Source organism: Gordoniibacillus kamchatkensis, from assembly GCF_000829455.1.
Taxonomy (GTDB): domain Bacteria; phylum Bacillota; class Bacilli; order Paenibacillales; family NBRC-103111; genus Gordoniibacillus; species Gordoniibacillus kamchatkensis.
On the sequence record NZ_JXAK01000055.1, the window covers coordinates 1 to 46,712 of the forward strand.

Below are 46,712 nucleotides of genomic sequence, written 5' to 3' on the forward strand. Positions count from 1 at the left end.
GCGGGAGGCGCCGCGGCCGGAAGTGCTGGCGCAGCGGCCGCGGCGCTGCTCGCCGAGCAGCTCGGCGTGCCGGTACGCGCTGCCGCGGGCCCGATGGGGCACGGCCCGGGCGGGCTGCGGCGCTCGTACCGCGAAGCCGCCGCGCGGCTCGGCGTGAGCCTCGGCGCCGCAGGCAGCGCTGAGCCCCCGCCGGAGCGGCCGGCGGGAGACGCGCGCGGCGAAGGCGGCGGCGGCGAACAGGCGCCGCAGGCGCTCGGCGCGATCGAGCGCGCGCGGTTGTGGATCGCGGCGCGGTATCGCGAGGAGCTGTCGATGGAGCAGGCGGCGGAGCACGTGAACCTCAGTCCGTTTTACTTCAGCAAGCTGTTCAAGCAGCACGTCGGGGAGACGTTCATCGACTATGTGACGCGGCTGCGCATCGACAGGGCGAAGGAGCTCATCGCGCGGGCAGGTGTTGAGCTGAGCTTGAAGGAAGTGTGCTTCGAGGTCGGCTACCATGACCCGAACTATTTCAGTCGGGTGTTCAAAAAAGTGACGGGCATGTCGCCGACGGAATACCGGGCGTTTGTACAGCGATAGCGCGAAAAAAGCCTTCGCGGCGTGTGTGGCCGCGAAGGCTTTTTGCTGCATCGGAAAGTATAAGCTGCGCATATACTAGGCCGATTCCGTGCAAGAAACGGGGGCCGTCGGGAAGCGGACGTCCTTGGCCGGTTCTTCTTACTGCCGGTTATTCCGCCGACACCGAAATCGTCTGCTTCCAGACGATGCGCTCGCCGACGCGCAGCACGAGGTCCACTTGATGCGTGCCGCGAGAAAGCTCGCGCGAGGCGGTCAACCGGAACAGCGAGGGCATGGCGTCAGGGCCCCGGTCGGTACCGGAGAATACCGGCTCTTCTTTGGCAACGAGGCTATCGCCGCCGTGATCGCCGTTCTCCTCAAGAGATAACAAGACCGGCATTCGTCCGCCGCTGCGTTCGGCGGGGCTGATTTGGTCGTACAAGAACGCCTGGACTTCCAGCCGCCCGTTCTTGACGGCGGCCGGCAGCTTGCCCGGCTCGACTTTGTAATCTTTCGCATACAGGCCGTAGAGGCTGCTGCTCGATACCGTTTGCGTAAGCCCGAACAACGCGCGCGCGTCGCTCAAATTCAAATACCAGCCGGCTTCGGTCCGGCGCGGATGTTCCGTTAGCGTGACCGATTTTTGCACCGTCCCGTGCCAATAAATGATAGCGTTTTTGAACCCGTTCTCGAGCATGAACGCATAGTCGCCTTGACGGAACATGACCGCATCGGCATACGATACGGTTTCTGTCTTGAACTGCAGCTGCTTGGCCAGCTTCAAAGCTTCCAAATAGTCCGTGCCGTTCTCCGTATAGCCGATTTTCTCCTCGTTGTACAGCCGGAGCTCGTCTCCGCCGGATCGCACGATCCCTGCCCCGTTCGGGGCGTTCATGGAAATTTGCAGCGCCGTGCCAGCGGCCACGTCTTCGTCCCACAACCGATCCTGAGACGGGCTCCATAGCTGAATCCATCCCGAACGGCCGTCTGCGGAGACTTTTAGCCATTTGGAGCCGTACGGATCGTCCCAAACTGCCGTCGCCTCCACCGCTTGCTGCCTCAGCAGGAGCGTCGACGTATCGAACGGCACCCCCGGATAACGCATCAGCTCGTGCTGTTCTTTCAGCTCCGCTCGCCAATGAACCGCTTCCGCGGAGGCCGGTTCGCCGTACAACGGATTTACCCAGCCTGTACCTTTCGATGTCCGTACATGGTACCAAGCTGACCCGTTCCAAAGCGGATTAACCCATCTGCCTCCCCAAACCGTCACGGTCACTTTCTCGAATGCCGTCACCTTTTCCCCGTGCAGCAGGGCAAGCTCCGTGAACGGGCGTTGCCAAATATCGTCGATAAGCGGCGTCTCCGCCGATAACGTCAGCGTCTCATTCGTATCGAGCACGGGAATGCCTACGCTCTCTGCCCACGCGGGCCCGCTATCCGTCTGCACTTGTACGCCGGCGTAGACGGTCGTAAACTCGGCCACTATCGTATAATCGCCTTTGAGGAGCTTCCTGGCGGCAGGATCGTTATCCGGCGGCATCGCCTTCCCTAACGCGCTGCCGAGATCGGTGAAGGCTTCATACCCCTCAAAGTGGGCTTTGCGCGGCGCCATTTTCTGAACCGTGCCGATCCGATCTACCGGAATATGCGCCCACAAATCGCCGAGCCACGTCGTATGCACTTGAATCCACGCTTTGCTGCCGGGATCGTTCGTGTAAAACCATTGCTTCTCCGCAGCTGTGACCTGCACCTCCTGCGGGGACAGCGAAGCAACCGGACCGCCGCGCTCGCTTCGGCTTTTGTACAGCGGCGTCTCCTCCAAAAGCGTAATCCGCTCCGGCGGGTCGATATCGATCTCCCACGGCTTCGGGCGAATCCACCGCGGGCCGAACTGCGTCTCGATCTGCCAGGTGGCGAAGCCGCGCGACCAGGAACCTTGCGTGCTTAGCACCTTCACGGTCTGCGGAGCAAAAACGCCCTCCGGTTTGTTGTCGGGATCGTCTGCATTTGCGTAATAGGGGGTATCGGCCAGCAGCTCGATCGTGCCCGGGATGCGCAGCCCATCCGGCGCGTCAGTTGCATAAATAGAAGTGCTCGCTTGCGTCTTCGCCGCATAAGCGCCGAAGCTAAGCGCCGATAGGACCAGCGCGGCGGCGAGCAGCATCGTTTTCCTTGCCATGAGCAATCACTTCCCCGTCGCACAATTTTTACCACCTATTAGACGTAGCCGCCGGGCAAAAGTTGCTGCGGAAAAGAGGCATAGGGAGAAGGTCATAGGGGCGTCGCTTGATCATCGAATCGTGAGTTTTTTGTCGAAAATCCGGCGAAATTCCAAAAAATAGGTTGAAACGTGTATAAATATGGATTAGGATTAAACAAGTGGATAGGAAGTCCTATCCATCCATAACGAAAGTCGCCAAGATCGCGAACAATCGAACAAAGGCAAACCCGTTCGAAAGACGGGGACGCAAAGCCACGGGTCTAAGACGCAAGCACTACGTTTGCGGGATGATAGCCGGGTTGCCTATTGAACGGGGTCTTTTTGTGTTGCCTGCACACCGGTTAACGCGGCCTGCCGCGGATGCCAGCTGCCGGAGTTGCCTGCTATGGTCGCCGGTAATGTTGCCGGTTCCCTGGTTATGTATGGTGCCAAGCCCCCCATTGATGCCGAATCGGAGGTAAAGCAAACATGAGTAAGCGGTTCTTGATCTGGTTGCCGTTCAATCTGCTGTACCCGCATCTATTCGAACTTTTGCTGCTAATGCGCGGGTGGAGAAGCTTTCGGGAGCATCGCAGGCTGTTTTACAGAGTTACCTTTTATTATGTGCTGTTGAATGCGTCTTTGTTTTTTGTCCATGTGGCGGTTGTGACGAAATACGTTCCGAATCCCGCTCTGGCTTACCCCGTTCATGTAGCAGTGAGTATGGTGTCCAGCCTGATTTTCTGGCGTGCCGCGCTCCCGCTGTTTGTAAGGGAGAGAGGGAGAGTATTCCTTGAACGCAAACGAACAGGCACAATCGAAACGGTCGTTACCGTCACGCTGGTGCTGCTAGGGACTGTGGCGCTTGCCGGTTACGCCGCATTGCAAATCAAAATCAGCGGCGACATCAATCAGGCCATCGCCGCGCATGACGGCGCGGTTATCCAGTCCGAAGCCGTTACGCCCGGCGAAAGCCCGTTTGGCCAGAGCGGCGGCAACGTTGTTTTCAGGGTTACTTACGCGAAAGCCGGACGGGAGTACGTCGCCTGGTACCGGCCGGAGGAATCCACGAACGAAACGTACGATAATGCGACCGGGGATGGTAGAGAGAAGTGGGTTTTTGAGGAGCGATAGCTGAAAGAAAAAGTGCTTTGAAGGAGGCAGGGTACAACTGAAAGGAACAATATTGTTACTAGGTGCCCCATTGATGGTAATACTTGCAATAATTGCGTTTATTGCTGGACCTTGGATTTTCTTATATATAGGCATTCAATTAGAACCGAATCCCCCACGTCCCGAAATCACACATGGAGAATTTCCATTTCGTCTGGAGTATGACATTAACGGGGAGCGAAAGGTCATTCAAGATACTCTGATATGCGAATTTGACGGTTTTGGTGCGGATGAAGGCCGGGGAAAATATCGCAGATGGAAGGAAAGATTAGCCAGCGGCAATGAAAGAGTAGCATTGGCAAAAGTCACTGACAAAATGGAAATATACTATAGTCCGGGAAGCGCAAAATACTATATGGATGATTTGAGCGACTCTGGAGAATACGAGCATTACTTCCCTGATGCTCTGTTTATTGAAAAAAGGGGTGGAATCACTACAACCGGCATAGTCCATGCAGATGAATTATATGATAAATACCATATTAAATTGATAAGTTGGAACTATACCCCGCCAATCAAAAATAGTTTTCCGGCAACAAAAAAGTAAGCGAAGATGAAGCTCAACCACAAACGAGACTAACCTCTCGACTTGTGGTTTTTTTATGCACGGCCTGCCGCGATATTACTGTATCTGCGATTATTCAATTTACTTTTTTATTCAAGGTTCGTTAAAGGTAGCGTGTTTATGATGGTAAATGTAAGGCAGCTGCTTACAATATAAAATTTTGGAGGTATCACGTACATGAAACGCCAGTTGTTATCGATGATGGAGGCAACAAAAAAGAAAGCGGGCGTTGCCCTTCTTTGCGGGGCGCTCCTCGCCACGCTAGGGACCGGAACGGCGCTCGCGGCAAACTCTATTGCTTCAGCGAAAACAGGCCTGCAGGTGAAAGTGGAAAACGGCGTCAGGCTCTATTCCACGGATGGCGGCAAAACCTGGAGCAAAAATCCGCCCGACGGCGTAACGGTCAGCGAACAAGACGGCAAAATCACCTTCTCGAACGGAACTCCGCCTAAAGATGGCGAAGGGAAGGGTACGCTGTTCAAAATGGAAAACGGAGTCGGAAGCTATTCCACGGACGGCGGCAAGACTTGGGGCGACAAGGCTCCCGACGGCGCACAAGACAAAGTAACAATAGGCGAAGATGGAAAAGTGACCCATAAGCAAGGTAATCCGTCCGAAGCTCCTAATGGAACAGGCTTGCATGCGAGAACAGAATTGGCGGTAAAAATCGAAAACGGCGTCAGGCTCTATTCCACGGATGGCGGCAAAACCTGGAGTCAAACTCCGCCCGATGGCTTAACGGTCGATGAACAAGACGGCAAAATCACCTTCTCGAACGGAACTCCGCCTAAAGGTGGCGAAGGGAAGGGGGTACTGTACAAAGTGGAAAACGGAGTGGAAAGCTACTCCACGGACGGCGGCAAGACCTGGAGCGCCAAGGCTCCCGACGGTGCGGAGGACAGCACAACGATCGGGAACTAGCCGGCATAGAACTTCAAATCTGCTTAGTCGAAAGAGTCAGGAAGCTTTCACGGCAAAGAGGCTGGCAACAGCTTCTTTGCCTTGGGAACAATGATTCTAATTTTAAATTAAGATACAACCGCTATAATAAAAAAGCTTCCACAATAGAGGGGCTGGCGTCAGCTCCCTTGTTGCGGATGCGGGAAGGAAGCATGAAATGAGGGTTTTAATGGTGGAAGATGAAAAGTACATGGCGGAGGCCGTCGCTCAAGTCCTCAAAAAGAATAACTATAGCGCCGATCTGGAGCATAATGGCGAAGATGGGCTAAACTGCGGACTTTCCGGCATTTACGATGTCATCATTCTCGATATCATGCTTCCCAAAATGGACGGTATCAGCGTGCTGAAAGAATTGCGCCGAAACGGCATCGAGGCACCTGTCATTCTGTTAACGGCAAGAGGCGAAACGGAGGACAAGGTACGCGGTCTGGACAGCGGTGCCGACGACTATTTAGCCAAACCGTTCCATACGGACGAGCTGCTAGCTCGTTTGCGCGCATTGGGGCGCAGAAAAACGGAATTGATCGCCGACGGCATCCTGAAATATGGAAATATTGAGTTGAATCCGCATACGCTTATGCTTTGCTGCGGAAGCAAGGAAATCAAACTAACTTTGAAGGAATCCCAGTTGTTGGAACTCCTGATCAAAAGAAACAGCATGATTATTTCGAAAGAAGCTATTATCGAAAAACTATGGGGTTACGATGCGGATGCCGAAGACAACCATGTAGAAATACATGTTTCCTTTTTACGAAAAAAATTAAGTCAACTGGAATCGGGCGTTTCCATTCGGACGATACGGGGCGCGGGCTATATTTTGAATACGGCCAATGAAAGGGAGTAGCATGTTTACAAAGCTGCGCAACAAGTTCCTCATTCTCAATATGTCCATTACTTCGATGGTGATGATTGCTGCGTTTGCTATCATCTACTTCATTTCCTATAGCAACATCCATTCGGATATCCGGAATAAATTGAGTTCAGGCCCCGTGACACAAGTCGCAATCGAAGGAAACGACTTGTCCGACGATGCGAAAAAGGGAGGGACCATGGCTGCGGTCCAACATGTGGAAATTGGCGGCCCTCCTTTATTTCATATCGAGGTAGACGCAAATGGCAAAATGGTAAACGTCGACTCTTTTATCGATATGCCGCAAGAAACGTACACTAAAGCTGCAGAGATTGCCTGGAGCAATAAAAAGAACAATTCATCGATAACCATTGAGGGCAAGCAATGGCAATATGCTATAGAGCGGGTGAGCAAATCTGTTGTTTTAGGTAACGGAAAACAACTGAATACCGTCGAAAGCAATTATCTGATTACATTTCTGGATGTTACAGAAGCCAACAAAACGCTGCTTCAACTGCTAACGACGTTGATTTTCGTGGGAGTCGGCATGCTTGCCGTCATATTTATCATTAGCCTGATCTTCGCCAACCGGGCGATTCGCCCCATAGCCGAAACGTGGGAAAAGCAGAAACAGTTTGTTGCCGATGCTTCCCACGAATTGAAAACGCCGCTATCCATCATAAACGCCAATTTTGACGTGCTTATGGCCAATCAGGAAGAAACCGTGCAAAGTCAATTGAAATGGCTTGGCTATATCAGAATCGGAACGGATCGAATGGCGAAGCTGATCAACGACCTGTTAGCTTTGGCCAGGCTGGAGACTATACATGTTGAAGCGCCAAAAACGCCGTTCAATATGAGCGACGTCATTCGCGACGTGATGTTGTCGATGGAAGCCGCAGCGATGGAAAAAGGGATCAAGCTCACCTATTCGATTGAGCCCGATCTTTTGATAAAAAGCGATCCGGAAAAAGTCCAACAGGTGACCGCCATTTTGCTCGATAACGCCATCAAATATGCAAACGAACGCGGGCAAATTCATATTTCGCTGCTCAAATCAAAGCGCCATGCCGTATGTTCGATAAAAAATAGCGGCAAAGGTATACCGAAGCAAGATTTGCCGAAAGTGTTTGACCGATTTTATAGAGCGGACCCGTCCAGAACGCATGAAAACGGTAGCTATGGTTTAGGGCTGGCCATTGCAAAAACCATCATGGACGGGCTGGGCGGCGAGATTCAGGCAACAAGCGCGGAGAATGAATGGACGACGTTTACTTTTACACTAGGTCTGTAATCCGGCAAATTTTGCTGGAGATGTTATCCTGCTATCGAATATAATTAAAATTGCATATTTCGACACAATGTCCAACCGCAAAGAACAAAGGCAAATCCGTACGAAAGTCGGAGACGCAAAGCCACGGGTCTAAGTCCCACGGGGATACGATCGCCGGGTTGCTCATGAACGGTTGGTTTTTTGCGTCTATTGGGCAATGTTCAATTTCCGGTAAAGAGAGGTAGGATGGTCATGCCATTAAAAACACGAAAGGCCGTATGGAGATTGGTTTTGTCAGCGGCTCTCTGCGTCGGATGGCTCGGCTTCGTACATGGAGGTTATGCGGCGAATGCGTTCTCCTATACGGACAAGCAGACCGAAATTACAGCTCCCGAGAGGGGCGTTATGGTCGCAGGCGGCAGCCTGGTTTGGATGGGACAGGACGATGCAGGTTGGGATCAAATTTTCAGCCGCAACCTGGAGACGGGCGAGCTTAAACAGTTAACATCTTCGCAAACCTACAAAGAACGTCTTTCCGCCAACGGCGATTATGCCGTTTATTTGGAAAAGCGGCAACAAATCGTTCTGCTCAACCTTCAATCCGGCAACGCGGCCCAAATCGATGTCAAACCTGATTTTTATGACGAGCCGCGTACCGACGGACATTATGTGACGTATCATCAGCCTACGGAAAACATGATTTATTTGTATGATACAGAGACCAAGGAAGTCAAGCAAATCGGAAAAGGGAGATCCGCCACGATCGTAGACGGCGTTGTCGCATATTCGGGCTTTCCGGAAGGCGACATCATGTTGTACGATGTTCGAACTTCCGAGACCCGCCTGTTGTGGAAAGGCAAATCGGAGGGCTCCGTTGTCAGTACCTCCCAGACCATCTTCAACGGCAAGAGTGTTGTCTGGACGCAGTCGTTCAAGGGGGCTTACCAGACTCGGGTCTTGGACGTGACGGAGAAAGATGCTTTGCCGAAAGTGCTGAACGAGTTTCAGAAACTGCCGCCAACATTCCCTTTTTTGCCGAATGCGATCGGCTCTTCCATCGCGGCATGGACAACAGACGATCACGGCAAGGAGCAAATCGTCGCGGCCGAAATGTCATCCCGCCAGACGGACATCGCCGCGGATAAAGGCGAGCAGCTCCTCGGCATATACCGGGATCAGCTTGTGCTGAAGAACAAGGATAACAAAATCGTACTGCGCTCGCTTCAGCTCACCGGCCAGGGGAAGGCCGTCCCGGACGCCGTCCTGGTGTCGGCCGTACCCGATATCGACGGGGACAGGGTTCCCGACGCGACGTTCGGATTTATGGGCGGGAAGACTTCGAGCAAGCTCGCTTCGTCCGACAACAGCGTGACTGTCTCGACCGATACTCCGCGCCCTTATTCGTACGGCGGCAACGACATATCGATTTATTACCAGAAAGACGACAATTTTATGCTGACCAAGGCGCTCAAGCCCGGACAGAAGTTCGTCAGCCATCCTTGGCAGCTCGATTTCCATTCGCCTGACGTGCCTTTCCATTTATCAATGACTTACATGACGAAGAGGGTGCCGCAGGGGGAGGAAGGCAAGCTTGGCATTTATCGCCTGAAATCCGGCGTATGGGTCTACATGGGAGGACTGCCCGATCCGGGCATTCAGCGTCTGCAAATGGACATTACCGATCCCGGAATCTATGCCGTCCTTTATTATGACGTGCCGAATGCATCGATCCGCGATTATTGGCAGAGAAAGGCGATTGATGACTACAACGCGGCCAAGCCGATTCGCGTCTTTTTGGACGGAGAAGAGATGGCTTTCCATGAGCAGCCGGTTCTTAAAGACGGTTCGACAACGGTGGAGTTCCGGCCGATTTTCGAGAAGCTTGGCTTGCAGATCGATTGGAATGGCGACACCCAGACCGTTACCGGCAAAAAGGAAGGGCAGTCGCTTCAGCTCGCCTTGGGGCAAACGAGCGCAGTCGTGAACGGCTCCGCTTCCGAGCTGCCGACAGCACCGTTTCTGAATAATGGCTATACGTTCGTGCCGCTGCGTTTTGTCGGCGAAGCGACGGGGCGCAAGGTGGTGTGGGATCCGAATCTGAAGGCGGTCTATATATACGACCCGGCGACTGAAGGGAAATTGTATTACAAGAGCGGCGCCTTGATGTATGAAGGGCAGCTGAAGGACGGGAAGATGAACGGCAAGGGCAAGCTCTACCGAGAAGACGGCGCACTCTGGTACGATGCGGAATTCCGCGACAATGAGGTTGCGGGCTGGGGAACGATTTATTTCTCCGGATTCATAGGGGATGTCGATCGTACCGGCGATATCGGCATCGGCCAGTTTAAGAACGGACTGCCGGACGGCTTCCTTCTCGATATTAGCAGCAACGGGCTTCTCCAATTTGAAGGACATGAGATTCAAGGGGTACCGAACGGGCAAGCAAAGCTATACGTAAAAGGCGAGCTTCTGTATGACGGCGAGTATAAGAACGGCAAGGCTAACGGATACGGCAAGCTATACAAGAACGGGAAGCTTGATTACGAAGGATACTTCGTCGATGGCGTTCGTAACGGACATGGCAAAGAGTACAACGATGACGGGACGGTTTATAGAGAGGGCGAGTACGTGAACGGGGTACTGCAAAAATAAGGATATATGAAAGACCGCCACAAACGAGACCAACCTCTCGCTTGTGGTTTTCTTTTTGCGCCGCAGCCGTAAATGGCTGTGAGTCCGCTGATGCTGGCGCGGAAAAATGATGTGGCGTATACTGGAATAAACTTGAAATTGGGGCGAAGGTGCAACGCGGTTACGGAAGGAGCGCAATCCGATGCATGCCAAAGCGCGGCAAGCGACGAGCATTATGATCGTGGACGACGAATACTTGGTCAGGCTGGGGCTCAGGACGACGATCGACTGGCCCAGGTACGGATTCGAACTGGTAGGCGAGGCCGATGATGGCGAAACGGGGCTGGAGATGGCCGTCAAGCTGCGGCCGGACATTATCGTCACGGACATGAGCATGCCGTTTTTGGACGGACTCGGCTTCATGGAACAGCTTCGCAGCCGCCGTATCGACTCGAAAATCATCGTGCTGAGCGGATACGACGACTTTCAGTATGCAAAAGGGGCGATTAAGTACGGGGTGTCCGACTATATCGTCAAGCCGGTCGAAAACGTCAAGCTAGTCGCCGCCGCCGTCAAGCTCGCCGAAGAGATCCGCCAGGAACGGTTGTCCGAGTCGCTCGGCAAGACGAAGCTAATCGAGGATCTGGTCGCCGTTCTGAAAAAGATCCGGAACCGGAAAAGCGCCGGCGTCACGAAAACGGTCGCGGCAGCGATTCGCTACATCGAATCGCACTACGGCGAAGAGTTGTCGGTGAGCCGGATTGCCGACAGCTTGTTCATCAGCCCGTCTTATTTGATGCATATCTTCAAAGAAAATACGGGCCAAACTGTAAACGATTACATCACGGCGTACCGGATGGAGAAGGCGAAGCAGCTGCTGTCTACGCAAAACTACAAAATCTACGAAGTGTGCGAGCGGGTCGGCATCAGCGATCCGCGCTACTTCAGCCAGCTGTTTAAACGGCATACGAAGCTGACCCCGAAGGAATACATGATCAGCCGCTATTACGAATGAGGGGGGATCGTATTGCTCGGCTTGGGGAAAATGAAAATCAACGCCCGCATTTTTTGGCTGCTTCTCTTCTGTCTCCTGTTTTCCTCCATCTCGATGTTTCAAGCTTCGCGGATCGCTACGCAGCGCATCGTCGAAGATTTCACTTATAACTATGTGAAGATGAATCAGGAAAATATCGAGTCGAGCCTCGATGTTTTGATCAACCAGGCCAACATGCTCTCGGTCCGCCTGCTCAGCCAGAACGGCATTTATAACGTGGTGGATGACGGCACGCTCGGGAAGGACGAGAAAGCGGACAAGCTGCGAAGCCTCATGTCCGATATGGGGATAGACGATAAGCTCGTCGGTGACATTGTGATCGTAGATGACAATGAAAACGCATACAATTACGAAAGCCGAACCGTCGTCGACCGTCCCGACCGGTCGTACATCGCTGAAATCGAGCGCTCCAAAACGCCGGTATGGGGCAAAACGAAGCGAGATGCGAACGGCAACGCTACATTTTGCTCGGAAGAAGGTACCAGAACTTTTTTACCGGCCAAAAATTAGGGTATTTAGTGATCTATATAAGAGAGCGGGCCGTCTACGACGTATTGAAAAATATGATCGGCCAAGATCGCGGGTTCTCCTTTCTGGTGGCGGACGATTCTTACATTTTGTCCTATCCGGATCCGGGGAAAGCGGGCACGACCATTTTCGATACAAATGTGTTCCAGGCGGACAAGGGGAACGCGTTCAAGGAGACCGTCTACGACGGCAGGCGTTCGATCATCGCCAGCTACCCGCTGCAGGGCGGCTTGCGCAAATTGGGCCTGAATTGGAAAGTGATCAGCGTCATTTCCGACGAGAAGCTGCTGGAGAACGTCAATAAAATCAAGTCGTATTCGCTGCTGCTGCAAATCGCCGCGATCGGCCTGACTGCCCTCATCTCTCTTTACGTGTCCGGAGGCATCATCAAGCCAATCCGCCGGTTGAACCAAAAAATCAACCGGTATTCCGGCGCGTCCGACACCGTCCGTCCTTTCCGGAACCGGAAGGACGAATTGTGGGTTCTGGAAAGCAGCTTTAACGAAATGGTGGTCCGGATCGGCGAATTGATCGAACGCAACAACGAGGAGAAAGACCGGCAGCGGGAAATGGAGCTGATCGCGCTGCAGGCGCAAATCAACCCGCATTTTCTGTACAACACGCTGGACGCGATCGGCTGGCTCGCCAAAATTCATAAACAGGAGGAGATCGAGCGAATGGTCATCGCCCTCTCCCATTTTTACCGGCTCAGCCTGCACAAGGGGGACAAATTCATTTCGGTCGAAGAAGAAATCGGCATCGTCAAAAGCTATGTCGCGATCGAAGCGATGCGGTTTCCGCAAAAGTTCGAGGTGGAGTACGACATCGCGGAGGACATCCTTGATTTCAAAGTGCTAAAAATAATCGTGCAGCCGCTCGTCGAAAACGCCATCAAGCACGGCGTCAGCCAAAAGAGGGGGAAAGGCCGCATTACCGTCAAGGGGTACCGCTCAGGCCGCGACCTCAAAATCGAAGTGGCCGACGACGGCGCCGGCTTCGACGTCGGCACCCTGAACGGGACCATCGAACCGCCGGCTTACAAAGGCGGCGGCTACGGCATCCGCAACGTGAGCGAGCGGATTCGGCTGGAGTATGGAGACGGTTACGGCGTCGAGATTCGCAGCGTCATCGGTGAAGGCACCGTTTCGGTCGTTACGGTGAAAATCAAGTTCGAGCAGCCGTTGTAATACTACTTAAGCGCCTTCATTTTGATGTACAGATGGTTTAGCGGCCGGATAATGCTCGTTTTTAACAGGACGGCGAGCAGCACGGCGAACATGCCGGAAAACATCGTCAGAAGGATGATCGACCAGCGCAAGGCGGAGAGCCGGGCGATCGATTGCTTCAGCGGCGCCGCCATCACGATTTGCGTATTAGAGCTCATAACCGTGCGGTGCAGGATCAGCTCGCTGCCGTCGGCGGACAGAAACCACCCTTGTTCCGAACCGTTGATCGTCGGGAGGTCGCGGGGGCTGAGCTTGTCGTCGTTCCCGTTAATCGGCGAACTAACGATATCGGTTCCGTCACGGATCAAAAAGAGACGGTTTTCATGAAAGGCGGCGTTCGAGGTTTGGAAAAAAGCGAACAGCTTCTCCGCATCCAGGTCGACGGCCATCGTGCCGGACAAGCCGCCGTGATCCCCGTCCCCGGACCATTTCAACAAATACGTTAACGTTCCATTCGGCCCGTATTGATAATTGTAATACGACGTCAAGCCCCGATACCGGGAAATCCATAAAAACTTCGCTTCGGGATCGTCCAGAAAGCGCCTAATCCGGTCGTCTTCCCGCAGCTTGTCAAGCGAAGGCACATTCGATAACCGGCTCATCGAATAGCTCGTTCCGTCCGGTATGTACAGGGTAATTCCTTTGATGTCCAGATTCATGGCGGCAAAGCTGTCCAGCATCAAAGAGATTTCCGGGGATACCGCCGGATTGCGGATCGCCACGGCCACGTTCGGATTGTTCATGATCATTTTGGCCGTTTCGCCGATGTAGTTTAAATTTTGGGCGAGCAAATTGCAGGAACTGTCGAAGTAATGGGTCGACATGCCAATAAATTCGGAAACGACCGTTTTTTTCGCCCATTGGTACGAAAACAGACCGATCAGCACGGTGAACGCCGAGACGGACAACAGCGTGATCGACACGATTCGCCGCGACAGCCGATGGAACATAGCGCGCCCCTGCCTTCCTGTGAAAACGGTTGCAGAACTTGGTTATCATTATAACAGTTTTTTGAACATTTTTGCAGGATTGCCGTATTTTATCGGCTCATTGAAAACGCTATCGTATTGGTAGGCAACGTTGCTTAATGCGCTATTCCAGGGAGGGGAAACTTCGCATGAAGAAAAGATTGGGAATGACGCTCGGCGCCGCCATGCTGCTGTTTGCAGCGACGGCGTGTTCCGGCGGCGGCGATACGGGCAAGGACGGAAGCGCGGGCGGTGGCGACGGCAAAAGCCAGCCCGCAACTACAGCAGCGGGTGCGGGCGGCGGCAAGCAAGAAATCGTGTTTGCCAACGGCGACTGGCCGAAGGCGCAGGATAAAAAATTGCCCCAGTACGAGGACTGGAAAAAGAAGTTCGAGGCAGACAACCCGAACATCAAGATGAAGGAAGAAAATTTCCAGTACGATACCAACACGTTTTTGCCGAAGGCGGAAAGCGGCCAGCTGCCGAACCTGTTCGGGACGTGGTTTACGGAGCCGAAGAAAATCATCAATGCCGGTTACGCAGCGGACATTACCGACATGATGAAGCGTTACGGCTATGACAAAGCGCTGAATCCGGCGATGCTGGAGCTGGTCAGGAAAGACGGCAAAATTTACGGCATTCCGACAAGCGGCTATTACATGGGGCTGTGGTACAACGTCAATCTGTTCAAGCAGGCGGGCTTGCTGGACGACAAAGGGATCCCCAAGTTTCCGCGGACGTACGACGAGCTGGCGCAAACCGCCAAAACGATCAAAGACAAGACCGGCAAGGCCGGCTTCTTCTTCCCGACGAAAAACAATCAGGGCGGCTGGCAGTTCATGACGATCGCCTGGTCGTACGGCGCGGAGTTCGAGAAGCAGGCCGGCGGCAAATGGCAGGCCGCGTTCAACAGCCCGGAGGCGGTGCAGGCGCTTCAGTATATGAAAGATTTGAAATGGAAGTACAACGTGCTGACCGACAACATTTTGGTCGAAGTGAACGACATGTTCCGCCTGTTCGGCACGGATCAGGTGGGGATGGCGTTCGGCTCGACCGACTGGATGAACACGCCGATCAACGACTACAAGATGAGCAAGGACAATCTGGCGATGTCGGCGGTGCCGGCCGGTCCGAAAGCGAGAATCGCCTTGACGGGCGGCAACCTGATGATGTTTTCCAACAACAGCACGCCGGAGCAGATCGATGCCGGCTTCAAATGGCTGAAGATCAAAGGCTTCTCGCCGGAAGTCGATGCGAACGCGCTGAAGGGAATGGAAGAGACGCTCGCCTCCGATAAAGGTTTGAACCGGATCGTCGGACCGCACGGCATGCTGGCCTGGGTGAACCCGGAGCGGGTCGACGCGGAAAACGCGATCCGCGACAAGTATAAGACGGTCAACCTCGACCTGTGGAACGACTACATGAAGAACGACGGGGTCACTCTCAAGCCCGAGGAGCCGATAAACGCCCAGGAACTGTATAAAACGCTGGATGCCGTCGTGCAAGCGGTCTTGACCGACAAGAACGCCGATCCGAAGGCGCTGCTCGACAAAGCCGCCGCCGACTTCCAACGGGATTATTTGGACAAAGCGAAGTAAAGGGTTGATAGAAATATGGATACCCCTGTGAGCCGAACGCCGGTCCGTTTCGAGGCAAAGCCCGCGAAATGGAAACGATGGTTGTTGCGGGACTTCCCGTCGTGGCTGCTGATCGTCCCGAGTCTGTTGTTATTTATCGTCTTTCATTGGCAGCCGCTCATTTCCGGGTTCGTGCTATCGTTTTTCCAAACGAAAGGGTACAACGCCGTCAAATTTATCGGGCTGCAAAACTATATCGACGTCGTCAGCAACTCCGTCTTTCAGCAAACGGTCGTCAACACGTTTCTGTATGTGGCTTGGTCGCTCGTCATCGGGTTCACCGTGCCGATCGCCGTCGCGGTCATGATCAACGAAATGCGCCGGATGCAATCGTTTTTCAAATTCGCCGTCTATTTCCCTGGCATGGTCCCGGGCATCGCCGGAGCGCTGCTGTGGACATTCATGTTCGATCCCGGGCCGGGCGGCCTGCTCAACATGCTGCTTGCCAAGCTCGGACTGCCGATGTCCGAGTGGCTGCAAAACTCGAGCCTGACGATTCCGCTCATCATCTTGACGATGACCTGGCGAGGGTTCGGAGGGACGGCCATTTTGTACATGGCAAGCCTGCAGGGCGTCAATCACGAATTGTACGAAGCCGCCGCCATCGACGGAGCGGGAATCCGGCAAAGAATCCGCCACATAACGATACCGCAAATTTCTTCGATCATCGGCATTCTGCTCATTCTGCAAATCATCGGCGTGTTCCAGGTGCTGTACGAGCCGCTGACGATGACGGAGGGCGGGCCGAACAACGCCTCGATGTCGCTTATGCTGATGAGCTATCATTACGCGTTCCGCTATTTCGAAGCCGGCCGCTCGCTGGCCGTCGGCGTCATCACCTTCGTCCTATTGGCCGTGATGACGGCGCTCTATTTCAGACTGAACCGAAAGTCGAATACGGATTAGGGGGGGATGGACGTGCGCGCGAAGGAATCAGCCGGTATTATTGGCAAGCTGGATTTTCGGAGCCGAAGTATCCGGGTGCTGTACGGATTCATCTTCATTGTGCTGATCGTCGTTTCGCTGGCTTGTCTGCTTCCTCCGCTATGGGTGTTATCATCGAGCCTGAAGGATATCAAGGAGTTTTTCGCCATACCTCCGACGCTGATTCCCCATACGCTCCAGTTCGACAAGCTGTGGGAAACCTGGAGCCAGCTGAACTTTACGCGGCTGTACGCGAACACGCTGCTGATGACCGTGGGGATGGTCGCGTTCTCCATCCTGTTCAACGGGCTGATGGGCTACTTCTTTGCCGTGCTGAAGCCGGCGGGCCACCGATTCGTGTTCGTGCTCGTCCTGTGGACGATGCTGCTGCCCAATACGCTCGGCATGGTGCCGATCTTTAAAAACATCATCGATTTCCCCGTGCTCGGCGTCAACTTGACGAATACGTTTTGGCCGATGTGGATGATGGCCGGGGCGCACGCCTTTTACGTCATCGTCTTCAAAGGATTTTTCGAAGGGATTCCGCAGGCGCTGATCGACGCGGCCAAGATCGACGGGGGCACCCGGCTGGCGATTTTCTTCCGCATCGTCGTGCCGCTCAGCATGCCCGTCATGATGGCGATTACAATCTTCACCGTAAATGCGACGTGGGCCGATTTTTTCTGGCCGTACATGGTGCTCAAGGACAAAAGCATGTGGACGGTCATCGTCGCCATTTTCAACCTGAGAACCGTCGTGCCGCTCGACATCCAGTTTATCGCCTTGACGTTCGCCATCATTCCGCCCGCGCTGCTGTTTCTCTTTTTCCAAAAATACATTATGCAGGGCTTTACGTTCAGCGGCATAAGGGGCTGAATGTCGGATTTCGCATGTCCGAAGGGAGTCGTGTCCATGAGCGAATCGAATTCGGGAAGAACGGCACTGGTCACCGGCGGCGCCGTCGGCATCGGCAAAGGGATCGCGCTGGCGCTTGCCGCGCGCGGATTCGACCTGGCGATCAGCCATTGCGGGGAAGAGGAGCAGGCGCTGACAACGGCCGAAGCGATCGAACGAAACCACGGCCGCTACCGCCGATATCGGCGAGGCGCTGGCGGCGAAATTTCCGTGCACGAATACGCTTCCCGCGTGGACGCTTGCCCGCCTGCCGGACGGCACCTCGGACCGGCCATAGGTGCGCCGGCTGCGGCGCAATCTGTCTTGCAAAAACAAAACGAAACTGACCATTTATAGATGGTCAGTTTCGTTTTATATTCGGAGTATCTCATGAAAAGGATGCGTGACAAAATGGAACAGCTGTTGAACTTGAAACACAAAATCGGGCAAGGGATATCGCCCCTGCAGTTCATGGATGGCATGCAGGTTCGCACGATGAAGTACTTTCAGATTCCGAATACGAAAGAGCGGTTCATTGCCAATTACGACAATTTTGCTTGGACGCACGAAGAGGACAAACGGTTTTTCGCTACCCTGGGCGAACGTTCCGACCTGCACTGCTTGATCCTATGCACGGATTGGTGCCCGGACGTCATCTGGAACGTCCCCGTGTTGTTTCGCGTGATGGAACAAAGCCGCATTCCGACCGAAGTGTTGATCATGGAAGAGCATTTGGAGACGATGGATCTGTTTCTGACGGGCGGCGGCCGGGCGCAGCCGATTGCGGTTTTCTTGAAGACGAACGGGGATGTGCTGGGCAAATGGGGCGCGCGTCCCGCTTATATTCAGGCCGTGATGGATCGGTTCAAGAAGGAGAATCCGGATAAACAGCACGCCAGTTACCAAGAGAACCTTAACCGCGTATATACGGAGCTCGGCGAGCTGTATCATGCCGGAAACGAATATCAGGACGTGATGATTCAAGAGTTAAGAAAGCTGTTTGCCGCTTTCGAATTGTGATGTGAATCTCACCGGAAGGAGGGATGGCCATGTCTCGCTTGATTTTCGCCGCGTTGCTGCTGCTCAGCCTCATCTGGGGAGGCTCCTATTATTTCATCAAGGTTCTCGTTCAGGATTTCGGACCGTGGACTGTCGTATTTTTGCGATCCGCTCTCGGGCTAGCCGTCATCACGGTGTTCATGCTGATGATGCGAAAACCGTTCGGGTTCAGGAATATGCCATGGGTTTCGGTGGCCGTCATGGCGCTAGTGAACACATGCTTCCCGTGGGCGATTATCGGCTTCAGCGAAACGCGATTGACGAGCAACATGGCGTCCGTACTCAATGCGACGACTCCGCTGTGGTCGCTCGTTACGGGAATGGCGTTCTTTGGAGCGTCTGCCCATAGGCTGCAATGGGTGGGGATGGGCACGGCCATCGCAGGCCTCGTCGTTCTGCTTGGTCTGAACCCCGCTTCGATCGTTTCCGTGGACGGTTTAGGGTTTGTCGGCATGATTGCCGCTTCGCTCTTTTACGGGCTTGGCTCCCAGCTATCCAAGCGCCTCCTGAACACGCTCTCTCCTTACCAAGCCACTTTCTGCACATTGCTCTTTTCGATGCTGGGCAGCGGCTGCATGGCGTTCTCGGTCGAAACCGTACCGGTTGCGCAGCTTGTCGCGCCGCTGAATTTGTCCGTGCTGGTCGGGTTAGGCATATTCGGCTCCGGATTTGCCTACATCCTCTTCTATTGGATCGTGCAAAAAGGCGGCCCCGATATCGCTACGATGGTCACCTATCTTTTGCCGGTATTTTCGCTCATATGGGGCTTCGCCTTGCTGCATGAAAACATCCGCTGGAGCATGATTGCCGGACTCGCTCTCATTCTGGCGGGCGTATTCCTTACAAGCCGGAAAAAGACGGCAGGAAGCCTGCCGAGGAAGCTTCTGCCGCTTGATCAAATGGTGGAACGCTAATCCGCTAACCATGCTTTGCGCAGCAAGCGGATTCCGGTTTCCATGTCCGCCGGGCTTATCCCCGCGAACCCCAGGTACAATTTGGGGTAGTCCGCGGAATGCAGCTCCTGCTGCATCCACATTTTCCGAAAGTCGTACACTTTCACTCCCGCTTCGGCCGCCGAACGTACCAATTGCTCTGACGATTGGCGTTTTTTGACGGTTAGCTGAATGTGAAGCCCGGCGTTTTGCCCCGTGATCTCGACGCGCCTGCCCAGATGAGTCCGGATCAATGCGATCAAATGGCGGTGCTTATTGCGGTATAGGTTGCGCGTTTTGCGAATATGCCGGTACCAGTGGCCTTGCTCGATAAAAGCGTGCATGGCCCATTGTTCCACGCGCGAAGGGGCGTAGACGATCTCGTGCGGCATCGCGGACAATCGCTCGGCCAGCAGCGGAGGCAGCACCATATAGTTTATGCGCAGCGCCGGCGTCAGCGCTTTCGAGAACGTGCCGATGTAGATCACCCGGCCGCGTGTATCCAAACTGTGCAAGGAAGGGATCGGTTTGCCGAGATAGCGGAATTCCCCGTCGTAGTCGTCTTCGATAATGTACGCATCGCGCGTGTTCGCCCATTCCAGCAAGCGTTCCCGCTCGGGATACGGCATCACGCTCCCGGTCGGAAATTGGTGGGATGGGGTGACGTAGACGATTTGTGCCGGTCTTGCTTCTAAATCTTGCAAGGAAAGCCCCTTGTCGCCGACCGGAATCGGCAAAATCTCGCAGCCGTTCAGCACGAACTGATCCCGGACGAGACTGTAGCCCGGCTCCTCGAAAGCGACGCGGCGAATATCCGGCAGCAGCTTGGCCACGATGCCTATGCTGTACGCCATTCCCGAGCCGATGACGATTTGCTCCGGCAAGCAATCAACTCCTCTTGAATTTCGCACATACTCGGCCACTGCGAGACGCAGCCCATACTCCCCTTGCGGATCCCCGTATTGCCCCATCATGCCCGAATGGTTCTCGAGCGCTTCTCTCAGCATTTTATGCCATGTTCGAATGGGAAAGCCTTCAGGGTCCAACGCTGTCGGATCGAAATCGATGCAGCCAGCGCGTTGATCGGATGCCGGTATGCGCGGAGGCGGGGCAATTGTTCCCGGCGGCGAGACTTGCGCTTGTGCAGCGGGAGCAGCGGGTGACGCGTGCTTGTACGGATTCGCCACGTACAGGCCGGAGCGGGGTTTGCTGACCGCATAACCTTCCGCCGTCAGCATTTGATAGGCTGTCTCTATCGGCGTTTTGCTCATATTGAGCTGCAGCTGCAGGGCGCGAACGGACGGCAGCCGCGAACCGTCGGCGATCGCACCGTTTCTGATTTGATCGCGGATCTGCGCATAAAGCTGCTGATATAAAGGCCGTTCGTCTTGATCCGGAAGAAGGATATCGAACATGGTTGGTTTCCGCTCCCCGATTGTCTTTTGAAATCGCGAGATTTTGCCTTCTGTCTGCAAGTCAATTTGATTGTAAGTCACGGATGGCGGGTGCGCAAATTCGACGCATTTTGTCAAAAAAAAGATTGAAACTTGTATAAATTTGGATTAGAAGTACTATATGCTCAGCCATTCAATAGATCGCTTACAATCGAACAAAGGCAAACCCGTCGAAAGGCGGGGACGCAAAGCCACGGGTCTAAGACGTAAGCATTCGCTTATGGGATGATCGCCGGGTTGCTCTATTGCAGGGGTCTATTTTTGTTTTGTCCATTTTTTTTCGTAAAGGGGACTTTTATTCATGCGAAACTGTTTGAAACTGCTCGCCGCTTTCCTGTCTTTATTGCTCATGCTTCTTGGGGCCGCACCGGCTTATGCGGACGACCCGCAGCCGACCGCGCCCGGAAAGCTGCACGTCTATCTGGAAGACAAAGAGATCCAATTCGACGTGGATCCCATTATTGAAAATGGGACGACGCTCGTGCAGCTCCGTCCCATTTTTGAGGCTATGGGCCTGGAACTTCAATGGATTCCTCTATATCAGACGGTTGTCGGAAAGAAGGGCCGGTTTACCGTTACGTTCAGCATCGGCAAATCCCTCGGATTCGTTGCGAACTATCCGGGTACTCCGATTGACGCCGCGCCTCAAATCATCGACGGCAACACGATGGTGCCGCTTCGTTTTGTAGCTGAAGCAACGGGCCATGCGGTGCAGTGGATACCGGACTATGCACAGAAAAAAGTCGTCATTACCCGTACCGTTGCGGCCGATATCATCGATGTTGCCTACTCCGATCAGGTGAAGTATGAAGGCGAGCAAAAAGACGGCTTGGCGGACGGCAAAGGAAAGTACATCTATAAGGACAAGCTGTGGTATGAAGGAGATTTTGCGAAGGGAAATATGGAAGGGCAGGGCAAGCTGTACAGAGACGGGACGCTGATTTATGAAGGGCAGTTCAGCCGCAGCCTTCCGAACGGCAAAGGGCGCTTGCTCGATCATCAAATTTACGAGGGAAACATGAAAAACGGGCTTCGCGACGGCTACGGAAAGCTGTCGGATACTAACGGGAAGCTGGAATACGAAGGAGACTTTCAGAACAATACCATCACGGGCAAAGGAACGATATACCAGTCCGGCAACACCAAGTATGTGGGCGACGTGATCATGGGGGTACGCGAAGGCTACGGCAAACTGTACGATGCTGACGGGGATATGTACTATGATGGGCGTTTCGCCGGCAATCAGCCTGCGATGGACCCGGCTTCGCAAAGTGCGTTCGCGGTGTACTTGTACGCTAAACAAGGCAAGGATCAGAAGGCGGACAAATCGGCCGACGAAATGCTGGGCAGAGTCGGAGACAAAGCAGCCGGCTACAAGCTGCTCGGGAATATTTATATCAAAGTGAATAAACCGTCCAAGGCCGTCGCTATGCTGCAAAAAGGAGTCGAAGTTGATGCCAAGGACGCAGAGATGTATGCGTTGTTGGCGATAGCCTATGCGCAGCTTGGCGACGACGCTAAGACTGAAGAGAGTCTGAACAAGGCCAAGGAATCAGGTTTTCCGGATATGAACGCGCTTCAGGATCAGGTGCAGCGCTACAAACTCAATCTGAAGTAGTTATTGTGGCTTCGGAGGAAGTCCAGTATAATGGGCTTGGACATATTTGCTAAGACAATTTCATAGTATGAAGTCAGAGGTGTGCATTCCAGCAAGAATGCGCTTAATAGGGAAGCACGGTGCAATTCCGTCACGGTCCCGCCACTGTAAATGCCGAGATCCGAATCGCAGCCACTGGAACCCTGGTTCTGGGAAGGAGATTCCGATTGTTGACGCATAAGTCAGGAGACCTGCCTCTGATGCTAGCATCGCTGTACCTACGCGGATAGGGAAGATGTTTACTGGGGATATTGCGGCATATTTTACTGGCGCGGCTCGTTTATGGCAGCATGAGTCCGGCTAGTGAATCATGTAAAATATCGCATTGGTAGGCAATCTTTCACATCCGAAAGATTGTCTTTTTATTTTGCAGCGGAACGGTGAGGTGGGATTTTGTGAAAGGGAAATTGTTGCTGATCGGCTTCGGGCCCGGCAGTTTCGAGCATATTACGCACCGGGCGCGCCAGGCCATTGAGGAAAGCGACGTGATCATCGGATACAACACGTACGTCGATTTGATTCGGCCGCTGCTGACCGGCCAGGAAATCGTCAGAACGGGGATGACCGAGGAAGTGAGCCGGGCCGTCGAAGCGGTAAAGCAGGCGGAGCTAGGGAAAAAGGTGGCCGTCATCTCCAGCGGCGACGCAGGCGTGTACGGGATGGCCGGCCTCGTGTACGAGGTGCTGATCGAGAAAGGGTGGACAGCGGCGGAGGGCGTAGAAGTGGAGACGATCCCCGGCATTTCGGCGATCAATTCGTGCGCGTCTCTGCTTGGGGCTCCCGTCATGCACGATGCTTGCACGATTTCGCTGAGCGATCATTTGACGCCGTGGAGCACGATTATAGGGCGGGTGGAAGCCGCTGCCCGGGCGGATTTCGTGATTGCCTTGTACAACCCGAGAAGCGGCAGGCGCACGCGGCAAATCGTCGAGACGCAGCGGATGCTGCTGCGCTACAGGTCGCCGCAGACACCGGTAGGGCTGGTGAAGAGCGCGTATCGTGAGCGGCAAGAAGTGGTGTTGACGACGCTGGCCGAGATGCTGGAGCACGAGATCGGGATGCTGACGACCGTCATTATCGGCAACTCGGCCACCTTTGTCTACGACGGCCTGATGATTACGCCGCGCGGATACCAGCGCAAATATACGCTCCATTCGGCGGAGCAGTCGCTGAAACCACACGAACGGCTGCGGAAAGAGGCGGAGCCGTGGGCGCTCGAGCAAGATGAGGGGCAGCCGGCGGGGTGGGGCGAAGCCTGGCCGACGGGACGAGGTGAGATGCAGCCGGCTGGGAAGGGTGCTGCGCATCTGATGGGATGCGGCGACGCATATCGAATCAGGCAAGGCGAGGCGCAGCTGTTGGAGGGGGACGATACACATTCGGCGGAGCGGAGCGCGACGCGACCGGCGTCCACCTCTCCGCTCGAGCTTGCCGAGGAAGCTTTGTTCAAGCTCGTGTACAGCCGGGGGCAACCGGCACCGAATTTGCTTGCGGCAGAGGCGTTGGCGCCGGCGGGCCGTCCGGTTGCCGATGCGTCGGGGCGGCCCGCTTGGACGCCGCCCATGCAGGCCGGGGCGCAGGAGCTGATCTTCGAAGTCGCAGTCAGCCCCGGGGTTGCGAACAAGAAAATGTCTCCCGCACAGCTGCTCACGCTCGCCCAAATTGCCGGGGAGCAGGGGGAGCTGGAGTATACGCCGCATCATTATATGATTTTGCGGGTGCCGACCGGCGATCCGAGCGGCGTTACGGAGCGGCTCGTGGCCGAAGGCTTCCGGGTGCAGGCGGTCGGCGACGTCGTGACGGTGAAAGCTTGCGACTTTTGCAATGGCGAGAAAACGGAGGCGATTCCGTACGCCGAGGAACTGCACCGCAAGCTGGCGGGCGCGAAAATGCCGAAGGAGCTGCACATTGCCGTGAACGGCTGCGGCATGGCGTGCTACCGCGCTTCGCATGAAGACATCGGGATCATTTACCGCAAAGGCAAGTTCGACCTGTTCCTCGGCGCCAAGACGACCGGAAGCAACGCCCATACGGCGCAGCGGGTGGCGGAAGGCATCGAGCCGGAGCGCATCGTGGAGACGATCGAGAGCATCGTCCGGCAGTATCGGGAGCGGGGGCATCCGAACGAGCGGTTTTTTAAATTTTTCAAGCGGGTTAAGAACGTCGAAGGCTTTGAACATAAGGAAGTGCCGGTGGCCGTAGCGGATGCGGCGGTTTGCGGCGACTGAATCATAGCGTAGAGGAGATGCATGGGTGGACGCGATTTTATTTATCGGGCACGGCAGCAGAGAGCAGGAGGGGAACCGGGAGTTTCTCCAATTCGTGGAGCTGGTGGCTCCATCTTTACAGGACTATATTGTGGAATCGTGCTTTTTGGAGCTGACGCCTCCTTATATCCCGCAAGGGATTGAGGCGTGCGTGCGGCGCGGAGCGAAGCGGGTTGTGCTTATTCCGATGATGCTGTTCTCGGCGGGGCACGCCAAAATCCATATTCCGCACGAAATCGATGAGGCCAAGCAGCGCTATCCGCACGTGCAGTTTATGTACGGACGGCCTATCGGCGTGCACCGGAAGGTACTGGACATTCTCGGCCGCAAGCTGGCGGAATGCGGTTTGCCGCTGCAGCAAGAAGAGGAGCTGCGGGATACGGCGGTGCTCGTTGTGGGACGCGGGAGCAGCGACCCCGACGCTAACAGCGATCTGTTCAAAATCTCCCGGCTGCTCTGGGAGCAGCATCGGATCCCGCTCGTGGAGACGGCTTTTATCGGGGTGACGAATCCTTTGCTGGAGGACGGGCTGCAGCGGTGCATGCGGCTGGGGGCGAAGCATGTCGTGCTGCTGCCGTATTTTTTGTTCACCGGCGTGCTCATCAAGCGGATGGAGGCGCTGCTGAATACGTATCGCGGGCTGTACCCGGAATGCCGGTTTACGATGGCGTCGTATTTCGGCTTCGATGCCGGACTGCAGGAGCTGGTCAAGGAGCGGGTGGCGGAAGCGCTGCAAGACGAGGTCAAGCTGAACTGCGACATGTGCCAGTACCGGATTGCGGCGATGGCGACGATCGAGCATCACCACCATCACGATCACGATCACGATCACGGGCATGAGCATCATCACGAGCATAGTCACGATCACGCGCATGACCATGATCACGAGCAAAGTCACGTCCATGCGCACGGGCACGACCACAGCCATGACCACGACCATGCTCACGATCACGACCACGACGATGACCACGATCACGACCACCACCACGGCGAACGCATCGAGAAAATCGCTCAAAGGAGCTAGCGTATGATTTTGTTTCTGGCAGGTACTAGCGATGCAAGAGAGCTGGCGCTGCGCATACAAGGGGCCGGTTACCCGGTTCTGGCCACGGTCGTCACGGACAACGCGGCGAAGCAGCTGGAGAAGGCGGGGCTGACCGCTCATGTCGGCCGGCTGACGGCGGCGGACATGGTCCGGCTCATTCGCGAACGGCAGCTGAGAGCGATCGTCGACGGCAGCCATCCGTATGCGGTCGAAGCTTCGCGCACGGCGAAAGCGGCGGCGGAGGAAGCGGGCGTTCCCTATCTCCGGTATGAACGCGCCGGCAGCGAGATGGAGGAGCATGAGCTCATTACGGTCGTGGACGATTACGAGCAGGCGGCGGAGCTGGCCGCCGAGAAGCGCGGCGTCGTAATGCTGACGACGGGCAGCAAGACGCTTCACATTTTTGCGGAGAAGCTGCTCGGGCTGCCCGATACGACGCTCGTGGCGCGAATGCTGCCGAGAAAAGACAACATGGTGAAGTGCGAAGAGCTTGGCGTCGAGCAGAGGAACATCGTGGCGATGCAGGGGCCTTTTTCAAAAGAGCTGAACCAGGCGCTGTACCGGCATTACGGGGTGACGCTCATGATTACGAAGGAGAGCGGCAAGGAAGGAGCGGTCGACGAGAAGGTGGCCGCAGCGCTCGACATGGGCATCGAAGTGATCATGATCGGCAGGCCGGACATCGATTACGGGACGGTCACGTCGGACCCCGGGGACGTGCTGCGGCAGCTGGACGAATGGCTCAAATAACGATCACCCGCAGGAGGAATAACGATGGATTTCCATACGGAGTTTAAACCGCTCACCGTACAGCCCCAGGAGATCGAGGAGCGCAGCTTCGAGATTATCGCGGAGGAGCTTGGGCCGCACCGTTTTACGGACGAGCAGTTCAAAGTCGTGCAGCGCATCATCCACGCCTCCGCCGACTTCGAGCTGGGGCGCAATGTGCTGTTTCACCCGCGCGCCGTGCAGGCAGGCATCGAGGCAATCCGCAGCGGCAAAATCGTCGTCGCCGACGTGCAGATGGTGCAGGTCGGCATCAGCAAGGGGCGGATCGAGAAATTCGGCGGCGAGGTCAAGGTGTACATATCGGACAAGGACGTCATGGAGGAGGCGAAGCGGCTCAATACGACGCGGGCGATCGTCTCCATCCGCAAGGCGGTGCGGGAGGCCGAGGGCGGCATTTTCGCCATCGGGAACGCACCGACGGCCTTGCTCGAGCTCATTCGGCTCATCAAGGAAGGGGAAGCGAAGCCGGGCCTAGTAATCGGCATGCCGGTCGGGTTCGTATCTGCCGCCGAATCGAAGGAAGAGCTGGCCAAGCTGGACGTTCCGTTCATTACGAACGTCGGGCGCAAAGGCGGCAGTCCGGTGACGGTTGCGGCCGTGAACGCCATCTCCATTCTGGCGGAAAAAATGGGGTAACGAGGCATGGCGGACGAGCAGGAAACAAAACCGATGCGGCACGGCTACACGACCGGCTCCTGCGCGACGGCGGCTTCGAAAGCGGCGCTGTGGGCGCTGATTCATCAGCGTCCGCTGGAAGAAGTGACGATCCGCATTCCGGCCGGCGAGGACGTTACGTTCCGGCTGGTGCAATGCGAGGTGGAGCGCGGCCGGGCGACGTGCGGCGTCATCAAGGACGGCGGGGACGATCCCGACGCGACGCACGGCGCGCTCATTCTGAGCGAAGTGAGCTGGACGGAGGAGCCGGGGATCGTGCTGGACGGCGGCGTCGGCGTAGGCAGGGTGACGAAGCCCGGTCTGCCTGTACCTGTCGGGGAAGCGGCGATCAATCCGGTCCCCCGCAAGATGATTACCGGCGCCATTCGCGAGCTGCTCGCGGAACACGAACCGGAGAGCGGGGTGAAAGTCGTCGTATCCGTTCCGGACGGCGAGGAAATCGCCAAGAAAACGCTCAACGGCAGACTTGGCATTATCGGCGGCATCTCGATTCTCGGCACGCGCGGCACGGTCGTCCCGTTCTCGACGGCGGCGTTCCGGGCGAGCATCGCGCAGGCGATCCGGGTCGCCAGGGCGAACGGCTGCGGCCATCTCGTCGCGTCTACCGGCGGCAAGTCGGAGAAATTCGGCATGCAGATCTACCCGCAGCTGCAAGAGGAAGCGTTTATCGAGATGGGCGATTTCGTCGGCTTTACGATTAAGCAGTGCAAGCATGCCGGGGTAAGCAAGGTAACGCTGATCGGCATGATGGGCAAGTTTTCGAAAGTGGCGCAAGGGGTCATGATGGTCCATTCCAAAGGCTCCAGCGTCGATTTCCCGTTTCTGGCGAAAGTGGCCGCCGAAGCGGGGGCGTCGGACGAAACGGTACGCGAGATTGTGAACGCGAATACGGCGGCGCAGGTCGGCACGATTATGGGCGACAGCGCAGGCTTTTTCCGCAAGCTTTGCGAATATTGCTGCCGGGAAGCGCTGCGCGAAGCGGGCGGCGGCTTGGAGATGGAGACGATGATCATCAACATGAATGGAGAATTACTGGGAAGGGCGGCTTTGCATGGATAAACGAATCGCGATCATCGGCATCGGGGACGACGGTGCGGACAGCCTGCTTCCGCGGTATGTGGAGCGGATCGAGCGATCGCAACGGCTGGTCGGCGGGGAGCGGCAGCTGGCGTTCTTTCCCCGTTACGAAGGGGAGAAGGTCGTCATCAAGAGCGGCCTCGCGGAGCTGGCCGATATGCTCGCAGGCAGCGACAAGGACACGGTTGTGCTGGCGTCCGGCGACCCGCTGTTTTACGGGATCGGCGGCTACTTGGCGAAAAAATGCGGCGCCGAAGTGTACCCGTACGTCAGCTCCGTGCAGCTGGCCTTCGCCCACATGGGCGAAAGCTGGCAGGACGCCGCCGTGTACAGCCTGCACGGGCGGAGCATCGCCGGGCTCGCGCAAAAAATCGACGGCCAAGGCAAAATCGCCCTGCTCACCGACGAGCGCAACTCGCCGCAGCGCATCGCCGAATATTTGCTGCATTTCGGGATGAGCGAGTACCGGGCGTTCGTTGCCGAACATCTCGGCGGCGACAAGGAGCGATGCCGCTGGTTCGAGCTTGAGGAGCTTGCCGCCGGCGGCGTGGAGTGTTCCCCGCTCAACGTCGTCGTTTTGCGCAGGACGGGGCCTTCCCCACAGTGGACGCTCGGCATCGAAGACGAGGCGTTCGCGCAGCGCAAGCCGGACAAGGGGCTCATTACGAAGCGCGAGGTGCGCATCCTGAGCATAGCGGCGCTCGGCCTGAAGCCGGACTCCGTCGTATGGGACATCGGCACGTGCACCGGTTCCGTCGCCATCGAAGCAGCCCGCCTGTGCCGGGACGGGGCGGTGTACGCCATCGAGAAGAACGAGGACGATCTGGCAAATTGCCTGGAAAACATGAGGAAGTTCCGGACGGATTTTACCGCTGTACACGGCAAGGCCCCGAACGGGCTGGAGCAGTTCCCCGACCCGGACGCAGTGTTTATCGGCGGCAGCGGCGGCGAGATGCAGGAGCTGCTGCGCGTTTGCTGCACGCGGCTGAAGCCCGGCGGGCGGATCGTGCTGAACGCCGTAACGATCGAGAACTTGTTCGAGGCGCAGCAGGCTTTTCTGGCGCAAGGCTATCGCGTCGACATCTCGATGATCCAGGCGGCGCGCAGCAAGCCGATTTTGAACATGACGCGGCTGGAAGCGATGAATCCGGTCTATATCGTGACGGCAAGGCACGGGGGAGATAAGGAGCGGGAGGAACAGCCATGACAGGAACGTTGTACGGGGTCGGGCTCGGCCCGGGCGATCCGGAGCTCATTACGGTTAAGGCGTACCGGGTGTTGAAGGAAGCGGACGTGATCGCATTTCCGAAAAAGATGAAAGGCGCCAAAAGCTACGCCCTCGCCATCGCCGAGCATTATGTCGATCAGCGGCAGAAGGAGATGCTGGGGCTCGTTTTTCCGATGACGAAGGATCGGGAGCAGCTCGACAGGCAGTGGAACAAAACGGTGGCCGACGTATGGGAGCGGCTCGAACAAGGAAGGTCGGTCGCCTTCGTCACCGAAGGGGACCCGCTGCTGTACAGCACGTTTATTCATCTGATGAGACTGATGCAGGAGCTGCATCCCGAAGTCCCGGTCCAGGTCGTGCCGGGAATCTCGTCGGCGAACGGGACGGCGGCCCGGCTTGGCACCCCGCTGGCCGACGGCGACGAGCGGTTCGCGATCGTGCCGGCCACCTCGAACGAGGCGGATATGCGGCAGGCGTTGGAACAGCACGATTGCGTCGTTTTTATCAAGGTGGCCAAGGTGCTCGATATGATGATCGGCCTGCTGCGGGAGCTGAGGCTTACGGACAAAGCGGTCGTCGTGACGAAAGCGACTTCGGACGAGGAGCGCGTCTACGACCGGGTGGAAGAGCTGCTCGGCGCAGAGCTCGAATATTTGACGTTAATGGTGGTGCGAAAATCATGAAAGTATACATCATCGGAGCCGGGCCGGGCGATCCTGATCTGATCACGGTCAAAGGGCTGAAGCTGCTGCAGGAAGCGGACGTTGTCCTGTACACGGACTCGCTCGTGAACGATGAGCTGATCGCCAAGGCCAAACCGGACGCGGAAATTTTGCAAAGCTCCGGCATGGCGCTCGAGGAAATGGTCGGCATCATGATCGATCGGGTGCGCAGCGGCCGGACGGTCGCTCGCGTGCATACCGGCGATCCGTCCGTATTCGGCGCCGTTCTCGAGCAGATCGTGCTGCTGAAAAAAGAGGGCATCCCGTTCGAGATCGTGCCCGGCGTCAGCTCCGTATTTGCCGCCGCCGCCCGCATCGGGGCGGAGCTGACGGTGCCGGATTTGACGCAGACGCTTATTTTGACGCGGGTCGAAGGGCGCACGCCGGTGCCGGAGCGGGAGCAGCTGAAAGATCTGGCAGCCCATCACTGCACGCTGGCCCTTTATTTAAGCGCCACGCTCACGAAGAAAATCGTCGCCGAGCTGCTGGACGCCGGTTGGGAGCCGCAAACTCCGGTTGCCGTCGTGCAGCGCGCCACCTGGCCCGATGAGATCGTCGTCCGCACGACGCTGGAGCGGCTGCATGACGATATGCGCGAGGCGGGCATCCGCTCGCATGCGATGATTTTGGCCGGCTGGGCGCTCGATCCGGGGCTGCACGACACGGACCAGTACCGCTCGAAGCTGTACGATAAGACGTTTACGCACGGCTTCCGCAAAGGTGTGAAAGCATGAGCGTCATTGAGCTGAATGAGACGGACGTTCCCGCCATTGCGGTGCGCGGCGATTACGCCATTGTGGCGATAACGAAGCACGGGACGGCGCTGGCGCGAGGGCTGCATAAGCAGTTCTCCAACATGGATCTGTATTATATGGGCAAATTCGCCCAAGGCGACGAAGCCGCAAGCGGGATACAGCTGTTCAACGGCAGCGTCAGGCTGCTGCTTCCCGCCTTGTTTCAGTCGTACAAAGGACTGATCATCCTCATCTCGCTCGGTGCCGTCGTCCGCATGATCGCGCCGATTCTGCAGGATAAAAAAACGGACCCCGCCGTCGTCGTCATCGACGACAAGGGCGAACACGTCATCAGCGTGCTGTCGGGCCATCTCGGCGGCGCCAACGAGCTGACCCGCGAGGTCGCCGCCGCCATCGGGGCGAGGCCGGTCATTACGACCGCCTCCGACGTGCAGCGGACGATTCCGGTCGATTTGTTCGGCCGCCGCTTCGGCTGGGAATGGGAGTCCGCCTCCGCCGACAAGCTCACTCCTGTGAGCGCTTCGGTAGTCAATGAGGAGCGGGTGGCCATTGTACAGGAGTCGGGAGAGCGCGACTGGTGGATGTACGACTCGCCGCTGCCGCCCAATCTGCAACTGTGCGGCAGCATTGCGGAGGCGCTGGATGCGAAGCCGCAGGCGGCCCTCGTCGTGACCCACAGGCTGCTCGCACCGGAGGAAGAAGCGATTCTCGCGAACGGCGTGCTGTACCGGCCGAAGGTGATCGTGCTCGGAATGGGCTGCAACCGCGGCACCTCCGCCGAAGAGATTGAAGCCGTCATCCGCGAGACGCTGGCGGAGCTGGGCTTCTCCATGCGCAGCGTGAGGGCGCTTTGCACGATCGAGCTGAAGAAGGACGAGCAGGGGCTCGTCGCCGTGGCGAACAAGTTCGGCTGGGAGTTCGTCTGGTACGCGCCGGACCGGCTCAACGCCGTAGCTGTCGAAGAGCCGTCCGATACCGTATACCGCTACACCGGCGCCTATGCGGTCAGCGAGCCCGCCGCCAAGCTGTATACGGGCACCGGCAAGCTGGCGCTGACCAAGAAAAAATCGGGCAATTGCACGATTTCCGTCGGCATCATGCCGTTTGAATAAACCTAGGGGGAGGACTCACCGTGCAAAACCGCATTCTTATTGCAGGGACCGGCAGCGGGGTCGGGAAAACGACGCTGACCATCGGCCTTATGGCGGCTTTGCGGCAGAAGGGCTACAACGTACAAGGCTTCAAATGCGGTCCGGACTACATCGATCCTACGTATCATACCGCCGTAACGGGGCGCCAGTCCCGCAATCTGGACAGCTGGATGCTGTCGCGCGACACGGTTAAAGATATTTTCCGCCGGGCGAGCAGCGAAGCCGACATTTCCGTCATCGAAGGGGTCATGGGCCTGTTCGACGGCAAAAACCACCTGAGCAACGAAGGCAGCGCCGCCGATATCGCCGGGCTGCTGCAGTGCCCTATCGTGCTCGTCGTCAATTGCCACAGCATGGGGCGCAGTGCCGCTGCGGTGGTGAAAGGGTTTCAGCATTTTGCCGCGGACGTGAACATTGCCGGCATTATCGCCAACAAGGTCGGCAGCGAAGGCCATTACCGGATGGTGAAGGAAGCCGTTATGCAGGAATGCGGCTTGCCCGTTTTCGGCTATTTGCTGCGGGACGACGCGCTCGAAATCCCCGAGCGGCACTTGGGACTCGTTCCTTCCGTGGAAAGAGGCGAGCTGGAGCCTTTCTTCGCGAAGCTGGCGCAGCAAGTTGCCGCCACGGTCGACGTGGAAGCGATCGTCAAAGCCGCAGTTTGCCCGGATTTGCCGGCGCCTGAAAGCGAAGGGCGGCTGTCCGTATTCGAGCCTCGGCCGCAAGCGCATGGTTCCGGCGTGCGCCTTGCCGTCGCGCGCGACGCCGCCTTTAACTTCTACTATCCGGAAAATTTGGAGCTGCTGCAGGCTTGCGGGGCTGAGCTTCGGTTCTTCTCCCCCCTCGCCGGCGAGACGGTGCCGCCCGATGCGGACGGCCTCTATATCGGGGGCGGCTTCCCCGAGGAATTCGCCGCGACGCTCGCCGCAGGCAGCGAAGTGAAAGCTTCGATTCGCGCGTTCATCGAGCGCGGCAAGCCGGTGCTGGCGGAATGCGGCGGCTTCATGTATTTGACGGAGGCCATCGTGGACACGGAAGGGCGCCGGTACGACATGGTGAGTGCGATTCCCGGCCAGGTGGCGATGCAGAAGAAGCTCGCTTCGTTCGGCTACCGGGAGATTCAAGGGACCGACGCCAACTACTTGCTGCAAGGCGGCATTAAGGCGCGGGGCCACGAGTTCCACTATTCCACGTATCAATGCGAATCGGCCAATCCGGCCGCTTACATCACCAAAGGGCGCAAAGGCGAACAAGAGGAAGGCGTGCTGCACCGCAGGCTGGTCGCCGGCTACACGCACATCCATTTCGCCTCGGCTCCCGAGATGGCGCAGCGGTTCGTGGACGAATGCGCTCAAGTAAAGAGTACGGAGGGTTAAACCGTGTCGATTTTCGAACTGTTGAAGCAGCGGCGGGCGGTGAGGAACTATATGCCCAAAGAAGTCGAGGACGACAAAATCGTCCGGCTGCTGGAAGCCGCCGTCTGGGCGCCGAACGACAGGCTGCGGGAGCCGTGGCATTTTTACGTGCTGCGTGGTGACGCCAAGCGGCGGTATCAGGAAGTCGCCGAGCAGTTTTTGCAGGAGCGTTTTCCGACGAAGCCCCATCTTGTAAGAGAGTCGCTGCAGGTGCTGGAGAACACGCCGCTCATTATCGTCGTGACCGCGGACATCGTCGAAGGGGACGAGGCGTCGTCGGAAGACAACGAATATGCGGTCGCGTGCGCGATTCACAGCATGTGGCTCGCCGCCGCGGAGCTCGGCCTCGGCATGGTGTGGCGCACCCGCGGGGTAGGGCTCGTCCGCGACAAGCGCATCTATGACGTGATCGGGGCGACGGCGGACCGGAAAGTCATCGGCTCGCTTTTTATCGGCTATCCGGCAGATCAAGTTACGGCGACGGCCAGAAAGCCGGTCGATGAGAAAGTAACCTGGCTGTAATCAGCTGTATGGAGGGACAAAGTGGATATCCCGGCACTTATCGCGTTTGTGTTTATTTTGGGCTTGCGCCACGGTTTGGATGCCGATCATTTGGCCTGCATCGACGGCTTGACGCGCTATAACCACCGGATGAACAGCCGGATTACGCGCTGGATCGGCACGCTGTTCTCGCTTGGACACGGCTTGATCGTCACTGCCGTCGCGGTCATTATCGGCAATATTTCCGAGCGGTTCGTCATTCCCGACGCCGTGGACACGTTTGTTACCTGGTTTTCGATCTGCTCGCTGTTTCTGATCGGCACGCTCAACAGCTACAACTTGCTCAGGGTCAGGTCAGGACCCAGTCAGCTGGAAGCGGTCAAGGGGCGCCTCATTCCCCGCGTCCTGCGGGAGACGACGAATCCGCTGCTCATTATGGCGATCGGCGCTCTGTTCGCGCTCGCTGCGGACACCGTCAGCCAAACGTCGGTGTGGGCGCTGGCCGCCGGCCACGCGTACATGCCGTTCGTGCTCGGGGCTACGTTTACGCTGGGGATGGTGCTGACCGATTCGATCGATGCGTGGATCGCTTACCGGCTCATCGGCCAAACCGGCCGTTCGGGACGGTCCGCGTCGCGCTGGATGGGCTGGCTCGTCGTGACGCTCGCGTACGGTGTTTCGTTCTATGAGGCGGTGTCGTTTTTCCGCCCGTCCGCGGACGATCTTCCCGAGCTGGTCGGGCTCGTCGCCTTCCTGTTCTTGCTCACGGCTTTCGCCATCGTGCTCGTGCGCGATAAGCGGCGCAAGGCGCTCGACGAAGGAGGCGGGATATGACTGTGACCGGGGGCGCGGTAACGAAAAGGGCGGTGCTGGCGCAAGTGTTGATCTGCTCCGGATGCTGCTGCGGGAAGACGGAGAAAGGGAAGCCGCCCGTGCCTGTCGACTGGCTGAAGGCCCGGTGGAAAGAGCTCGGGCTCAAAAAGCGGGTGCAGCTTACAATCAGCGGCTGCCTCGGGCCGTGCGATCTCGTCAACGTTGTCTGCGTCATGACGCAGCAGGGACCGGTGTGGCTGGGCGGCTTGACCGACTTCGATCATTATGCCGCGATCGCGGATTGGGCGAGTGCGGTTATGGAGCGCGGAGCTTTGCTGCCGCTGCCGGAGGAGCTGATGCGGTTTGCTTTTGAGCGGTTTGATGTGGGGGCGGGGGCTGGCTTGTATACCGCGCTTCCTATCAACTGAGTTTCACATATACAAGAGTGTAAAAGGAGATTCCCCCTTGTTGAGAAGGGAAGTCTCCTTTCTATCTGCCTCTATCCGCGGCATGCGGCCGTTACAATCCCGAAATTTCCCCGCCATTGACATGGAATGTCTGTCCGATCACGAAGGTGGAATCGTTCGAAGCCAAGTATAAGTAAATAGGCGCGATTTCAAACGGCTGGGCCGTCCTTCTCATGGGACCGGGAGCATCGAAAGTCCCGTAAAACATGTACAACTCAGGCGGAAGGGAAGAGGCGATGAGGGGAGTCCACGTTCGGCCCGGAGCGACGGCATTCACCCGGATGCCACGCTCGATGAGGGAAGCCGCCAACGAGCGGGTAAAAGCGCTGACCGCTCCCTTGCTCGCCGAATAAACAGCAAATTCCGCGAAGCCTTTAACGGCAGCGATCGAGCTTGTATTAATGATGGTGCTGCCAGGCTTCAAGTGCGGAACCGCTGCCTTGGTAAAGTAAAAACAGGAGAAAACATTCGTTCGAAACGTCCGCTCCAGCTGTTCGGCGGATATTTGTCCGATATCCGGTTGATATTGCATTTCTCCCGCATTGTTGATCAAAGTATCGAGCCGCCCGAATTCGGACAACGTTAGCTGGACGGCGCGGCGGCAAAATTCCTCGTTTCCAATGTCCCCGGCAATCGTCAAGCATCGGCGGCCGAGCTGCCGGATTGTTTCTTTCGTCTCCGCGGCGTCTTCATGCTCGTTCAAATAAACTACCGCAATGTCTGCGCCTTCCCGGGCAAATAAATACGCAATCGCACGCCCGATTCCGCTGTCCCCGCCCGTTATAATCGCCACTTTATTGTGCAGCTTGCCCGGTCCGGCTTGCCCGGGCTGCTCCGAAACCGGTCTCGGCCGCATGAGAGCTTCCGATCCCGGCGGGGCAGGCTGCACCTGCGGCGGAAACTCGACGGGGATATTTTCGCACTTGGTCACATAATGGCCGTACGCATTCACGACGTCCCTCCATTTCGGCTTTCCCTGCTTTCAAGTTATTCCCCGGACCGAAATGGGTGCCCGGCAAGACTCTTTTCAATAAACCGGTAAGCGCAGATCAAGATCAAGGCCGCGATCGGGTAAGTGGGAATGGAATAATACAACCTCCAGGTCCTGTAGGTCAGGAAGCCGAATTTCAGACTGATCCATTCGAAGCAAAGCGCATAGCATGTCCAAGCCGCCAAGTACCAAATGAGCTTTTTGCCGCGTATTCCCCATTTGTCGTAGTAATACAAAAAAATTATCGAATACGGCGTATAAACGAAAGCGTGGGCATAGGCCGCCATAGGCTCGTAGGTCTCATTGTCGAGACAGTCGTATACATGAAAAGGCGTGGCTGCGATAGCGTAATCGATCGTCGCGATGAAAGCGATGTTGTACACCCATAGAATGATGAGCGTCGCGGGACGGAAATGCTTTCGAATCATCACGATATAGGACATAAGGACGATGGAGGCAACGACCACGAACCATTCGTTCTTGTCAAAGATAAAATTCATAGGCTAATTGGTTCCTCCGGCATAAAGCTTGCGACGAAACATCTTCATAATGCCGACCAAAAGCAAATTGTGAATAAGCCAAAAGGCGGCCGACCACCAGAGCTTCAACCAGACGTGGACGAAAACGCCCAACACGCTGGACAGCCATTCTATGCCTGTGGTCAGCGCCGCAAAGCTCAAAATGCAGACAAGCTTCATTCTGCCGCTTTTTAACGCACAATAACTGTTTAGAAACAGCATGCCAAGGACAGGGTAAAGGACGGTTCGGTTGAGAAGATGGGCGAATTCGGGACCAGGCTCGTTCGGATTGATGGAGCTTTTGAAATTCATCGTCTGGATCGCGGAATAATTTTGCACAAAGATGGCGCTGAGGCACCAGTAAAGGAAAATTTCGATCGGGAGGAGACGCTTCTTTCGGATGCTGAAGAAGGCGAATGCAAAACCGGCATTGACGAGAAGGAAAAAAATAAAAACCATCGGCCCTCATCTCCTGATTTTTCGACATGGAACCAATCCAGCCCATCGCCCTATAATATTTGCTTGTCGCTGGCAGCTTATCCCGTTACTCCTGCACGATCGTCGCCAACCCCCCCACCTTCACTTTATTGCCCTCCCCGCACCGCAAAATCGTGCTACTTCATGAAAACTGGAGCAAACGCTTTCAGAAAACGCAATCATGTCTAGGCGAACGACAAAACAGTGCAGACGATCGACCGACACAACCCGACAGCGCGGTGCTACTATAAGTTTTGCAAACGATTTCTGTGAATCCATAGGAGGGTTTATATCCATGCAGAAAAAACAAGTCATCGCATTGCTCGCCCTGACGGCTATGCTCGGTTTGACGGCGTGCGGCAGCAACGGCTCCGGCAGCGCGGGTGCCGGCGGCGCGGCAAGCAAAGACAATAACGCAGCGGCGGCTCCCGCAAAGACAGATAACGGCGGAGCGAAAGGCCAGCCAAACATCGGCGTCGCCATTTACAAGTTCGACGACACGTTCATGACGGGCGTGCGCAACGCGATCTCCGATGCGGCGAGCGGCAAGGCGAAAGTCGATATCGTCGACAGCCAAAACTCCCAGCCGACCCAGAACGACAAAGTCGACCTGTTCATCACGAAAAAGGTGAACGCGCTTGCCATCAACCCGGTCGACAACACGGCGGCCGGCGTACTGATCGACAAGGCGAAAGCGGCGAACTTGCCGATCGTATTTTTCAACCGCGAGCCTAGCGCGGACGATCTGAAGAAATACGACAAGGCTTACTATGTCGGCGCGAAAGGGTCCGAGTCCGGTACGATGCAAGGACAAATCCTCGCCGACTACTGGAAAGCCCATCCGGAAGCCGACAAAAACCACGACGGCGTGATGCAGTACGTCATGCTGACCGGCGAGCCGGGACATCCGGACGCGGTAGCCCGCACGAAGTACTCCATCGACGCGATTACCGGCGCCGGCATCAAAGTGCAGAAGCTGGCCGAAGATACCGCCATGTGGGACCGCGTCAAAGGTCAGGAGAAAATGGCGGCGTTCCTCGCGGCGAACGGCGACAAAATCGAAGCCGTACTTGCCAACAACGACGACATGGCGCTCGGCGCTATCGAAGCTCTGAAAGCGGTCGGCTATTTCAAAGACGGCAAATATATACCGGTCGTATCCGTTGACGCTACCGCTCCGGGCCAACAGGCGCTGCAGGACGGCACGCTGCTCGGCACGGTGCTGAACGACGCGAAGAATCAAGGCAAAGCGACGCTCAACCTGGCCGCTGCCCTTGCTCAAGGCGTAACGCCCGACAAGGCATCCATCGGCTACGACATCACGGACGGCAAGTACATCTGGGTGCCCTACAAAAAAATTACGAAAGACAACATCGCCGACGCGAAGTAATCGGCCGATATGCGGAAAAGGCAAGGAAGCGGACGCGTGCGCCTACGCCCTTGCCTTTTTCTTTTGCTGCTTACGTCAGACTTCACAGAAACGACCGCAGGAGGCGAAACCATGGCTGAAGACCGCTTTTTGCTGGAGCTCAATAACATTTCGAAGCAGTTTCCGGGCGTCAAGGCGCTTGACGACGTTACGCTCAAGATCCGCCCCGGTACGGTTCACGCTCTGATGGGAGAGAACGGAGCGGGCAAATCGACGCTCATGAAATGCTTATTCGGGATCTACACGCCGGACAGCGGCGAAATTTACATGAACGGCGAGAAGAAAAACATTACGAACTCCAAAGACGCTTTGGAGAACGGGATTTCGATGATTCACCAGGAGCTTCATCCGGTTCCGTACCGCAACGTGATGGAAAATATATGGCTGGGCCGCTTCCCGACCAAAGGGTTCGGGCCGATCCGGTTCGTTGATCATAAAAAAATGCAGCGCGACACCGTGCGCCTGTTTCAAGACCTTGATATGGACATCGATCCGAAGACAATCGTCGGCACGCTGTCCGTATCCAAAATCCAGTCTATCGAAATCGCCAAAGCGGTTTCCTTCCAGTCGAAAGTCATTGTAATGGATGAACCGACTTCGTCCTTGACCGGGAACGAAGTGGAGCAGCTGTTCAAAATCATAAATGAACTCCGCAGCCGCGGCGTCTCCATCATCTACATTTCCCACAAGATGGAGGAAATTTTGCGCATTTCGGACGACGTGACGATCATGCGGGACGGCAAAAAGATCGGCACCTGGCCGGCCGCCGAGCTGACGACGGACCTGATCATTTCGCGGATGGTCGGGCGCGACTTGACCGAACGTTTTCCGGAGCGCAGCAACGTGCCCGGCGATGTGGTCATGAAGGTGGAGGGGCTGACTTCTCCGATTGACCGTTCGTTCAAGGACGTCTCCTTCGAGCTGCGTAAAGGGGAAATTCTCGGCATCGGCGGCCTCGTCGGGGCGCAGCGGACCGAGCTGATCGAAGCGCTGTTCGGGCTCAGGGCCATATCCGCCGGACGCATCGCCATGAACGGCCACGAGGTTTCCATCAAATCGCCGATCGACGCCAAGAAGCACCGAATCGCGCTGCTCACCGAGGAGCGCCGAGTCACGGGTATTTTTCCGGTACTGAACATTATGGAAAATACGGTCATTGCCAATCTGGACCGGTACCGTTCCGCGCGGTTTCTGCTGAGCGACAGCAAAATGAAGCGCGAAGTCGACGACAGCATCGAGAAGCTGCGCGTCAAGACGCCGTCGATGAAGCAGCTTATCCGCAACTTGTCCGGCGGCAACCAGCAGAAGGTGCTGCTCGCCCGCTGGCTGCTCACCGATCCCGACATTTTGCTGCTCGACGAACCGACGCGCGGCATCGACGTCGGCGCGAAGTTCGAGATTTACACCATCATTGCAGAACTGGCCAGGCAGGGCAAAAGCATTGTCATGATCTCGTCGGAAATGCCGGAGCTGCTCGGGATGTCGGACCGGATCATGGTCATGCGCGAAGGCCGGCTGTCCGGCATCGTTGACGGCAAACACGCCACGGAAGAAGAGATTATGCGCCTGGCCGCGCAAACTTCGGCATCTTAAGAGGGGGTACACCATCAACATGAATTCAAATACGAATCGTATCGGCAATTTCATGACGCAGAACGCGATTTATATCGTTCTCATCGTTCTGGTCGTCGGTATCGCGATCAAGGACCCGAGCTTTCTGAACATCGGCATTTTGCGCGATATTTTGCTGCAATCTTCTACGCGGGCGATTATCGCGCTCGGTGCCGGCTTTATTCTCATCACGGCGGGGACGGACTTGTCCGCAGGCCGCGTCGTTGGCTTCACTGCGGTGCTGTCCGCTTCGCTGCTGCAGCGTCCCGATTACGCGCGTCTTTTCTTCCCGGATTTGCCGCACCTGCCGCTGTGGCTGCCAATCGCTTTGGCGATCGCCGCCGGTCTCGTCGTCGGTTTGATTAACGGTTTTATTGTAGCCAAGCTGAGCGTCCCGCCATTCATTGCCACGCTCGGCACGATGGTCGCCGTCTACGGCGTCAACTCCATCTATTTCGATATGAAGCCGAACCAGTCGCAGCCGATCGGCGGCCTTCGCCCTGATTTTACGACGCTCGGGACCGGATTCATCGGCAAAAGCGGGCCTTACTCCATTCCGTACATCGTCATTATCGCCATCGTCATAGCCGCCATCGTCTGGGTCATTTTCAATAAGACGCGGCTCGGCAAAAACATGTACGCCATCGGCGGCAACATCCAGGCGGCCAAAGTGTCGGGCATTAACGTCGGCCGCAACCTGATGGCGATCTATGCGATCGCCGGCGCCCTGTACGGCCTCGCCGGGGTATTGGAAGCAGCCCGCACGGGCGGCGCGACGAACAACTACGGCAATATGTACGAGCTGGACGCCATCGCAGCCTGCGTCGTCGGCGGCGTATCGACCTCCGGCGGCATCGGCACGGTGCCTGGCATTCTTGCCGGGGTGCTCATTTTTGGCGTCATCAACTACGGCTTGACGTTCATCGGCGTAAGCCCGTACTGGCAGCTGATCATCAAAGGCGCGATCATCGTCGCCGCCGTCGCCTTCGACATCCGCAAATATTTGACGAAGAAATAATCCCATCTCCACGCAAAACGATGCTGCCGCGCTTACAGCCGGGCAGCATCGTTTTTTCGACCTGGTTCGGGTGGCTGGCAGTTTGTGTATGGCTGGAGCCGCATGGAGCCAAGGAGGAGCGGGTACGTTATAGCGGGAGGTGTAACGCATGCCGACAATGACAGACGTTCCAACCGCTCCAACCGCTTCGAAACCGGATCTCTCCCCGGTACAAATTTGGCGATGCCGGAGCAGCTCCTGCAAGGCGTGGGTTCGCGCCGAACTGGCTGCCGGGGCCAAACCGAGCTGCCCTCTGTGCCAAGGGGAGATGATCCGCGGCATCAAGCATTTGCCGAAGCTGGTTACCAAAGTGAAGGCGCAGAAGAAAAAAGCCGATGTCGTCCCTTGGTGATGGCTCTGGCCGAGTTGAGTTGCTATGAAGAGGCCCGCGGCTTATAGCCGCGGGCTTTGCCATGACGGAGCCCATGCCGTCTGCCGGACGGCACGGGCACACATTTTAGCTGAGTCTGAAAGCGGCGACAGCCCTGTTCAGCTCCAGCGCCAATTGAGCGAGTGATTGAGACGTGGAGGCGCATTCCTGGCTGCTGGCCGCAGCCTCTTCGGTGCCGGCGGAAATTTTCTCGATCGACCCCATCACTTCGGCCGATTGCGCGGCTTGCTCTTCGCAAGCTGCGGCGATTTCCGTCACTTTATGGGCCGTGTCGTTCACGACTGCCAGAATCGTTTCGAACGAATCTCCGGTTTGCTGCGATGCCGCGGCGCCTTCGCTGACCGCATTCACGCTATGCTTCGTATTTTCCTGCATTCCTTTAATAATAGCCGTAATTTGCTTCGTCGCCTCGCTGCTCCGCTCCGCCAGCTTGCGCACTTCATCGGCGACCACGGCGAAGCCGCGCCCTTGTTCGCCGGCTCGCGCCGCCCTGATGGCGGCATTCAACGCGAGAAGATTCGTTTGGTCGGCAATGTCGTCGATCACGCTAATAATTTCTCCGATTTTGTTGGAGTCTTCCTCGAGGAGCGACATTTGCCGTTTAATCGTGTTCATGCCCTCGATCGAATGGCGGACGACGTTCCCGCCCTCCTGCGCGACGGAACGCGTTCGGCCCGACAGCTCGGACGCTTGCTCGGCGCTTTCCGCTACGGAGTTAATGGCGATGGACAGCTCCTTGAACAGCTCGTTGATCGTTTGCGCTTCGCTGGCCTGGACGCTGCTGCTGCTGGCGATCTCTTGCGAGCTGGCGGAAATTTGTTCGGCTGCGGCCGAGACGTTTTCCGCCGAAGTCAAAATGCCGCCGATCGTTTTCTTCAAGCTCCCCACGGTATGATCGAGAGCTTTCGCCAGGAGGCCGATCTCGTCGCGGGAGTCGATGTCCGCCGTTTCCCGCAGATCGCCTTCCGCCACTTTGCCGAGCACCTCCAGCACGCGGTGAAGCGGGCGGACGATCGATCGCGCGATTGCGACGCCGGCCAGCAAGGCGATCACAAGCGCGGCTACAATCACGATGATGCTCAGATTGCGGGTGCTGACGTACGATTGCAAGTTCGTTTGATCGATCTGGTCCGCCGTTTGAATATTATCATTCATCAAATCCGTCAAAATTTTGTTTTTCTGTTCTTTCAAAGGATCGACCTTTTGCAGAAAGACGGCATACGCTTCGGCATTTTTATTCTGAAGCGCCAAATCGAGAACTTCTTGCCGGGCAGCCCTGTATTTGGGCATCAGGTCATTGTATTGCTGCAACAGTTGTTTGGCTTTGCCATCCAGGTGCGTTTGCTGAAAGTCGCTGAGCAGCTTTTCGTTTTGGCTGGTTACGTCTTGAATATCTCGAGAAAGCGCCTTGTTTCTGGCCTCGTCCGTCGTCACCATAAGTTCGAACAAATCGCCTTCGGCCCGCAATGAGTTCAATTGAATCGCGCCAAGCCACTGCATGGGCAATAACCGGTCCAGGTACATGGATTTGGAGTTGTCGTTCATTTGAAATATGCCTTTATAGCCGATGATTCCGACTGCAAGCAAAGAAACGATGCAGATTGCGATTAACAAGTTGATTTTCGTGCTGACTTTCAGATCCCTGATACGTTTCATTTTCGAAACCTCCGCCATAAATGAATTGTCGATACCATCCGCCATGTCCATGCATTGCTGAAGCTCGCGTGCTTGAGTGTAATCCACCTCGGTGCATAATGTTAAATTCCTATCAATTTAATCGACAACAATCGACTAAAAATGAAGATTTAAATAGAATTATGTCGAAAATAATCGTCAAATTTTGCCCCAGCCTTGCCATTGAGTTGAACGCAACATCGCATTGCCGCCTGGATACTCCAGTTGCATAAGACCGGTGCGGACGGTACACTTGAGACGTGCCGTTGCAAGCAGTAAGGATAAGCGGCTTATGGAGTAAGAAAGGATACGTTGCAAATGAGTAAATTACGCAGAGAAGATATAGAGCTGCTCGCCCCGGCGGGCGACTGGGACTGCCTGCGGGCGGCGGTGGCGAACGGGGCGGACGCGGTATTTTTCGGCGTGGAGAAGTTCAACGCAAGGGCCCGCGCCCACAATTTCAAAATGGATGAGCTGCCGGACATTATGGCGTTTCTGCACTTGTACGGCGTAAAAGGCTTCCTCACGTTCAACATTCTCGTGTTCGAGGAGGAGCTGCCGGACGCGCGCGAGCTGATCGAGGCGTGCATCGACGCCGGCGTGGACGCGGTTATCGTGCAAGATCTCGGCCTGGTCAAAATGATCCGGGACATCTCCCCCGATTTCCCGATCCATGGCTCGACACAGATGACGATCACCTCGCCGGAAGCTGTCGAGTTCACGAAGCCGTTCGACATTGAGCGGGTCGTGCTCGGGCGGGAAAATAACCTCAAGCAAATCAAGCAGATCGGGGAGCAGGCGCGGCTTCCGATGGAAGTGTTCGTGCACGGGGCGCTGTGCGTCTCGTATTCGGGCCAATGCCTGACGAGCGAAATGTGGGGCGGCCGCTCGGCGAACCGCGGCGAATGCGCGCAGGCGTGCCGGCTGCCGTACGACCTGATGGTCGACGGCACGCAGAAGCCGATGGGCGACGTGGCGTACCTGTTGTCGCCGAAAGATTTGGCGGCGATCGACCTGGTGCCGGAGCTCATCGAAGCGGGCGTGACGTCGTTCAAGATCGAAGGCCGGCTGAAAAGCCCGGAATACGTAGCGAACGTCGTCGGCAAATATCGGGCGGCGATCGACCGTTATTTTGCCGGCTCGAAAGAGGGGCCGAGCGAGGCGGAGCTGCGCGAGCTGCAGCAAAGCTTTTCGCGCGGCTTCACGCATGGCTTCCTGAAAGGGACGAACAACAAACAGCTCGTGGAAGGGACGTTCCCGAAGAGCCGCGGCGTCTTTCTCGGCCGCGTCAAGCAGGTGCTGCGGGACGGCGTTGTCGTCGAGCTGGAGGCTCCGCTCAAGCGCGGGGACGGCATCGTTTTCGACGCGGGCGATCCGACGAAGAAAGAAGAGGGCGGCCGCGTGTACGATTTGCGCAGGCGCGGGCAGAAGCTGGAAGGCGAAGCCGAAGGCGGCATGATCGAGCTCGTGCCGGGCCGGAATGACGTCGATTTGAGCCGCGTCCACGTCGGTGACCGGGTGTGGAAGACGAACGACCCGCATCTCGACAAGCGGCTGCGCCAAACGTTCGAGACGGATAAGCCGTACCGCATATTCCCGGTGCGGGTGAAAGTGTTTGGCGCGGAGGGCGGACCGCTGCGTACCGTATGGACCGATACGGCAGCCGGGCATACCGTCACGGCGGAATCCGAGCTGCCGCTCGTACGCGCGGAGAAGCGCCCGATGGACCGGGCGCTGTTCGAGGAGCAGCTCGGCCGCCTCGGCGGCACGATTTTCGCGCTGCAGGACGTGGAGGTCCATCTGCAAGGGGAGCTCATCCTGCCTATGCGCGAGCTCAATGCGCTCCGCCGCCGGGCGGTGGAGCTGCTCGAGCAGGAGCGCCAGCGGCCGCGGCGCTACGCGAAGCGCAGCGGCATGGACATTTACGCCGATGTGGCTGCAGTGGCGGGCGGTGCGATGGCACGTGAAGCCGGTGCGAGCCGTGACGCGGGGGTTGTCGACAGTGATGCAGCGGATGGGGCAGGCCATACCGCAGGGGCCGAACTTGGGGGCCGCCGCCGGGCGCGGCTCACCGCATTGTGCCGCAATCTGGATCAAGTGCACGCCGTGCTGGAGCATGCTCCCGACGTCGAGCTCATTTACGCCGACTTCGAGTTCATCAAGCAATTTCCGGCCGCGGTCGAGGCTGTGCATGCGGCCGGTCGCCGCATTGCGCTGGCGACGCCGCGCATCCATATGCCCGGGGAGACGGGGTATTTTCGCAACATCCTGAATCTTCGTCCGGACGCCGTGCTTGTGCGGAATACGGGGGCGCTGTACTTCTTTATGAAGCATTTCGCCGAGCATCCGGGCGAGCCGCAGCCGGAGCTGATCGGAGATTTCTCTCTGAATATCGCCAACCACAAGACGGCGGCGCTATTCCTCGATGCCGGCTGCTCGCGGGTGACCCCGTCGTACGACCTGAACATCCAGCAAATGGTCGATCTGCTGCGCCGTTCGGACACGTCCCGCCTCGAGATCGTGCTTCACCAGCATTTGCCGATGTTCCACACCGAGCACTGCGTGTACTGCACGTTCCTGAGCGAAGGCACCGATTACACGAACTGCGGCCGTCCGTGCGAGGAGCACCGCGTGTCGCTCCAGGACCGGATCGGCATGTCGCACCCGGTGCGCGTAGACGAAGGCTGCCGCAACACGGTGTACAACGCGATCGAGCAATCGGGCGCGGAATATTTGCAGCATTTTCTCGAGCTGGGCGTCTCGACGTACCGCATCGAGTTTCTGGAGGAAGATGCCGGCAAAGTGCGCGAAGTGCTCGACCTGTACGCACGGGCGCTGCGCGGCGAAGTGAGCGGCTCGCACGTATGGAAGGCGCTGAAAGCGACCAACCAGCTCGGCGTGACGCGCGGGCAGCTGGTGAAATAAGAGGATACCGGAAAAAGGCCCTAGCAGCGCGGCAAGCGTGTTGCCCGCCTGCAAGGGCCTTCCTTTGCGTCGCCCTCCATTAGGGCGGCGCTTTTTTTAGTGCGCCACGCATGGCGATTAACTAGGCGGTGAAAGTCCGCTGTGGGGGCTTGTAGTGGCCAACCACTAGCCAAGAGCAAGGGTGTCCATCG

The 46,712-nt window shown here is 56.8% G+C and carries 42 protein-coding genes and 4 riboswitches; of the genes, 35 read left to right on the forward strand and 7 right to left on the reverse strand.

Annotation, left to right across the window (positions count from 1 at the left end; all coding sequences use genetic code 11):
- Positions 1-579: helix-turn-helix transcriptional regulator (locus SD70_RS24990; RefSeq protein ID WP_156158182.1), on the forward strand; the 579-nt coding region annotated here is incomplete at its 5' end.
- A gap of 148 nt (positions 580-727) precedes the next feature.
- Here the strand turns inward: SD70_RS24990 and SD70_RS24995 are convergent.
- Positions 728-2,737, reverse strand: coding sequence for a hypothetical protein (locus SD70_RS24995; RefSeq protein ID WP_041050706.1), 2,010 nt, complete (start codon positions 2,735-2,737; stop codon positions 728-730).
- Between the two features lie 252 nt (positions 2,738-2,989).
- Positions 2,990-3,086: riboswitch (cyclic di-GMP riboswitch) on the forward strand.
- 161 nt (positions 3,087-3,247) lie between these two features.
- Here SD70_RS24995 and SD70_RS33945 point away from each other — a divergent pair.
- The 9 genes from SD70_RS33945 to SD70_RS25040 all read left to right on the forward strand — a co-directional run bounded on the left by SD70_RS33945 (position 3,248) and on the right by SD70_RS25040 (position 12,979).
- Positions 3,248-3,892: a hypothetical protein gene (locus SD70_RS33945; protein WP_052487858.1), complete on the forward strand. Its 645-nt coding sequence runs from the start codon at positions 3,248-3,250 to the stop codon at positions 3,890-3,892.
- A 73-nt stretch (positions 3,893-3,965) separates the two neighbouring features.
- Positions 3,966-4,478 (forward strand): hypothetical protein, encoded by a 513-nt coding sequence (locus tag SD70_RS25005; protein WP_052487863.1) that lies wholly within the window; start codon positions 3,966-3,968, stop codon positions 4,476-4,478.
- Between the two features lie 195 nt (positions 4,479-4,673).
- Positions 4,674-5,417 carry a WD40/YVTN/BNR-like repeat-containing protein gene (locus tag SD70_RS35300; RefSeq protein WP_082053641.1) on the forward strand — a complete coding sequence of 248 codons (744 nt, stop codon included), beginning with the start codon at positions 4,674-4,676 and terminating at the stop codon, positions 5,415-5,417.
- A gap of 196 nt (positions 5,418-5,613) precedes the next feature.
- On the forward strand, positions 5,614-6,300 hold the full coding sequence (locus tag SD70_RS25015; protein ID WP_041050709.1) for a response regulator transcription factor: 687 nt from the start codon (positions 5,614-5,616) through the stop codon (positions 6,298-6,300).
- Between the two features lies 1 nt (position 6,301).
- The gene (locus tag SD70_RS25020; protein WP_041050711.1) at positions 6,302-7,600 is read left to right on the forward strand and encodes a sensor histidine kinase; all 1,299 of its coding nucleotides are present in this window, start codon (positions 6,302-6,304) and stop codon (positions 7,598-7,600) included.
- A gap of 79 nt (positions 7,601-7,679) precedes the next feature.
- A riboswitch (cyclic di-GMP riboswitch) is annotated at positions 7,680-7,766 on the forward strand.
- Positions 7,767-7,870: 104 nt separating this feature from the next.
- On the forward strand, positions 7,871-10,231 hold the full coding sequence (locus SD70_RS25025) for a stalk domain-containing protein (RefSeq protein WP_041050713.1): 2,361 nt from the start codon (positions 7,871-7,873) through the stop codon (positions 10,229-10,231).
- 181 nt (positions 10,232-10,412) lie between these two features.
- Positions 10,413-11,225 (forward strand): response regulator transcription factor, encoded by an 813-nt coding sequence (locus SD70_RS25030; RefSeq protein ID WP_041050715.1) that lies wholly within the window; start codon positions 10,413-10,415, stop codon positions 11,223-11,225.
- 12 nt (positions 11,226-11,237) lie between these two features.
- Entirely contained in the window at positions 11,238-11,774 is a 537-nt protein-coding gene (locus SD70_RS25035; protein WP_041050717.1) for a hypothetical protein, read from the forward strand.
- A gap of 8 nt (positions 11,775-11,782) precedes the next feature.
- Positions 11,783-12,979 (forward strand): sensor histidine kinase, encoded by a 1,197-nt coding sequence (locus SD70_RS25040; RefSeq protein ID WP_052487859.1) that lies wholly within the window; start codon positions 11,783-11,785, stop codon positions 12,977-12,979.
- Between the two features lie 2 nt (positions 12,980-12,981).
- On the opposite strand, the gene SD70_RS25045 is transcribed toward SD70_RS25040, so the two are convergent.
- Positions 12,982-13,968, reverse strand: a complete 987-nt coding sequence (locus SD70_RS25045; protein WP_041050719.1) for a hybrid sensor histidine kinase/response regulator — start codon at positions 13,966-13,968, stop codon at positions 12,982-12,984.
- Between the two features lie 167 nt (positions 13,969-14,135).
- On the opposite strand from SD70_RS25045, the gene SD70_RS25050 reads away from it, so the two are divergent.
- From SD70_RS25050 to SD70_RS25075, 6 genes are read left to right on the forward strand one after another with little or no spacing between them, the layout of a single operon-like run.
- Positions 14,136-15,584, forward strand: a complete 1,449-nt coding sequence (locus SD70_RS25050) for an ABC transporter substrate-binding protein (protein WP_052487860.1) — start codon at positions 14,136-14,138, stop codon at positions 15,582-15,584.
- A 15-nt stretch (positions 15,585-15,599) separates the two neighbouring features.
- Positions 15,600-16,529, forward strand: coding sequence for a carbohydrate ABC transporter permease (locus SD70_RS25055; protein WP_082053644.1), 930 nt, complete (start codon positions 15,600-15,602; stop codon positions 16,527-16,529).
- Between the two features lie 12 nt (positions 16,530-16,541).
- Positions 16,542-17,423, forward strand: a complete 882-nt coding sequence (locus SD70_RS25060) for a carbohydrate ABC transporter permease (protein WP_197081168.1) — start codon at positions 16,542-16,544, stop codon at positions 17,421-17,423.
- Between the two features lie 36 nt (positions 17,424-17,459).
- Positions 17,460-17,798, forward strand: a complete 339-nt coding sequence (locus SD70_RS39445; protein WP_197081170.1) for a hypothetical protein — start codon at positions 17,460-17,462, stop codon at positions 17,796-17,798.
- 54 nt (positions 17,799-17,852) lie between these two features.
- Positions 17,853-18,461 carry a thioredoxin family protein gene (locus SD70_RS25070; RefSeq protein ID WP_041050723.1) on the forward strand — a complete coding sequence of 203 codons (609 nt, stop codon included), beginning with the start codon at positions 17,853-17,855 and terminating at the stop codon, positions 18,459-18,461.
- Positions 18,462-18,490: 29 nt separating this feature from the next.
- The gene (locus SD70_RS25075) at positions 18,491-19,414 is read left to right on the forward strand and encodes a DMT family transporter (RefSeq protein ID WP_041050725.1); all 924 of its coding nucleotides are present in this window, start codon (positions 18,491-18,493) and stop codon (positions 19,412-19,414) included.
- Here the strand turns inward: SD70_RS25075 and pdxR are convergent.
- Complete coding sequence (gene pdxR / locus SD70_RS25080) at positions 19,411-20,847, reverse strand: MocR-like pyridoxine biosynthesis transcription factor PdxR (RefSeq protein ID WP_041050727.1); 1,437 nt, start codon at positions 20,845-20,847, stop codon at positions 19,411-19,413. The genes SD70_RS25075 and pdxR overlap by 4 nt on opposite strands.
- Before the next feature lie 189 nt (positions 20,848-21,036).
- Positions 21,037-21,131: riboswitch (cyclic di-GMP riboswitch) on the forward strand.
- Between the two features lie 56 nt (positions 21,132-21,187).
- Here pdxR and SD70_RS25085 point away from each other — a divergent pair.
- The 14 genes from SD70_RS25085 to SD70_RS25150 all read left to right on the forward strand — a co-directional run bounded on the left by SD70_RS25085 (position 21,188) and on the right by SD70_RS25150 (position 35,409).
- Complete coding sequence (locus tag SD70_RS25085; protein ID WP_041050729.1) at positions 21,188-22,504, forward strand: copper amine oxidase N-terminal domain-containing protein; 1,317 nt, start codon at positions 21,188-21,190, stop codon at positions 22,502-22,504.
- A 60-nt stretch (positions 22,505-22,564) separates the two neighbouring features.
- Positions 22,565-22,756, forward strand: a riboswitch (cobalamin riboswitch).
- A gap of 182 nt (positions 22,757-22,938) precedes the next feature.
- Positions 22,939-24,771: a precorrin-3B C(17)-methyltransferase gene (gene cobJ, locus SD70_RS25090; RefSeq protein WP_041050731.1), complete on the forward strand. Its 1,833-nt coding sequence runs from the start codon at positions 22,939-22,941 to the stop codon at positions 24,769-24,771.
- 25 nt (positions 24,772-24,796) lie between these two features.
- Positions 24,797-25,834 (forward strand): sirohydrochlorin chelatase, encoded by a 1,038-nt coding sequence (locus tag SD70_RS25095; RefSeq protein WP_041050733.1) that lies wholly within the window; start codon positions 24,797-24,799, stop codon positions 25,832-25,834.
- Positions 25,835-25,837: 3 nt separating this feature from the next.
- Positions 25,838-26,605 carry a precorrin-6A reductase gene (gene cobK, locus SD70_RS25100; protein WP_041050735.1) on the forward strand — a complete coding sequence of 256 codons (768 nt, stop codon included), beginning with the start codon at positions 25,838-25,840 and terminating at the stop codon, positions 26,603-26,605.
- Positions 26,606-26,629: 24 nt separating this feature from the next.
- Positions 26,630-27,280 (forward strand): precorrin-8X methylmutase, encoded by a 651-nt coding sequence (locus tag SD70_RS25105; RefSeq protein ID WP_041050737.1) that lies wholly within the window; start codon positions 26,630-26,632, stop codon positions 27,278-27,280.
- 6 nt (positions 27,281-27,286) lie between these two features.
- Complete coding sequence (locus SD70_RS25110) at positions 27,287-28,378, forward strand: cobalt-precorrin-5B (C(1))-methyltransferase (protein WP_041050739.1); 1,092 nt, start codon at positions 27,287-27,289, stop codon at positions 28,376-28,378.
- Entirely contained in the window at positions 28,371-29,603 is a 1,233-nt protein-coding gene (locus tag SD70_RS25115; RefSeq protein WP_041050741.1) for a bifunctional cobalt-precorrin-7 (C(5))-methyltransferase/cobalt-precorrin-6B (C(15))-methyltransferase, read from the forward strand. Before SD70_RS25110 ends, SD70_RS25115 begins: the two co-directional genes overlap by 8 nt.
- Positions 29,600-30,307, forward strand: coding sequence for a precorrin-2 C(20)-methyltransferase (cobI, locus tag SD70_RS25120; RefSeq protein ID WP_041050743.1), 708 nt, complete (start codon positions 29,600-29,602; stop codon positions 30,305-30,307). Before SD70_RS25115 ends, cobI begins: the two co-directional genes overlap by 4 nt.
- Positions 30,304-31,080, forward strand: a complete 777-nt coding sequence (gene cobM / locus SD70_RS25125) for a precorrin-4 C(11)-methyltransferase (protein ID WP_041050745.1) — start codon at positions 30,304-30,306, stop codon at positions 31,078-31,080. Before cobI ends, cobM begins: the two co-directional genes overlap by 4 nt.
- Complete coding sequence (locus tag SD70_RS25130) at positions 31,077-32,213, forward strand: cobalt-precorrin 5A hydrolase (protein ID WP_041050747.1); 1,137 nt, start codon at positions 31,077-31,079, stop codon at positions 32,211-32,213. Before cobM ends, SD70_RS25130 begins: the two co-directional genes overlap by 4 nt.
- A 20-nt stretch (positions 32,214-32,233) precedes the next feature.
- Positions 32,234-33,628, forward strand: a complete 1,395-nt coding sequence (locus SD70_RS25135) for a cobyrinate a,c-diamide synthase (RefSeq protein ID WP_041050749.1) — start codon at positions 32,234-32,236, stop codon at positions 33,626-33,628.
- Positions 33,629-33,631: 3 nt separating this feature from the next.
- Positions 33,632-34,189 carry a nitroreductase family protein gene (locus SD70_RS25140; RefSeq protein WP_041050751.1) on the forward strand — a complete coding sequence of 186 codons (558 nt, stop codon included), beginning with the start codon at positions 33,632-33,634 and terminating at the stop codon, positions 34,187-34,189.
- Between the two features lie 21 nt (positions 34,190-34,210).
- Positions 34,211-35,002, forward strand: coding sequence for a HoxN/HupN/NixA family nickel/cobalt transporter (locus tag SD70_RS25145; RefSeq protein WP_041050753.1), 792 nt, complete (start codon positions 34,211-34,213; stop codon positions 35,000-35,002).
- Positions 34,999-35,409, forward strand: a complete 411-nt coding sequence (locus SD70_RS25150; protein WP_052487862.1) for a (2Fe-2S) ferredoxin domain-containing protein — start codon at positions 34,999-35,001, stop codon at positions 35,407-35,409. Before SD70_RS25145 ends, SD70_RS25150 begins: the two co-directional genes overlap by 4 nt.
- Positions 35,410-35,500: 91 nt before the next feature.
- Here the strand turns inward: SD70_RS25150 and SD70_RS25155 are convergent, their stop codons facing one another.
- The 3 genes from SD70_RS25155 to SD70_RS25165 are packed head-to-tail and all read right to left on the reverse strand — an operon-like array spanning position 35,501 to position 37,416.
- A complete protein-coding gene (locus SD70_RS25155; protein ID WP_041050755.1) occupies positions 35,501-36,400 on the reverse strand; it encodes an SDR family oxidoreductase in 900 nt (299 codons plus the stop codon).
- 35 nt (positions 36,401-36,435) lie between these two features.
- Positions 36,436-36,939 carry a hypothetical protein gene (locus tag SD70_RS25160; protein ID WP_041050757.1) on the reverse strand — a complete coding sequence of 168 codons (504 nt, stop codon included), beginning with the start codon at positions 36,937-36,939 and terminating at the stop codon, positions 36,436-36,438.
- Positions 36,940-36,942: 3 nt separating this feature from the next.
- A complete protein-coding gene (locus SD70_RS25165) occupies positions 36,943-37,416 on the reverse strand; it encodes a hypothetical protein (RefSeq protein WP_041050759.1) in 474 nt (157 codons plus the stop codon).
- 313 nt (positions 37,417-37,729) lie between these two features.
- On the opposite strand from SD70_RS25165, the gene SD70_RS25170 reads away from it, so the two are divergent.
- From SD70_RS25170 to SD70_RS25185, 4 genes are all read left to right on the forward strand, one after another.
- On the forward strand, positions 37,730-38,824 hold the full coding sequence (locus SD70_RS25170; RefSeq protein WP_041050760.1) for a galactose ABC transporter substrate-binding protein: 1,095 nt from the start codon (positions 37,730-37,732) through the stop codon (positions 38,822-38,824).
- 111 nt (positions 38,825-38,935) lie between these two features.
- Positions 38,936-40,456, forward strand: coding sequence for a sugar ABC transporter ATP-binding protein (locus tag SD70_RS25175; protein ID WP_041050762.1), 1,521 nt, complete (start codon positions 38,936-38,938; stop codon positions 40,454-40,456).
- A 19-nt stretch (positions 40,457-40,475) separates the two neighbouring features.
- Entirely contained in the window at positions 40,476-41,492 is a 1,017-nt protein-coding gene (mglC, locus tag SD70_RS25180) for a galactose/methyl galactoside ABC transporter permease MglC (RefSeq protein ID WP_082053645.1), read from the forward strand.
- A gap of 148 nt (positions 41,493-41,640) precedes the next feature.
- Positions 41,641-41,883, forward strand: coding sequence for a cold-inducible protein YdjO-related protein (locus SD70_RS25185; RefSeq protein ID WP_231571522.1), 243 nt, complete (start codon positions 41,641-41,643; stop codon positions 41,881-41,883).
- Positions 41,884-41,988: 105 nt separating this feature from the next.
- On the opposite strand, the gene SD70_RS25190 is transcribed toward SD70_RS25185, so the two are convergent.
- A complete protein-coding gene (locus tag SD70_RS25190) occupies positions 41,989-43,578 on the reverse strand; it encodes a methyl-accepting chemotaxis protein (RefSeq protein WP_041050781.1) in 1,590 nt (529 codons plus the stop codon).
- A 336-nt stretch (positions 43,579-43,914) separates the two neighbouring features.
- Between SD70_RS25190 and SD70_RS25195 the strand changes: the two genes are divergently transcribed.
- Entirely contained in the window at positions 43,915-46,521 is a 2,607-nt protein-coding gene (locus SD70_RS25195) for a U32 family peptidase (RefSeq protein WP_041050764.1), read from the forward strand.
- The last annotated feature ends 191 nt before the right edge of the window (positions 46,522-46,712 follow it).

What these genes read in the sequence shown, in the direction of transcription:
- SD70_RS25045 (WP_041050719.1), bottom strand. Translation starts at nt 13,968, where the DNA reads ATGTTCCATCGGCTGTCGCGGCGAATCGTGTCGATCACGCTGTTGTCC.
- SD70_RS25175 (WP_041050762.1), top strand. Translation starts at nt 38,936, where the DNA reads ATGGCTGAAGACCGCTTTTTGCTGGAGCTCAATAACATTTCGAAGCAG.
- SD70_RS25170 (WP_041050760.1), top strand. Translation starts at nt 37,730, where the DNA reads ATGCAGAAAAAACAAGTCATCGCATTGCTCGCCCTGACGGCTATGCTC.
- SD70_RS25115 (WP_041050741.1), top strand. Translation starts at nt 28,371, where the DNA reads ATGGATAAACGAATCGCGATCATCGGCATCGGGGACGACGGTGCGGAC.
- cobI (WP_041050743.1), top strand. Translation starts at nt 29,600, where the DNA reads ATGACAGGAACGTTGTACGGGGTCGGGCTCGGCCCGGGCGATCCGGAG.
- SD70_RS25050 (WP_052487860.1), top strand. Translation starts at nt 14,136, where the DNA reads ATGAAGAAAAGATTGGGAATGACGCTCGGCGCCGCCATGCTGCTGTTT.
- SD70_RS25160 (WP_041050757.1), bottom strand. Translation starts at nt 36,939, where the DNA reads ATGAATTTTATCTTTGACAAGAACGAATGGTTCGTGGTCGTTGCCTCC.
- SD70_RS39445 (WP_197081170.1), top strand. Translation starts at nt 17,460, where the DNA reads ATGAGCGAATCGAATTCGGGAAGAACGGCACTGGTCACCGGCGGCGCC.
- SD70_RS25055 (WP_082053644.1), top strand. Translation starts at nt 15,600, where the DNA reads ATGGATACCCCTGTGAGCCGAACGCCGGTCCGTTTCGAGGCAAAGCCC.
- SD70_RS25190 (WP_041050781.1), bottom strand. Translation starts at nt 43,578, where the DNA reads ATGAAACGTATCAGGGATCTGAAAGTCAGCACGAAAATCAACTTGTTA.
- SD70_RS24995 (WP_041050706.1), bottom strand. Translation starts at nt 2,737, where the DNA reads ATGGCAAGGAAAACGATGCTGCTCGCCGCCGCGCTGGTCCTATCGGCG.
- SD70_RS25150 (WP_052487862.1), top strand. Translation starts at nt 34,999, where the DNA reads ATGACTGTGACCGGGGGCGCGGTAACGAAAAGGGCGGTGCTGGCGCAA.
- SD70_RS25105 (WP_041050737.1), top strand. Translation starts at nt 26,630, where the DNA reads ATGGATTTCCATACGGAGTTTAAACCGCTCACCGTACAGCCCCAGGAG.
- cobM (WP_041050745.1), top strand. Translation starts at nt 30,304, where the DNA reads ATGAAAGTATACATCATCGGAGCCGGGCCGGGCGATCCTGATCTGATC.
- SD70_RS25185 (WP_231571522.1), top strand. Translation starts at nt 41,641, where the DNA reads ATGCCGACAATGACAGACGTTCCAACCGCTCCAACCGCTTCGAAACCG.
- SD70_RS25195 (WP_041050764.1), top strand. Translation starts at nt 43,915, where the DNA reads ATGAGTAAATTACGCAGAGAAGATATAGAGCTGCTCGCCCCGGCGGGC.
- SD70_RS35300 (WP_082053641.1), top strand. Translation starts at nt 4,674, where the DNA reads ATGAAACGCCAGTTGTTATCGATGATGGAGGCAACAAAAAAGAAAGCG.
- SD70_RS25110 (WP_041050739.1), top strand. Translation starts at nt 27,287, where the DNA reads ATGGCGGACGAGCAGGAAACAAAACCGATGCGGCACGGCTACACGACC.
- cobK (WP_041050735.1), top strand. Translation starts at nt 25,838, where the DNA reads ATGATTTTGTTTCTGGCAGGTACTAGCGATGCAAGAGAGCTGGCGCTG.
- SD70_RS25030 (WP_041050715.1), top strand. Translation starts at nt 10,413, where the DNA reads ATGCATGCCAAAGCGCGGCAAGCGACGAGCATTATGATCGTGGACGAC.
- SD70_RS25070 (WP_041050723.1), top strand. Translation starts at nt 17,853, where the DNA reads ATGGAACAGCTGTTGAACTTGAAACACAAAATCGGGCAAGGGATATCG.
- pdxR (WP_041050727.1), bottom strand. Translation starts at nt 20,847, where the DNA reads ATGTTCGATATCCTTCTTCCGGATCAAGACGAACGGCCTTTATATCAG.
- SD70_RS25085 (WP_041050729.1), top strand. Translation starts at nt 21,188, where the DNA reads ATGCGAAACTGTTTGAAACTGCTCGCCGCTTTCCTGTCTTTATTGCTC.
- SD70_RS25005 (WP_052487863.1), top strand. Translation starts at nt 3,966, where the DNA reads ATGGTAATACTTGCAATAATTGCGTTTATTGCTGGACCTTGGATTTTC.
- SD70_RS33945 (WP_052487858.1), top strand. Translation starts at nt 3,248, where the DNA reads ATGAGTAAGCGGTTCTTGATCTGGTTGCCGTTCAATCTGCTGTACCCG.
- mglC (WP_082053645.1), top strand. Translation starts at nt 40,476, where the DNA reads ATGAATTCAAATACGAATCGTATCGGCAATTTCATGACGCAGAACGCG.
- SD70_RS25020 (WP_041050711.1), top strand. Translation starts at nt 6,302, where the DNA reads ATGTTTACAAAGCTGCGCAACAAGTTCCTCATTCTCAATATGTCCATT.
- SD70_RS25165 (WP_041050759.1), bottom strand. Translation starts at nt 37,416, where the DNA reads ATGGTTTTTATTTTTTTCCTTCTCGTCAATGCCGGTTTTGCATTCGCC.
- SD70_RS25075 (WP_041050725.1), top strand. Translation starts at nt 18,491, where the DNA reads ATGTCTCGCTTGATTTTCGCCGCGTTGCTGCTGCTCAGCCTCATCTGG.
- SD70_RS25130 (WP_041050747.1), top strand. Translation starts at nt 31,077, where the DNA reads ATGAGCGTCATTGAGCTGAATGAGACGGACGTTCCCGCCATTGCGGTG.
- SD70_RS25015 (WP_041050709.1), top strand. Translation starts at nt 5,614, where the DNA reads ATGAGGGTTTTAATGGTGGAAGATGAAAAGTACATGGCGGAGGCCGTC.